Here is a 56,077-nt window from a genome sequence, read left to right on the forward strand (position 1 = left end):
ACTTTATTCAGCAGCGGTTACGGGGTGACGATTTTCAAATACCGCCACATCGCCAAGCCGTACCGTTGTGCGTCACCTTTAAATAACTCTTTACATCATTAAGCATAAAAATAAATGACACAAAATTTTGACAGGACAAACCCAGATGAGGCAGATGAATATTTTATGGATTGTATTCGAGAAGGCAATTTAAAAAATGCTATGACTTGCTTTGACCAAGATGCAATATATATGGACAAGGACGGAATCGCAATTAGTGGACTTGACAATATAGAAAAGGTTGTTGCTAATCTTTGCAATATGAAACCTGACATTAAAATTTATAAGCACAAAAATTCAGCAGTGGGCAAAGACCTAATTTATCGTTTAGACAAGTGGACTATGACAGCTACGGATCCACACGGCAATCTTATTAATATGAAAGGTGCTTCGGCACATATAATGCGTAAAAATGCAGATGGTGTTTGGCTTTGGCTTGTAGACAATCCTTTTGCTTTATCTTTTTTCGCAGACTAATATATGAAATAGTTCAATAGCGAATAAGGCGAACGCACAACAAGGGGTTTTGTGCAAGTGGGGCTTGACGGAAGAACAATGAACAATTTAGCAAATCCAAGCAACAGTTTGGGGCTTGACATTTATCGCTAAACATTAGTTGTTAACTTCAACAAAATATTTTCAATCAGCAGCAGTTATGGGCTTGACGGAATTCTAAGTCCCACCTGCACAAAGCCCTAACCGTTGTAGGCAACCTTGCTGACTGACTTCTAACTTTGACAGATATGTATAAAGTAATTTCATTGTACAGTATTTTATTCTTGACAATAACTAATGCTTGCTTTGACCAAGTACCAAAAGTTTCAAGCGGGACAATCCAACAATTTTCCAATTTCCCATCAAAGTTTGTAGCTGCTCGTAATATAGACGTGTGGTTACCCCCTCATTATGATAACAATAAAAAGTATGCGGTTTTATATATGGAAGACGGAAAAGCATTATTTGACTCAACTATAATGTGGAATAAACAGGAATGGGGCGTTGATGAAACAATGGCATCACTACTAAAACAAAAGAAAATTAAAGAATGCATTGTGGTTGGCATTTGGAATAGTGAAGCAACGAGACAAGTTGATTATTTTCCTCAAAAGGCATTTGAGCTACTTACTCCCAAGCAACAAGACGCATATTATGCAGCACACATGGGAGACCGACAACTTTTGGTTGGCAAAGTACAATCAGATAATTATTTGAAGTTTTTAGTTCAAGAGCTAAAGCCATTTATTGACAGTACTTATAAAGTATTTACGGACACCAAAAACACGTTTGTTGCTGGCTCAAGTTATGGAGGCTTAATTACGCTCTATGCCATTTGTGAATATCCAAATATTTTTGGCAGAGCAGCTTGTTTATCTACACATTGGCCAGGTATCCTTACAAATAAGGACAATCCTATTCCTGACGCTATTATAACTTACCTAAAAGGCAATTTACCTGACCCTAAAAATCATAAAATTTATTTTGATTACGAAAATCAAACTTTAGACACATTATATAAGCCGATACAAAAAAAGGTTGACAAGATCATGAAATCAAAAGGCTACACTTCAAAAAACTGGGAGACAAAAGAATTTATTGGAGCTGACCATACAGAAAAATCTTGGGGTAAAAGATTATACATTCCTTTCACTTTTTTATTAGGCTTTAAGGACTGATAAAAAGGCTGCCTACAACAAAAGTATTGGTAAAAGCAGGGCAGGACAATGTAACATTAGCTATGTACAAGCATCAGCATTGGTTCGGACAGATGAGTTTCAATTTGGCTTTTAGTTATTACCTTCAATTTTATATTTTTAATTTAGCATTTGTACCGGGCAGACGAGCAATGAATTCCCGTGCTTCGCCAAGCCTCGGTCGTTGTGTATCACCTTGCCGCAGGACACATTTCAATTGCCTATAGCGGTTTCGCGAACGGTATGCTCAGCCGGATGTAGAGACGCCTATTTGGGCCTCGTAGTTGAACGATACCGGAGCAATGGCGCGGGCGACAAGACTTTATGGTTCGCGAAACCGCTATATAAATTTTAGTAAAAGCTTAGTATGACGGAAAAAATTGTGCTTTCATTTGAAAAAATATATTGCAGTTCTTTGTTTTGTTGAACCCTCTTTTTTCACTTAAAACCATAAACCATGAAACATTCATTCTTGCTTTTCTCGTTTGTTGTTTTGCTATTCAGTTCCTGTGGTGGCAATAATAATAGAAAGGTTGACACAACCGCAACGACAACAACACCCACTGTAACCACAAGCGCAACACAACCGTATTTTATTGATGTGCATGATTTGGAACCTGGTAAAGTATCGTTTAAAGATGTAGAAGGGGCGCATCAAAAAGATCTTGCGACACAGGATAAGTATGGCGTCAAGTTTTTAAAATTCTGGGTAGATGAGAAAAAAGGCAAAGTATATTGCCTCTCACAAGCAACTAATGAATCATCGGTAACGAACACACACAAAGAAGCGCACGGCTTAATTCCTGCTAATGTATATCAGGTCAGCGGCGGTACTGAAGTAATGGCTATGGGTAACAAACAATCTTTTATTGATGTACATGAAATGGGTTCCGGAAAAGTGACAGCAAAAGATGTAGCCGGCGCACATGCTAAAGATTTAGCAGTACAGGGTAAATATGGTGTAAATTTTACCAATTATTGGGTAGATGAAAAAAAAGGAATTATCATGTGCATGTCTGAAGCGCCTAACTCAGACGCAGTAAAAAAAGCGCACAAAGAAGCGCATGGATTACTCCCTGCATATGTTTTGAATGTAAAGCAAGGCGAATAATGATGATGCGTTTTTTGTTAGACAATAATAATTATTTTAGCATCGAATAGAAAATAATGGTGGCCGAAATTGTGGACTCAAAGGGGGAATACACAACAGCGGATTGCCACCATACCGGCTGACGAATAAGTGTCAGTGAAATAACCTTATTCAACTTTCGCACTAAATTTAAGCGTACCAACCATAAGTAGCGGTTTCGCGAACGGTGCAGGGCCCGGTCCGGCGGCTACCAGCCGTCGGACCGGTTTCCGTTAGCTGACGCTGTTCAGGCGGCCTGGCTCACGCGACGACCGGCCCGACGGCTGGTAGCCGCCGGGCCGGCAGCCACACCGTTCGCGAAACCGCTACTTATGGTTGGTACAGCGGCGAGCCGTTTCCCGTTGCCCATAAAAAAAAGCCCCCGGCACTGCTGCGACTGCTGCAGCACCGGGGACTTTTTATGTAACGGGCAACGGCTTACAGCAGCTCTTCCCAGCGCTTGGTCTGGGTGTTCAGCTCCTTTTTCACCTGCTCAAACTTAAGCGTGGCGTCCTTGAGCTGGGCGGCATTGTTGTAGGTGCCGGGGTCGGCGAGCTGGGCTTCGTACTGGGCCAGCTCCTTTTCCAGCTCCTCGATACGGGCTTCTACCTGTTGCAGCTCCCGGCTCGACTTTTTGGGCTCGGCAGCAAAGGCGGGCTTCCTGTCCTCCTTGGGCAGGGCCTTGGCGGCCGAAGGTGAAGGCAGCCCGGCTTTCTTGGCGGCCTTTTCGCGGTCTTCCTGCCACTGCTCATACTCGGCGTAGGTGCCGGGGTATTCCTTCAGCTGAAAATCCTCGATGTACCAGATCTTGGTGGCCACGTTCTCGACGAAAAACCGGTCGTGGCTGATAACGATGAATGTGCCCTGGTACTGTTCCAGGGCCTGAATCAGGATGTTCACCGATACCATGTCCAGGTGGTTGGTCGGTTCGTCGAGCAGCAGGAAGTTGGCTTCCGAAATCAGGGTTTTAGCCAGGGCCACGCGGCTTTTCTCGCCCCCGCTGAGCACCTTGATCTTCTTGTAGACCTGGTCGCCGGTGAACAGGAACGAGCCCAGCACCGAGCGCAGCTCCATGTCGTTGCGCTTGGAGCCGGCCTCGCTCATCTCCTGCAGAATCTCGTTGTCCACGTTCAGGCTTTCGAGCTGGTGCTGGGCGTAGAACGACATGATGACGTTGTGGCCCAGCTGGTGGTTGCCGTTGGTGGGCGCTTCCTGCCCGGCCACCAGCCGCATCAGCGTCGACTTACCCTTGCCGTTGGCCCCAATCAGGGCAATCTTGTCGCCCCGCTCGATGTGGACGTGGGTATCGCGGAAGATGATTTTCTCGCCGTACTTCTTGCCCACGTGCTCCATGCGCAGGATGTGGCGGCCCGGCTCAATCTTGAAAGTAAACTTGATGTTGACCTTGGCCGCGTCGTTGGCCACGTCCTCAATGCGCTCCAGCTTATCCAGGGCCTTCACCCGGCTCTGGGCCTGCTTGGCTTTGGACGCCTTGGCCTTGAAGCGCTCAATAAACCGCTCGGCCTGCTTGATCTGGGCCTGCTGGTTTTCGAAAGCGCCCTTCTGAATGGCGTTGCGCTCCTCTTTCTCTTCGAGGTAGTAGGAGTAGTTGCCGGCGTAGGGCACCAGCTTGCCGCCGGTGACCTCCACCGTGGTGTTGGTGGTGCGGTCCAGGAATTCCCGGTCGTGGCTCACGATGATAACGGCACCTTCGTAGCCGGCCAGGTAGTTTTCAATCCACTTGATACTCGGCAGGTCCAGGTGGTTGGTTGGTTCGTCGAGCAGCAGCAGCGACGGTTTCTGGAGCAGAATTTTAGCCAGCATCACCCGCATGCGCCAGCCGCCGGAGAACGTCTTCAGGGGCTTTTGCAGCTCTTCGGTGGTGAAGCCGAGGCCTTCCAGAATCTCTTCGGCCTGGGCCTGCATGGTGTAGCCGCCCAGCGCCTCGAAGCGCTCCTGGGCATCGGCCAGCTTCTCCACCAGGTCGTCGGTGTAGTTGTTTTCGAACTCCACCAGAATCTCGTCGATGCGCCGCTGCAGGTTGAGGGCTTCCTCAAACGCCTGCATGGCCACCGTCAGAATGCTTTCGTGGGTGTCGTAGCTGAGCAGATCCTGGTTCAGGAAGCCCAGCGATACTTCCTTGCCCATCGAAATGGTGCCGCCGTCGGGCTTGTACTCGCCCACCATCACGCGCAGCAGCGTCGATTTGCCCGTGCCGTTCAGCCCGATCAGGCCGATTTTGTCTTTGGGCTTTATATGAAGGCTGGCCTTATCGTAGAGGGTCCGGGAGCCAAAATGGAAATCAAGGTCGTTAATCGAAATCATCCTGCTTTGCTATGAAGACGCAAAGGTAACTCATTCAGACGACGCGGTAAGTTGGGGAGCCAAGATAGTTGTGAGGGCCGGCCCGGCCGCTTCCGGCCGGCCGCAACGGGCTGTCCATCACAAAAAATACGGCAAAACCTAATAGTCACTATATTATCTCACCCGTAAAAACCCGCATTAACTCTCCGTCCTTCTTTCCATGTACCTTTCCCGGCCGTCCCTCATTCCCACCCATGAGGAAGACCGCCTACGGGCCCTCAGCCGCTACCAAATCGTTGGCACGGCCCCCGAGAGCCTGTTCGACGAGCTGACCGCCCTCACCGCCAAGCTCTTCGGCGCCCCCATTGCCCTGATTTCGCTGGTGGCCGAAGGCAGCGTCTGGTTCAAAGCCAACTTTGGCCTACCCGGGGCGGAACGGGTAGCGGGGTCGGAAAGTCTGTGCTCCGTGGCCATTTTGCACGATCAGGCCACCGTATTCGAAGATCTGCCCAACCGCCCCTGTACGCTCATCGAGCCGCGGGTGCTGGAGGAGCTGCAGCTGAAATTCTATGCCGGGCAGCCCCTGAAAACCAGCGATGGCTTTAACATTGGGGCGCTTTGCGTTATCGACCGCCACGCGCGCACCCTGTCGGCAGACGAGCTGGAGCTGCTGAAGCAGCTGGCCGCTACCGTCATGCTGCTGCTGGAGCTGCGCCGTGCCGGCAACCCTTCCGCCGCGCCGACGGAGCAGGCCTGGGATAAGCCCTACCCCACCGTTTCCCCGCTGATTCACAGCCTGACGCTGCTGGCCGAAATCGGCAGCACCGGGGCCGCCGTCGACGTGCGGGGCAACGCCGTGGCTACTTCCGCTATTCACTACGAGGCCGGGTAGCTGGTGCGGCTACTCAACCGCACCATCACCGAAGCCCTGGCCGCGTAAGCGGAATATGCCCCCCCCGGACGAAGGAACTACCCGCGCCCGGCCCCGTACACGCCAGCATGAAGCATGTACTCCTGGCCGCCGGGCTTTTACTGGGCATTACGGCCTGCCGCTCCGAGCAGGAATCGGCGGCGGGCGGCACCGCGGAACGGATTCCGGCCGCCGTGCAGGGCGAAGTGTCGACCACCGAAACGGTAGGCGCCACCGGCCGCAACCACGGCTACATCCGCCGCTTCTACCAGCAGCAGGGCCGCTACTACGTCACGGCCGACTACATCCAGTTTCTCAACGGCCCCGCCGCTATTGCCGCCGCCAGGCGCAAGGGCGACGCCCACGCCGAAGTAGTACAGGGTGACACGGTATACTCGGTGTTCAACGACTACTACATCGTGAACGACAATCCGCGCCGGCGCACTTTCCCGCTCAGCCCCGAAGCCGAGCTCACCCTCTGGGACGTAACGGGCGGGCTGCGCCAGTACCAGGCCACGCCCGCCGAGCTGCTGGCAAAAGGGCCGGAGCTGTTCCGCTTCGCCCCCTTCATCCTGCAAACCCGCGACGGGGTAGTCACCGGCATCACCCAGCAGTACATTCCCTGACCGAGTTGCCGACAGGCCCCCAGCCCGGGCCAACACGGCTCGGGCCGGGGGCCTGTCAAGGGTATTTGTCGTTGGTGCTCGGCATCTCTGCGCGAGAAAGAGCTTCTCTGCGGGAACCAACGTTGTTTGGCTTTGAACCAGGAGTTCCCTACCCCACGAACGGCCCCTGAAACTGCGGGGCCGCGCGTTTCTTCGAGGCCTGCTCATAGGCGAAAGCCAGGCCCAGCAACGGCCCCTCGGCGTACGCCCCGCCCACGAACGACAAGCCCACGGGCAAGCCGTGAGCCAGACCCATGGGCACGGTGATATGGGGGTAGCCGGCCGTAGCAGCGGGCGAAGAAAAGCCGGGGCCACCGCCGCCGTCGCCGTTGATCAGGTCGATGCAGCGGGCGGGGCCGTTGGTAATGGCCACCAGCGCATCCAGCTTGTTCTCCCCCAACACGGCGTCGAGCACCTGCCGCGCACCCTCGTGCGACTTGCGGCGGGCCGCCTGAAACTTGGGGCTGTTCAGGCCTGCCAGCTTGTTGGCGTCTTCCAGAATCTCCTGCTGAAAGAAGGGCATGGCCCTGGCCTTATTCTGCGTGTTGAAGGCAATGACGTCGGTCAGGGTTTTCACCGGGGCGTTGGCCGTGGCCAGGTACTTATTCACGCCGTCCTTGAACTCGTAGAGCAGCACGTCGTATTCGGCCTCCCCAAGCTTGTCAATCTGGTCATCGACCTCTACTTCCACCACCGTCGCGCCCTGCGCTTTGAGCACGGCCAGGGCCGCCTGCAGCAAAGCAATGGCCTCAGAAGAGCCTTTCAGGTGCTTTTTTTCCACGCCCAGGCGTTTGCCTCGCAGCGCATCAGTTTTCAGAAAAGTGGTGTAATCCGGCTGAGCTTTCCCGGCGCTTTCTTTGGTCACGGCGTCGGCCGCATCCTCGCCGGCCAGGGCCCCGAGCAACAGGGCCGCGTCGCGCACGGTGCGGGCCATGGGGCCGGCGGTATCCTGAGTAGCCGAAATGGGGATGATGCCCGTACGGCTCAGCAGCCCCACCGTAGGCTTCAGGCCCACGATACCGCAGCACGACGACGGCGACACCACCGAGCCGTCGGTTTCGGTGCCAATGGCCATGGCGCACAGGTTGGCCGACACGGCGGAGCCCGAGCCGGCGCTGCTGCCGCTGGGGGTACGGTCGAGGATGTAGGGGTTTTTGGTTTGCCCGCCGCGGCTGCTCCAGCCGCTGGTGCTGCGCGTGGAGCGGAAGTTGGCCCACTCGCTCAGGTTGGTCTTGCCCAGCAGCACCGCCCCGGCGGCCCGCAGCTTCTGCACGATAAACGCATCCTGGGCGGCTTTGTGCCCCGCCAAAGCCAGTGAGCCGGCCGTGGTCTGCATCTGGTCGGCAGTGTCAATGTTATCCTTGATGAGCACCGGAATGCCGTGCAGGGGGCCGCGCACCTTGCCCGCCTTCCGCTCCGCGTCGAGGGCGTCGGCAATGGTGAGGGCGTCGGGGTTGAGCTCGATGACGGCGTTCAACTGCGGGCCGCTTTTATCGATGGCCGCAATCCGCTGCTGGTACAGCTCGGTGAGCGACCGGGCCGTGTGCTGGCCGCTTTGCATCTTTTGCTGCAGATCGGCTACCGTGGCTTCGTTCAGCTCGAAGGCCTCGGCGGGCGCGGTGCCGGGGCTGGCGGCGTCGGCTGGCCGGGCATCTTTGGATTCCGTCGCGCAGGCGCTGAGCGACCAGGTAGTGAGGGCCACGCCGGCCAGGCTGCCGTTGCGCAGAAAAAGTCTTCGGTTCATGCGGGGAGTTTTGCGGGTAAGATAGGCTACCGCGGGCGGTTTTCCCGCTTGTCGGCCGACCCGGATTTATGGCGCTGGCATTTCTCGCCGCAGTACTTCACTTCGTCCCAGCAGTTGCGCCATTTCTTACGGTACTCGAACGGCCGGCCGCAGGTGGCGCAGATCTTGGTGGGCAGGTTACCCTTGGTGAGTTTGGCGGGGAGGGGTGGCATGGCAGGGGCAAAGCAGAACGCAGCAAAACAACTGGCGCCGCGAAAAAAGGTTACTGCTGCTGTCCGATAACGTTGGCCAGCTTGTGGGGTACGCCGGCGCTGTTGAGCAAGCCGCTGATCAGGCTTTGCCGCCAGAATACCACTACCGTGAAGCGCGGGTCGCGGCGGCTTTCCAGCAGGCCGGGGCGGGGCGCCTAGCCGGGGCGGGCGGGGTTGTTGTCGCGCACCACCAGGCCATTGAGAATTGTGGCGCCCGCTTTGGTGAGCAGGTTCCGCTGGTCGCCCCCCCCGTGGCGGCTGAGCAGCGCCAGCTTCAGCCCATGGTACTCGGCCCGCATGGACCCCTGGGCGCCCTGCCGGTTTACCCGCAGCCGCACCCGGATCCGGTCGATGCGGCCCTGGGCAAAGCGCACCATCCGGGTGGGCTCGGTCATGGGGTTAAACAGCGTGAAGGGCGCGGACCCGAAGGTGGCCTCACCCCGGTGCGTACCATTTGGGTCGAGCAGCGGGGCCCAGATGGTGAGCTGGATGCGGCACTGGTTCTGCAGCCAGCCCGACGCCCGCACCACGGCCGGGTGGGCCGTGGTCATGCGGCGCGGGTCGTTGGTGAAGTTGGTGAGCGTGGCGTCGAGGCGGTTGAGGCTGATGCGGCCCAGTCCGCCCTTGGGCGCCACGTAGGAGGTGTACACGTTGGCCTGCCGTATCCGCAGCCGGCGGATATCGAAGCGGAAGGGCAGCCGGCCCAAAGTTTCGGGCGTGATGCTGGACGCGGCGGGGTTCAGCGGCAGCCGCGCATCGCCCGCCGACCAGATCCGCGGCTGCTCCAGCACCACCTGCCCGACGCGGACCGCGCCCCGCATCAGGGCGGCATAGTCCAGGGCTGAGGCCCGCAGCCGGGGCAGACGCACGGTGAGGTGTGGCACCTGGCGGTGCTGGCGGCGGGCCAGCTCGTAGGGCGTCACGGTGGGCGTCAGCGCTACCTGAGCAGCTTCCAGCAGCCCCGTGCGGGTGGCCAGGTGCAGGCGGCCCAGCACGGCGCGGTAGTACGGGACGGGCGTGGCCGTAATCAGGCCGGTGCGGGCTTCCCAGGCGCGGGCGTACAGGATGCGGGGCGCGGCCCGGTCTGGCTCCGGCCCCACCCGCAGGTCGGTAGCGGTGAGGGTAAGGTGATGAATAGTCGGGTTCAGGGGCTGGCCGGCCACGCGCACGAAGCCGTTGGTCAGGTGCAGATGGGCCAGGGTAAGCTGACGCAGATACGGGCGCAGGCGTTGGGGCAGCGGCAGCGGGGGCCGGGTACCCGGCGTCAGGGTAAGCCGGGGCGTGGTCAGCAGCAGGGAATCCAGGGCCAGGCGCCGGTGCCGCAGGCCGGTGGTGCGGATGCCCGTCAGCCGCAGGTGGGGCAGCGTCAGGCCGACTTTGGGAGCGCCCCCCCCCTGGCGCGGGTTGGCCAGAGCAGTAATGCGCAGAGCATCCAGGCTCAGGCAGTGCGTACGGGAAGAGAATTCGCCGCGCCCCAGCTCCGCCCAGTGGTGGCTCACGTCGCGGACCGCCAGGCCCGCGACGCCGACCTCCACCCAGGCAGCATAGGCCAGGCGCAGCGTGTCGGCGGCCCCGGCCGGGCTCAGCAGCACGTCGCGCAGAATGGCCCGCGCCCGGCGCAGGCTGGCGGTGGGCTGCCGCCGGGCGCCGTAGGCGGCCCGCACGTTTTGGGCCCCTACCCAGCCGATGCGCAGGCCCGGAATGTGGGCGGGTAGTAATGCGTAGAGCGGCTGCTTCGGCAGCCGGGGCAGGTGCAGCACCCGCAGCGTCACGCCGGCCAGCACGACGCTGTCTACCGGCACCACCTGGCCCCGCAGCGCGGCCCACAGGCCCACGCCCGAAACGCGCAGCTGGCTCACCCCGGCCAACAGGTGCGGCAGGGTCGTGGTGTCCGACCACTGGGCTGCGTCCTTGACGGGTCGCAGCTGAATGCCCTGCAGCTGAATGGCGCGGTGCCACAGGCTGGTGTGCAGCTGGCCGATGCGCAACCGGTAGCGCCCCTGGGTACGTACCGTCACCTGCTGTTCCAGGGTGCGCCGCAGCCAGGGGTCGAGCAGCCCCAGGGCCACGATAACCAGCATGACCAGCGCCACCAGAATTCCCCCGGCCCAGCGCCACCATCTGGGCTGCCGGCTGGGTTGCCGTGGTTCCGTAGCGGGGGAAATAGCGGCAGCAGGCGGCAGCACAGGCAGAGGTTCGGAGTTAAAGAAATACCCTTAACGCAAAATCAGCGGGGAATGGCTATCGAATGCTGAGCAGCTATTCCGCTGCGGGCGGTCCGCTTTAACGGCTCTTTATACCCGCGCGGCCGCTTCAGGCTTAAGAAGTTTTTTCGAAGGCAGCATCCGCACTATGCCCAGCATTATCAGCCCCCCGACCAGTGAGGACACAAAAAGACCGCTCCAGCGGAAGCGGTCTTGGTACGTCCGGCCTGGCAAATACGCTTACTCGCCCAGGCGCTGACGCAGCTCCCGCACTTCGCGCTCCAGCTCCAGGTTGCGGAAGGTCACTTTCAGCTCCAGGTCGCTGTAGGCCCGCTCCAGGTCCTGCTCCCGCTGGCGCAGCTGCAGCTCAGTGGTTTTCTGCTCCTGAATATCGGTACAGGTACCAAACCACTGCCGGATGTGCCCCTGCTCGTCGTACTGCGGGCGGGCCTGGCCCAGAAACCAGCGATAATCACCCGCCTTACTTTTGAAGCGGTACTCGATTTCGTAGAACTCCCCGGTGGCCAGCGAGTGGCCCCATACCTGCCGGGCCCGGGCCTGATCGTCGGGGTGCAGCAGGTTGTTCCACATGTCGGGCCCCACGCTGTCGGCCAGGGTGTAGCCGGTGAACTCAACCCAGCGCTGGTTGAAAAACGTGTGGTAGCCGGCAGGGTCGGTAAACCAGACGAGCTGGGGGATGAAATCGGCGAGAAAGTGAAACTGGTCCGCGCCCTGCCGGCGCAGGAGCTCCTCGTTCGGAACGGATTCGGTGGGGGACATAAGCAGATGCGAAAGTTAACAGGGGCAGACGAGCTCAAGCTCCATGCCCGACAGGAAATAAAGACTGAGCTGGCGCTGCAAGCCATCGGTGGAGCGCCGCAGACGCGTAATCAGGGCCCGGGTTTCTTCTTCCAGCAGGTGAAGCTCCAGATAGGGTCGACTCAGCAGCTCGTCGCGCCGCACCAGCCACTGGCCGGAATCCTGCTGCCCGGGCCGATGCACCTGCATAGTGTCCGGGTGCAGCGTGAGGCGGGTGGCCTGGGCCAGCGTACTGGCCGGGTTGCCCCGGTTTAACACCCGGGTAGTCACGCACCATTCCCCGGTGAGATACTCATCGGGCAATTGCTGGAGATTAACGTCAAATAAAGGTGCGGACATACAAAGGATGAGGAAACGGGCCACCACTACCGTTCCGATTGCTATAGCAGGAACCCGGCGCGGTCAGCGCTACAATTATAGCACCCCGCTACACGCCGCCCAATGCGCTTAGTTCCTTTTATTCTCCCATTAAGCTGAGCATAGCTATTTTCCGCTGATACTCACCCGGATAGGATTGCACTCCAACCTATACTCAGCCAGCGGCCAGCGGCGCGGCCAGCGGGCGCTTGATGCGGATGATGCCCACCTTATCCAGGGTCCAGATCACGGGATAGGTGGGGTCCAGCTCCCACCACTTCACCCCGAAATTGACGCGCAGGGGGAGTTTGTGGTGGTTGTTCTGAAATAGCTCGCCCCCGGTCAGGAAGTCGAAAAACAGGGTGTTGCGCGACTTGTCGTGGTTGTCGAAGTTCTGGTAGCCGTATTTGTGGCCGCCCCAGTTTACGATGGCCCCGTGCACGGCCCCCATGGAGAAGTGGATGGGCAGCAGCAGGTACTGCCACCAGGCGGTGGCAAACTGCACGTAGAACAGGATGTAGAACGCCCCCCAGCCCACGCGGGAATACCACTGGTTGCCGAAAGTTTCCAGCGCCGCCCATTCCGGGTAGTCCCCCTCGAAGCGGGCCGCTTCCCTGGAGCGGCCAAACAGCACGTCCTGGTAGATGCCGCGGGTTTTCCACATCATGGTGAAGGCGTTGGAAGAATAGTGCGGGGAATGCGGGTCACGCGCCGTATCGGAGTAGGCGTGGTGCATACGGTGCAGCAGCGCGTAGCCCCGCGGCGACATGAACGAGGAGCCCTGCCACACGTAGGTCAGGCCGAAGAAAAACCGCTCCCAGAAGCGGGTCATGGTGAACATCTTGTGGGCCGCGTAGCGGTGCTGAAAAAACGACTGCGTGAACAGCGACAGGTACCAGTGCGCCAGAAAAAAAATCAGGATAGCCATACGCCAAGCAAACAAAAAGTGACCACTGAAAAAGAACCCAGCCCCGATATCCCGCTGCCGGGCAGCCGTATCCGGTTCGCAACTGCCGGGGAAAGATACGCCATACGCCCAAAAACGGGCCGGCTCCCCCCTGCTCCAACCCTTATGGAAAAGTAAGGCCGGACGGCCCCCGAAAGTTTTGGGCATTGGGGCCGGCGGGCCAACCCTGCCGCCGGTTCTGCAGTTTAGCCCATATGCTCGCTATTACCTCCCTGCTCAGCCCGCACTACGCGGCGCGCATCAACCGTATTATCCAGAGTCTGGAAACCAGGTTCGGCATCGACGACGTGCAGGCCACGCCCGAGCCCCATATCACCTACCAGCTGGCGGGGGTGCGCAAGCTTTCCTCCCTCCACGCGGTGCTGCGTGAAGTGGCCGACAGCACCCAGCCGTTCGAGGTGCATACCACCGGGCTGGGCGTGTTTCCGGGGCCCACCCCGACCATCTACATTCCGGTGCTGCGCACCAACGCCCTCAACCAGCTGCACCAGTGCATCCTGGCGGCTACGGCGCCGCTGTGTCTGCGCACCGACAAGTTCAGTGGCCCCGACTGCTGGCTGCCCCACATCTCCCTGGCTTTGCACGACACCACCCCCGAGCTGCTGGGCCCCGTAATGCAGTACCTGAACCAGCAGACCTTCAACCTCCGGCTCACTATCGACAACCTCACCATTCTGCGCAAGCACGGTGATTTGTATCTGCGCGAAGCGGTGTTTGCCCTGCCCGGCGTGCAGGAGCCGGTGTAGCGGCACAAAGGCCGGCACTGCCTATCTTCGCGGCAGCGGAGCCCGGTGGCCACCGTCGGCGGCCCGGGCTGCTTCACCCTAACCTTTTTTTCTGCTTATGTATAGTATTGTCCTCGCGCTGCATTCCTGGTCCCGCTGGCTCGTAATCATCTTCGGGCTGATTGCTTTATTCCGCGCCTTTGGCGGCTGGCAGGGCCGCAAGGCCTACGTGGGCGCCGACAACGGTATGGGCGCCGCCTTCGTGGGCTCCATGCACCTGCAGCTGCTGCTGGGGTTGCTGCTGTACGTGGGCCTGAGCCCGTTTGGCCTGAAAGCTTTCGCGCGCTTGGGCGGGGCCGTAATGAAAGACCCGACTGGCCGCTTCTGGGCCGTCGAGCATCTGACGGTGATGGTGCTGGCGGTGGTAGCGGCGCAGGTGGGCCGCACGCTTTCCAAGAAAGCTACCGACCCGGTGCTCAAGCACAAAAAAGCCTTTACCTGGTTTGTGGTGGCATTGGTCCTGGTGCTGCTCATGATTCCGTGGGGCATCTGGAACCCGGCGCGGCCTTTGTTCCGGTTCTAGCCTGAACCCAGCCCTGCTGCGGCAACCAGGGTTGAGCTTCGCCCTCACATAATTGGGGGAGGTCAGGGCCATTTGCAGCATCCCGGGCCAGCATTACTCTGGCGGGGGCTGGTTCGGCCGGGCGGCGAGTAGCGTTTTCGCCAAAACCTCCGTAGTATTAGTACCCTGAACTGCCCTTTTCTTCGCCTTTTCCTTTCCGCAACGTGCCTAAACCATTATCCAAACCGCGCTTCTCCCGGGAAGAGTTCTGCGAGCTGATTGATGCGCGGCTGCAGCAATTGGAAACGCACGAGGAGGCTAAGCGCCGCTACGCCGCCGTACTGGCCGCCATTCGCCTGAATCTTGACGTGTACAAAAATAACCGCCAGGCTTGCTAAGTCAGCTTGCGCGCTAAAAGCCGAAAGCCAGTTCCGCAGGGAACTGGCTTTCGGCTTTTAGCGGGTTTTACCCGGCCCCCCGGGAAAGGCCGGAACAGCGCGCCGGAGGCGTCCACGAGCCCAACGGTACTCCCGGCGGGGCTACAGCGAATACCCGCCGGAGGCTACCAGACGCCGGGCATTCACCCACCGGGCCGCGTCGGAACCCAGCGAGGCCACTACCCCGCCGATGTCGTCCGGTTCGCCGCTGCGGCCCCGGGCGGGGTTACCCGCCATATACTGTTCCGGCGGCGGCGGCGCCCCGCGGGCGGCGGCGGTGAAATCGGGCCGGCGGGCCGGGGTCTTCCCGGGGATGAGAGTTGTTGCCAGAGCGGGAATAAGCAGAAAGGCCGGGGATAGCTGGGAATACCGGTGGTCGGTTTGGTCCGGCCTGGTTCCGCCCCGCAGAGCGGCTCGCCGGGAAAGGCTACCTTCGCAGACCCAGTACCCACTCTCTCCCACCCAATTCCCACCCATGACGAACCCTCAAGACCACGGCCACATCGGCGGTCAGCCCCTGCAGCCCGAGAGCCTGATGATGAGCTACGGCTACACCCCCGCCTGGAGCGAAGGCGCCATCAAACCCCCGATTTTTCAGACCTCCACCTTCGTGTTCAGGAACGCCGAGGAAGGCAAAGCCTTCTTCGAGCTGGCTTACGGGCTGCGGCAGGCCAACCCCGACGAGGAAATGGGCCTGATCTATTCCCGCCTCAACAACCCCAGCCTCGAAATCCTGGAGCACCGCCTCACGCTCTGGGACGGGGCTGAGGAAGCGGCTTCCTTCGCCAGCGGCATGGCCGCCATCAGCACCACGCTGCTGGCCCTGCTCCAGCCCGGCGACGTAGTGCTGCACTCCGAGCCCGTGTACGGCGGCTCCGACTTCTTCCTCAAAAACGTGCTGCGCAAATTCGGCATTGAAGCCGTCGGGTTCCTGCCCACCGCTACGCCCGCTGAGCTGGCCGCCCAGGCTGCCGCTATTGCTCCCGGCCGGCTGGCTATGATCTTCGTGGAAACGCCCGCCAACCCCACCAACCACCTCATCGACCTGGAAGCCTGCGCCGCCCTGGCCCGGCAGTACGCCACGCCCGACAAGCCCGTGCGCCTGGTGGTCGACAACACCTTCCTGGGGCCGGTATTCCAGCACCCGCTCAGGCACGGGGCCGACGTGGTGCTGTACTCGGCCACCAAGTTTCTGGGGGGCCACTCCGACCTGATTGCCGGCGCGGCCCTGGCCAGCAAGCCGCTGATGAAGGAAATCAAAGCCATGCGCACCTTCATGGGCACCATGTGCGACCCCAACACCGGCTGGATGCTGATGCGCAGCCTCGAAACGCTGAAGCTGCGCATGGAGCGTGCCGCCCACTCGGCCCAGATCATTGCCGACTGGCTGCGGGCGCACCCGCTGGTAGCGCGCACCTACTACCTCACCCACCTGGAGCACTCCCCGGCCCAGCAGGATATCTACCGCCGCCACTGCCTGTCGCCCGGCTCCATGATTTCGTTCGACATCCGCGGCGGCGAGGCCGAAGCGTTCCGGTTTCTGAACAGCCTGAAGCTGATTAAGCTGGCCGTGAGCCTGGGCGGTACCGAAAGCCTGGCCGAGCACCCCGCCACCATGACCCACTCCGACATCACCGTCGAGGACCAGCTCACGATGGGCATCACTGCCCAGATGGTACGCCTGAGCATCGGCGTGGAAGACCCGCAGGATCTGATGCTGGATCTGAGCCAGGCCTTTGAGGCGGTGGGAATGGTGCAGGAGCGGACGTTGGAAATGGCATAGCCACCCAACCACCCGGTGCCCTATAGCAGTTTCACGAACGATGTGGCTGCCGGTCCGGCGGCTACCAGCCGTCGGGCCGGTCGTCGTTGGCCCCAGACGTCCAACATCTGCCCCCGGCGACCAGTCCAGAGCAGCGGGCATTGGCTCTATTGTTCACGAACCTGCCATACATGCGGCTGAAGCGCCCCAGAGCCCTCTTTAGAGCCTATCCGGTGCGGGGCGCTACGGTGGGGCCGGACCCGCGGGGCGCTAGTTGGAGGAGCCCAGCGTACCCTGGTCGACGTAGAAATATTTGCCGGTGCCGCCGGTGCCGTTGCCCCAGACGTTGAGGTCGAAGGTGCCGGTACCGGCGGGGGTGCCGGCAATCTGGTATACGCGCACGGCCTGCCGGCCGCGGTTCCAGTGGAGGCGGGTGCCGCTGGCGCAGGCTTCGGGGGCATTGGCGCTGCCGTTCTGGCTCAGAAAAAAGGCCCGTCCCCGGCCAAACACTTTGCCCGTACCATCGGCCCCGATGCACACGGCCGTGGCTTCCTCTACGCCAATGCCCCGGCCCACCACGCCAAAGTCCTGGCTCAGACGGGCCAGGAAAGTAACCAGGCGCCCGCTGCGGTCGGGGTTGTTGAAGTGGGTGTCGGTCACCACGTCGGCCAGGTAGGGGTTGTTGAGGAAGTCGTTGCGGCCCAGGGTGAGCAGACTGTTGTAGGGGTTGGCCAGGGCTTCGGCCGAGGTGATGGTGCCGTTGAGGGCGCTGAAGTAGGTGCGCCCCTGAATGGCGCAGCCCGCCGAAGTTCCCCCGATGGGCACTTGCTTGGTGTTGCGCAGGTAGTTGAGGGCGTCTTCGAGCCTGGTGCCTTTCCAGAAGTTGACGTAATTGGCCTGGTCGCCGCCGGCGATGAACACGGCTTCGGCCCCGCGCACCCGGGCTTCTACCTCGGGGGCATTGGCCAGCGCACGGGAATTGATGAGCAGGGTTTCGCAGGAATTGACGCCGCCCAGCTCGCTAAAAACATAGCTGTTGTAGCCCGCCGTACCGGTGGCCCGCAGCACCACAAAGTCGCCGCCGCCGGCCCTGGCAACCATCCACCGGATGGCCTCGTCCACATCGGTGCTGCCGCCCATGAGCACGGTGCCGCCGGTGGTAGTGCCCGTCGCGTCGGCCGGGTCGCCGGCAATGCCCAGCGAGCCCGTGAGGTTCGGGGCCGGCGGCGCGGCGGGCGGCGCAGCGGGCGGGGCCATCTGGGTTGGTTTGCAAAAGCTGAGCGTGCCCAGCAACGCCGCATTCAGAAACAACAAACGGAAACGCATAGGCCGAACGATAAGCAGTGAGAGCAACAGTCAACCAGTGCCGACAGGCGGCCCGGGAGTACGCCAGGAAGGTAGCACCTCTCCTCTAATAATTCATAACCAAAGCGGCAACACACCCGCCTTCTTTCGGCAGGCAGACGTTGCAAGCCCGGAGGACGAGCAGTACTGGCTCACCCTCTTTGGGCCCGCGGCCCGCCGCCAGCACCATGTTGCCTGCGGGGCCCCGGCGCAACGGCTGCCGGGAGCCCGCCGGGCGGCGGTGCGAAGCGGAGCTGCTGGCCGAAGACCTGGAATCTGCTGCTGATTCGGAGCCGCCCGGTAGTCCGCGTCGCTGTGCTGCCGGTTAGCAATCCAGGACTTCCACAAAACCCCATTCAGCCAGCCCCAGCGGGGCGGCAGGTCGGTAGGCACTGCCTGAAATAGAAGACTGAAGCCCCCGCGGGGCGGCACTTGCCAGAACGGCAGCCGAGTGCCGCCCCGCGGGGGCTTTCTTCCTGATAGAAACTACTTTACTACCGATATGTCGCCCCGCTGGGGCTGGCAAACGGCGCTTTTGCGTAAGTCTTACAATCCTTGGACTTATAAGCGGAAGCTACGCAGTGCCTGCGTTTAAGCGACGCTACAAGCCGTTTTCCAGAGAAAGCAACTGGGTTTCAATCTGGTCGGCGAAGGTATTGACCTGGTCGAGGCCGGCGCGGGCTTCCTCAATACGGCCGCGCTGGTAGCGGCTGGCCAGGTCGGAGCCGGTGCGCAGCATTTGCTGCAGGGTGTTTTCCAGCTCCCGCACGGCGGGCTGATTGCCAAATTCGGGCTTCAAAACCGTTTGAATCCACTGGCCCAGCGGGTTTTCGGCGTAGGCAAACAGGGCCGGGTCGGCTTCGCGCACCCCGTAGAGCACCGAGCGCAGCCGCGACTTAAAGAGCACCTGCTTGACGCGGGCCTGTTGAAAGTCGAAAGGAGAAAGGGGCATGCCGGAAACTACAAAAGGCGGGGGGATAGGGAAGCAACAGTACGCCTTGCTTAAAAGGTCAGGCCACCGTCGGGAGCATTGGGGGTCCGGCTGCGGAGTTGCTCCAGGGCCTGTCGGGTGAGCACCAGCTCCGTGACGTCGTAGGCGTAGGCCGTGATGCCGGCGGGCTGACCATTTTCCTCGAAGCGCTGGTAGTGAAAGTTGAAGTAGTGGTCGTGCAGCCCCTGGCCGTCGGGACCGGCCAGCTGCACCAACAGTTCCTGGCCCACTACGGGCTGGCCGGTACGAAACACGCCGTCGAGCATCGCGATGATGCCCTGGCTCACAATTTCGGGAAACACCTCGGCCACGGTTTTGCCTACAATCTCCTGCTGGCCCACCAACTCCCGGAAGCGGGTATTGGCAAACTCGTAGCGGTGTTCGGGGCCGCGCACCACCGTAATCATGGCCGGGGCGTCGGCAAAAAGGTCCAGCAGGAGTTGGCGCTGCTGCTGGGCGCGTTGGTACTGTTCGTAGGCCTGGTCTGAGAGCAGGGCCTGCTGCTCACTGGCTTCCAGCAGCTCCTGGACCATCTGGCGCTGCTCGTGAATGTCGGCATTGCAGCCCACCCACATCTGAATCTGGCCGTCGGGGCCGAGGCGCGGTACGCCCGTGGCCAGGTGCCAGCGGTAGCTGCCGTCGTGCCGCCGGATGCGGTATTCGGCTTGGTAGGAAGTACCCTGCCGGCGGGCAGCTTCCCAGCGGGCGGTGGTGGGGGCCACGTCGTCGGGGTGCAGATCGGCCACCCAGCCCCCGCCCAGGGTATCGGCCAGGGGACGGCCGGTGAAATCGGTCCAGCGGGTATTGAAGAAGTCGACTGCGCCATCGGGGTGGGTAGTCCACACCAGCATGGGCAGGCTTTCGAGGATGAAGCGGTTGTGCTCGTTAGCCTCGTCGAGGGCGCGCTGCACATCGGTGACGTGCCGGGCGGCCAGCGTGGCTTCGGTCACGTCCTCCGACGTTTGCAGGATGTACTGCAGCTCGCCGCGGGCGTCGAGCTGGGGGTGATGGGTGATCTGCCAGTACCGCTCCTCGGTGCCCCCGCCCAGCGCGGCGGGCCGCGCAATGTCGTAGCGCAGCAGCGGCATCACGTGGGCCCGCAGGGTGCGCCGCACCGCGTCGTGCGAGGCCAGCAAGCCGGCCTGGCTTTGGGGGTCGCCGGGGTAGGCATCGAAAATATAGCGCCCCACCGCCTGTTCGCGGGGCAGCAGCGACCCGGCCACGTGCTGGTCGGAGTTGTCGAGGATGGTGCCATCGGGGGCCAGCAGCAGGTAAGCGCCGGGCAGGGCCCGAAACAGAGCCTGGTAGTCGATGGAAGCAGGGAAATCAGCCATGGAGGAAGATTGTTGACGCAAAACCGGCGGGTAAGGATGACGCCATGCTGAAGTCTGGGCAGGGAATAGACCTGTTCCGGAATAAGAAAACAACCGAAACGTTAGGCCGCGCGCCGCGAAGCAGCTTTACTGCGCCAGTAATCAAGTAGTACGGGGGTAAAGATACTTCGCGGTGCGCGGCCTAACGTCCTTTTTTAGACGTTTTCTTAGCCGGAAACCAGTCTCTTCTGTTCAAGCAGTCGCTCGACTGGGCCGGGAGTACCCCAGTCAGTCGCTCGGCTGGGCCGGGTGACGGCGCGAGTGGAAGACCCGCAGGAGCTGATGCTGCCGGATCTGAGTCAGGCCTTTGAGGCCGTAAGGGTGATACAGGAAGTGCGGCAGGTGGCAATAGCGTAAACGTAGCCAGCCGTTGCCAGCCGGTGCCGCGTGAATGCGGCGGGGCTACTACCTCCTCACCCACGCTCCCACCCGACACCCAAGGCCCGCTACCAATCCGGGGGCGGGCTTTGTTTATACTGTTTGCTATTGTGCATTAAGTATTCTTATTTCGCTATTTTTCTCGCTGATACCTTGCTGCATGGAGCCTGCCTTCCCCACCGTTACTGCCCATCCGGCCCTGGCGCATACCACGCCCGACTCGCCCATGGCAGCTCCTGCGTCCGGCTATACCAGCCTTCAGGAGTGCCTCAACTGCGGCCATACCGTACCCGACCGATTCTGCGGCCGTTGCGGGCAGGATGCGCACCACACGCACCGCCTCACGATGACGGATATGCTTCACGACATTCCGCACTCCATCTGGCACGTCGATAAGGGCATTCTGTTCACGCTGAAGACGATGGTATTCCGGCCCGGCCTTACCATTCGGGAGTACCTGGCGGGCAAGCGCGTCGACCATTTCCGGCCGCTGGCGCTGCTGTTTATGATAACCGGCTTTTACGCCTTGCTATCCTCGGTGCTGCACATTCAGCTGCTGCCGCCCAAAGACCCGGCCATGCCAGAAGCAGTGTGGCAAATGCAGCAGCAGTCGACCACCTTCTTTGCCAAGTACATGAGCTGGTGCTACGTTGCCATGGTGCCGGTGTGGGCGCTATTCGCCCGCTTATTTCTAAAGCGCGGCGGTTTCAACTATGCCGAATGCCTGATTATCGCGGCGTTTATTACGGCTGTTTCCAACTTCTTTTCTGTTCTCTACCTACCCGTTCTGTACTACTATAATGGTACGCCCCAAATCCAGACTGCCACCCTGGTTTATGGGGGATTTGCCTTCGCTTACGCCTCCTGGGCCTACAGCACGCTACTCACGCATACGCCCATCAGGCTGGCGGGCCGCCTCTGGCGCGGCTTCATGACTTTTATCCTCGGTTACCTGACCTGTATACTGGTAATTACCGTCCTCACCTACGCCCTTAACTGGTCCATGTTCAAGGCATCCATGAAGGCGCAAATGCAGCAGCAAGCCAAAGCGCAACAGTCGGCTACTCCGCCCAAATCACGGTAACCGGCTACTTGGCTGGCAAATCAATAAACCGGCCCGCCCCTGAACTTCAGCGGCGGGCCGGTTTGCGTGAGTCAGGGCTCTACCCGTCCACTTCCGTCAGCCCCGCCTGTTTCAGTAGGTGAGCCAGCAGCCCGCGTTTTAAGTCCTGATTGCTGTGTACTGGCACGGTAAGCCGCTCAGCTGCGCCGCCGGCCATAGATGTGGTGGCTCCCATTGATGCGTAGGAGCAACCAGCCACGACTTTCCGGCACTTTGCAAAGCTGCTTGCCGGAAACGCTTTTCATACCGCAATTTCCAGCACCCGGGCCGGGTCGTCGGATTCTGGTACTACCACGTCAATAGACAAGCCGCCTTCCACCGCTTCGTAGATATTGGCCAGTAGTTCCTCAAAAGTTTCGCCCTGGGTAGCGCACCCCGGAATGGCCGGCACTTCGGCCCAATAGCCACCTTCCGCTGCCTCGTGGACTATAACTTTCAGTTTCATAGCCGGATGGTTTTGGGGTGAAGGCCTAACGAAGCGGCTGGCCTGATAATTCAGCAACCCACGTACAAACAACAGAACGCCCCATCGACCATATGGACTCACTTCCCGTCGAATACGTAATTCTCGCCAGCAGGGAAAACAGCTAACCAATTTCATTTTTGGCTGTGGAAAACCGCAAGCTTCGCGAGCACTTCGGGCTGACTCAGGCCATGATGGCCGACTGGCTGGGGGTTGCTCGCTCCACTTTGGCACTGGCTGAGCAGGGATATCCATCGGACCCCTCGGAGACAGGGGTGCAGAACGCTCGTCTGACGTTAGCAGTCCGGGGCCTTGTATACGATGGCGCGGGCGGTGACTTTGCGGCCCCAACCGGCCGGCCCGCGCCCGCGCCCGACCGTGCTGAGCCGGGGTTTCGGCCGCGCCAGTGCCAGCACAAAATACAGGACCTGGAGCAGCAGTTGGCTATCCTGCACCAACGGGCGGCTCTGTACGTGGCCCGGCTGGCCGCCGTCCCGGCCCTGCGGGCCTACCCCGGCCCCGTTGTAAACCCGGAAGACGAGCACGACGGGCTCACCATCTTCGAGTTGGAAGCCCACCGCCAGCTCCGCGAAAAATGCGGAGCCACAACCCGGCTGCTGCTGGAAGCCCGCCTCGCCGGCGTACAGCGCGAAGCCGGGCTGCTGGCCCAAGCCCTGGCAGCTCCTACTGATCCGGCCGAAGCACCATGACCCTCGGCAGTCGCTCGGTTACGACGTGTTTTTTGCAAATTTCGCCTCCATTTAAGCTCCAGCATTTTGAACCTGTTTAGGGTTTCGGTTTTTTCGTCGTTTGTCATCCTTCATCTGGCGTACGCTTGCGAAGGACCTTCTCACGACGGCTCATGTTGGCCTAATTCCAAGTGGTACGGACGTGATAGGGTCCTTCGCTCCGCTCAGGATGACAGCTTTTTCGAAACCCTAAACAGCCTCTTTATCTACTCACGCTCTACGGCACATGTCTTTAACCCGATTAATTTTTCTAATAGCTACAGTAGTCCTGTGTGGCTGCAAGAAGCTGTTTCCAGATTATAAAACCCGCACATCTTACTTTCAGAATCCACTAGCTGGCAGCGCCCCGGATAGCCTCTTAACGTGCGTGACTTACAATGTGCAGCTAGGATTTCGAGATGGGCAAGACCCGTGGGATGCCACTCAAAAGGGCGGCTCGGCGGCTCAGCTCGATAGTATAGCACTCGTGCTGAACCGCGTGCATCCTGACATTATCTGCTTGCAGGAAGTGCCCCGCAACCGGTCTAATTCTGCTACTCAGGATTTCACCGAACAGCTGGCCGCGCGGCTGCACATGAACTATGCTTTTGGGGCCCACGGCCACAACGAGCCGCGGGGCGTTCAACCTCCGAAAGGGGAATGGGGCAATGCTATCCTGACCCGCTTTACCATCAACAGCATCGAAAACCACGAGAACGAGTACGTCAGCAAGTGGCGACGACGGAGTATTCTGGCCGCTGAAATTTCGGTAGGCGGCCGTCCGGTCAGGGTCTACTCGCTCCACTTTGATCCGCTTCCATCAGCCGCTTCCATCAGCCGCTTCCACCGCCGTCACTTACTTCCGGGAGCGTCGTGGTGAAACTCAGCTTATTCTGGGCGATTTTAACATGAACCAAGTTCCTGAATTACTTCCTGCCGAGTACACGGATGTGCTGAACATTTCTTCTCACCCATTCCCTGAAATAGACCGGATATATTCTTCCACCGGTCGTTTTAAGAGCCGGGGTACGGGCGTTATTTTGCACAGCGTAGGAGTGTCCGACCATCCGGCAGTTTACTGCCGCCTTGCGCTACAATGACATCACACCAATAACTTCAAAAAAAGGCCCGCCGCTGAACTTCAGCGGCGGGCCTTTTACTGAGCCTTAAGCGGCAATTACTGCCCGAGCACGATGGCAAAAATCAGCGGCGCGACGATAGTAGCGTCGCTTTCGATGATGAACTTGGGCGTGTCCTGGCCCAGCTTGCCCCAGGTGATTTTCTCGTTCGGCACGGCGCCGGAGTAGGAGCCGTACGACGTGGTGGAGTCCGAAATCTGGCAGAAGTAGCCCCACAGCGGTACGCTGGTGCGGCCCAGATCCTGGTGCAGCATGGGCACCACGCAGATGGGGAAGTCGCCGGCAATGCCGCCGCCAATCTGGAAGAAGCCGACTTTACTTTCGTCGGTGGCCTGCTTGGTGTACCACTCGGCCAGGAAAATCATGTACTCGATGCCCGTACGCACGGTGTGCACGTTCTGGATGTCGCCGCTGATGACGTGGCCGGCGAAGATGTTGCCCAGCGTGGAGTCTTCCCAGCCCGGGCAGATGATGGGCAGGTTTTTCTCGGCGGCGGCCAGCATCCAGGAGTCTTTGGGGTCAATCTGGTAGTACTGCTCCAGCTCGCCCGACTTCAGGATCTGGTAGAAGAACTCGTGGGGGAAGTACTGCTCCTTGGCCTTGTCGGCCTTTTCCCAGAACTTGAGCACCGAGTGCTCCAGGCGGCGCATGGCTTCTTCCTCCGGAATGCAGGTATCGGTCACGCGGTTCATGTGGCGCTCCAGCAGGGCCTGCTCGTCGGCGGGGGTCAGGTCGCGGTAGTTGGGCACCCGCTCGTAGAAGTCGTGGGCCACCAGGTTGAAGATATCCTCCTCCAGGTTGGCCCCCGTGCAGCTGATGATCTGCACTTTGTCCTGCCGGATGAGCTCGGCCAGCTGAATACCCATTTCAGCGGTGCTCATGGCGCCGGCCAGGGTTATCATCATCTTGCCGCCCTCGGCCAGATGCTTGTTGTAGCCCTCGGCGGCATCAATCAGCGCCGCGGCGTTGAAATGGCGGTAGTGGTGCTTGAGGAAGTTGGTGACTTGCATGTTTTTGGTTTATGGTTATTGGTTTTTAGCTTCTGGCTTCTGGATGGTGCGGTTACTGGTTTTTACGGAAACAGACCAAAAACCAATAACCAAAAACCGTTTCTACGCCGGCTGCTCAATCATCAGGTTGTGATTGGTGTAGATGCAGATGTCGGCGGCAATGTGCAGGGATTCTTCCACCATCTGCCGGGCGGTGAGGTGGGGGGCGTGCTTCTTCAGGGCCAGCGCGGCGGCCTGGGCATACATAGCGCCCGAGCCGATGGCGGCCACGTCGGAATCAGGCTCCAGCACGTCGCCGGTGCCGGCGATGATGAGCAGCTCGTCCTTGTCGCAGACTACCATCATGGCTTCGAGCTTGCGCAGGTACTGGTCTTTGCGCCATTCCTTAGCCAGCTCAATGGCTGCCCGGCGCAGCTGCCCGCCGTAGCCGCTGAGCTTTTCCTCAAACTTATCGAGCAGCATAAACGCATCGGCGGTGGAGCCCGCGAAGCCGGTCACGACTTTGCCATCCTGGAGCTTACGCACCTTGCGCACGTTGCTTTTGGCCACGTGCTTGTCCATGGTGGCCTGGCCGTCGGCGCCGAGGGCAATTTCACCGTTGTGGCGCACGCCGAGCACGGTAGTAGAGCGGATTTTCATATGAGTTGTCAGTTGTCAGTTGCGTGTTGCCTGTTGTCAGTTGCCTGTTGTCAGTTGCCTGTTGTCTGTTGCCTGTTGCCTGTTGTCAGTTGCCTGTTGCCTGTTGCCTGTTGCCTGTTGCCTGTTGTCAGTTGCCAGTTGCCTGTTGCCTGTTGTCAGTTGCCTGTTGCCTGTTGCCTGTTGTCAGTTGCCTGTTGCCTGTTGCCTGTTGTCAGTTGCCTGTTGCCTGTTGGATAATCAAGAAAAAGAGTCAGCTGTTGGTGCGCAGCGCACCAACAGCTGACTCCCGGTTCTACATCATCGGCAGTTCGTGACTGACAACTGGCAACAGGCAACTGGCAACTGGCAACTGGCAACTGACAACAGGCAACTGGCAACTGACAACAGGCAACTGATCCTAGAATCGGGCCTGCAATTTAGCAAAGTAAAACCGTCCGTTGGCCCCCATCTGCACCGGGTCCCAGGCCCCGCCGGTTTCGGTGCGCTGCGGATCAAACAGCGTGGGGTACCTGTTCAGCAGGTTAGAGCTACCTACGGCCAGCTGCAGGTGGTCGGTCAGCGAGTAGCTCAGCGTCAGGTCGGTGGTGACGCGGGACTTGTACTTCATCGGCGCGTTGTCGAAGTCAAGCAGCGTTACGTTGTCGAAGCGCACGAAGCGCAGCAGCGCGCCCCACTTGCTCACTTTGTAGTCGAAGGTCAGGTTGATTTTCGACGGCGGCGCCGAGGCTTTCACGAAGGCCTGCTCGCGGGGGCCGAAGAAATCATCCTCGCGCCCGGCCAGGCGGCCCGAGGTCTGCACCCGGTCGACGCGCAGGCGGTTGAAGTTGGCGGCCAGCGTAGAGCTCAGCCGGCCCGTACCCAGCGTAGCGGTATGGTTCAGCACCACGTCGAGGCCCAGGGAGCGGGTGTCGGTGGCATTGGCGAAAAACTGGGCCTGCGCGACGCGGAAATTTTCCAGGTCGGCACCGATAACCGGGTCCAGAACGCCGTCGTCGTCGCGGGCGCTGAACTGACTGGTGAGCACTACCCGGTCTTTCACCTTGATGTAGTAGCCGTCCAGCGTCAGGCTCAGCGAGGAGCCGATGCGGCTGGTCAGGCCCACATTGGCGCTGTTGGACGTTTCCTGCTTCAGGCCCGGAATACCCAGCTTCCGGGTTATGTCGCTGTTGTTGCGGGCCAGCAGCACTTCCACCGGCTGCCCCTGAATGAAGTTAGTGAAGGTGGAGTTAAAGTTGATCTGAGCCAGCGACGGCGCCCGGAAGCCGGTGCTGTACGTGGCGCGCAACGTCAGAAACTCGGTCAGGATGTAGCGCGTGGAGGCTTTGTAGTTGAACGTGTTGCCAAAATCGGTGTAGTCCTCGTAGCGCAGCGCCCCGGCCAGCAGCCACTGCGGCGTCACGTTCAGCTCGGCATCTACGTAGGCGCCAAAGTTGTCGCGCTGAGCCTCAATTTCGTCTTTGGGCTGATACCCGGGGAAGCCCTGGGAGCCGGGCGCTGCCCCGGGGTTCGTGTCAAACGTATCCCAGGAAGCTCGCTCGCCGGCAAACAGCGAATACCACTCGCGCCGCAGCTCGGCCCCGGCCGCCACGTTGAGCCCCTCCAGCACCGTTTTGTAGTTGCGCGTCAGGCCCAGACTCACCACATTCTGCTGCAGTTGGAACCCACCCGCGTCGAAGGAAGTCGGCGAGCTGGCGCCCAGGGTGGCGTTCAGCGAGTTTTCGACCCCGTACCGGAAGCGGTTGGAGCCGAAGTTGTTGCTCAGGTCCAGCTCCCAACCTCCCAGATTCACCCGCACCCCGGCCACGGCCGAGGCATCCCAGATGTCGCTGGTGATAATGGGGTCGAAACCGTTGGGGTAGATAGCGGGCACGTTGCGGTCGTCGTCGGCGAAGCGGGTCCAGGCGTAGGCATCGCCCTTGCGCTTGTTGGCCCCGCCAAATACGTACACGTGCGCCTTGTCGCTGAGGGCAAACTTGGAGTTGAGGTAGGCCGAGGCGTTCGACACCTGGGGGTCGCCGTACTCGCGGCGGGCCAGGCCATCGGGACCAATGGGCACGGCGGCGCGCTGGGTGTGCTGGCGCTGGTTGAAGTCGAGCGTGGCATTGATAAAGCTGCCCTTCTCGCCCATACCCACGCCGTAGTTGACGTTGGCGTTGAAGTTGCCGCCGTCAAACTTCTGGTCGTCGCGGCGGTATTTGGCGTCGTAAGCGCCGTAGTTCACGCTGGCCGTCAGCTCCTTCACCGAGCTTTTGAGCACGATGTTAATCACGCCCGCAATGGCGTCGGAGCCGTACTGGGCGGCGGCGCCGTCGCGCAGGATTTCAATCCGCTCGATGCTGGCCGCCGGTATCACGTTCAGGTCGGTGCCGGTGTTGCCGCGGCCGCGGGAGCCGAACAGGTTTACCAGCGACGACTGGTGCTGACGCTTGCCGTTCACCAGCACCAAAGTCTGGTCGGGACCCAGGCCGCGCAGGGAGGCCGGGTCCACGTGGTCGGCCCCGTCGGAGCCGGTCTGGCGGTTCGAGTTGAAGGACGGCGCCACAAACTGCAGCAGCTGGTTCACGTCGAGCTGGCCGGTTTTGGACGTCACTTCCCGCAGGTCAATAATGTCGACCGGCGAAGGCGAGTCGGTGACGGAGCGGTTCTGACTGCGCGAGCCCACCACCTGTACGCCGCCCAGGCTGGTGCTGGATTCGGCCAGCTGCACGCTCACGGCGCCGCCGCCGGCGCTTACTTCCTGCGAGGCGAAGCCGATGGAGCTGACCACCAGGCGCGGGCTGGCCGTGCGCGACGAGAGCGTAAAGCGGCCTTCATTGTTGGTAGCCGTACCATTGTTAGTCCCCCGCTCAACCACCGTAGCTCCGATAACGGGCCGGCCGGCGGCATCCAGAACCTGGCCGGTCAGGGCCTGTCCCTGCCCAAAGGCGGTGGCGCTGACCACACACAGCGTCAGTGCCAGTAAATTTTGCTTCATAGCGCTAGTCAAAGTGAAAAATTCAACCATTCAAAGGCTTCAATCCGGGGCCCTCCGGGGGTAAGTATAGAGCTTTCCCCGTAAAAAAAGCGCCCTATCCGCTGCTCAGGGGATTATCGGGGGTTAGCCGGCAACGAAAAAGCCAGCCCGGTTGGGCTGGCTTCTCTGACGCTGAACGGCTTACAATTTTATCAGATGAGCATCCGCATGGGGTCTTCCAGCAGGGCTTTCAGCGTCTGCAGGAAGGCGGCGCCGGTGGCACCATCCACTACACGGTGGTCACAGGAAAGCGTCACCTTCATGATGTTGCCGATGGCCAGCTGCCCGTCCTTTACCACGGCCGTCTGCTTGATGCCGCCCACGGCCAGGATGCAGGCATCCGGGGGGTTGATGATGGCCGTGAATTCCTCAATGCCGAACATGCCCAGGTTGGAGATGGTGAAGGTGCTACCCTCCCACTCGGCCGGCTGAAGCTTCTTCGTTTTGGCTTTTTCAGCCAGGGCTTTCACCTCGGTGGCAATCTGCGAGAGACCTTTGCCGTCGGCATTGCGCACCACGGGCACCAGCAGGCCTTCGTCCACGGCCACGGCCACGCCGATGTTGATGACGTGGTTCTGGCGGATTTTGTCGCCGAGCCAGGAGGAGTTCACCACCGGATGCTGACGCAGGGCCACGGCCGAGGCTTTCACCACCAGGTCGTTGAAGCTGAGCTTCACCGGCGACAATGTGTTGAGCTGGGTGCGGACTTCCATGGCCCGGTCCATATTGATTTCCATCGTGAGATAGAAATGCGGGGCCGTAAACAGGCTTTCGGAAAGGCGGCGGGCAATAACCTTGCGCATCTGCGACACGGGCGTGTCGGTGTAGTCCTGGGAAGCTGGGGTCTTGGGGTCCTGGGGTCTTGGTTGCGGGGCCGGAGCTTCGGCCGTGGGAGCCGCCGCGGGCGCGGCCGGCGCGGCTGGCGCGGGTTGAGCCGCGGCGGCCGGAGCCGCCGCGGGCTGGGTGGCCGGAGCCGCGCCGGGCTGGGCGCTTTCCAGGTCGCGCGACACGATGCGGCCGTTTTCGCCCGAGCCTTTGATGCTGCTCAGGTCGATGCCCTTGTCCTTAGCAATGCTTTTAGCCAGCGGCGAAGCGAAGATGCGGCCACCCGGCTGGGTAACCGTCGCCGACTGGGGGGCCCCGGCCGCGGCCGGAGCTGCCGGGGTCGCCGCTGCGGGAGCAGCTTCAGCGGCCGCCGTTTCCGGAGCCGCGGCGGGGGCTGGCGCGGCCGGGGCCGCACTGCCGCCCGACTGGCCGCCGAGCAGCGCCTGCACGTCGGCTCCTTCTTCGCCGATGATAGCCAGAATACCGTCCACGGCCACGGCCTCACCATCTTTCGGGCCGATGTAGAGCAGGGTGCCATCGTCGTAGTTTTCCAGCTCCATCGTCGCCTTATCGGTTTCAACTTCGGCCAGAATATCGCCTGATTTTACTTTGTCGCCTACTTTTTTGAGCCAGGAAGCAATGGTGCCCTCCGTCATCGTGTCGCTCATCTTGGGCATCCGGATGACGGTGGCCTTTTTACCGTTTCCGGCCGGGGCCGCTGGGGCAGCCCCAACAACCGGCGCGGGAGCCGGAGCGGCTGGAGCGGCGGGAGCAGCAGCGGGTGCGACTGCGGGTGCGGGAGTTGGAGCGGGTTGAGCAGCGGGAGCCGGGGCCGCTTCGGCGGCGGGAGCAGCGGCGGCTGGCGCGGGGGCCGTGGGAGCACCGTTCAGCAGGGCGGAAATATCTTCGCCTTCCTTACCCACAATGGCCAGCACGCCATCGACGGCGACGGCGTCGCCTTCTTTGGGGCCAATGTGCAGCAGGGTGCCGTCCTCATAGTTTTCCAGCTCCATGGTGGCTTTGTCGGTCTCTACTTCGGCGATAATGTCGCCGGCTTTGACTTTATCACCCACCTTCTTGAGCCACGAGGCAATGACCCCCTCGGTCATCGTGTCGCTCATTTTGGGCATTCTTATGATTTCGGCCATCTGGATTTCGCTTGTATTGTGGAGGGTCAAAATTAGCCCGAAAATCCGGGGGAGCAAACAATGCCGCCGCATCGGGTTCTTTCCCTGCGCCAGCGAATTTTCGCCTCCGGCCGGCGGGCTACCGGAATATGGTTCGCCCGGTTGAAAAACGGCCTGTGATCCTGAACAGCGCAACGGACCTTAGGGCAGCAGAACGACAGCCGGGGTTACGGCTCGTTTACGCCGGATAAGGTCCTGCGCGGGCTCAGGATGACAGACGTAGCTGAAAAAGCAGGACGTATCAAGCCAATTCCTGCAAGTGCTGCACGTCGAGGAAGCTGCGCACCACGAACATGGAACCGGTGTAGTGCACTTTGTAGAGGCACAGATTGCGGTGCTCAAAGGCATCCATGTGGCTGAGCGGATAATTCAGCAGCTGGCAGAGCAGCACCCGCATGGCCCGGCCGTGCATGCACACCAGAATATTCTCCTCCCCGGGCCGGGCGGTGAGCAGGTCGATAAACGGCCGCTGGCGGGCGGCTACTTCCTCCGGACTTTCGCCCCCGGGCAGGCGGGCCGACGTCTGGCCCTGGTGCCATTGGCGCAGCACGCCGTAGTATTCCTCGTCTTCCTCGGCCGTGATGCGGGTGCCTTCGCGCAGGCCCCAGCTAATCTCGTTCAGGCCCGCGTGCTGCTCGTGCGGCAAACCCAGATCCAGAAAGCCCTGCACCGACTGCCGGGTGCGCTGCAAGGTGGAGGTGTAGACTTTATCGAACGCCAGGTGTTTATAGGCCGCGAAGAAGCGCGCCGCCTGTCGGTGGCCGGCCTCGTTCAGGCTCGAATCGATGCCACTGCCCTGCACGATGCCGGCGACGTTGAAGTCGGTCTGGCCGTGCCGGATAAGGTATATTTTTTTGACGCTCACTTTCCCGCTAGCTTTGTCGTTCCGGGGCCAAAAATAGTGGTTTCTGGCCCTAAAAAACCCTTTTTATTCTGGTTATTGCCTATGACACCCCCTACCGCCGACCTTGCCCAGCTCAATGCCTGGTGCCGCAACACCCTGGGCGAGCATCTGGGCATTGAAATAACTGAAGTCGGCGACAAGCTGCTGGTGGGCCGCATGCCCGTGGACCACCGTACGCACCAGCCCATGGGCCTGCTGCACGGCGGAGCCTCGGTTGCCCTGGCCGAAACCCTGGGCAGCATCGGCGCGGCCCTGCAGGTTGACGTACGCAAAAAAGCGTGTGTGGGGCTGGAAATCAACGCGAATCATCTCAAAGGCGTGCACTCGGGCTACGTGGTGGGCCGGGCCACGGCCCTTCACGTGGGCCGCAGCACGCAGGTGTGGGAAATCCGCATCACCCACGAAGAAACCGGGGCGTTGGTTTGTATCAGCCGGATTACGATGGCCGTTATCGACATCCCGCAAAAGTCTGATCAGCCCGCATGAGTAAGCCGCAGCCGGAAGTGGTAGCCTGGCCCGGGGCGGCAGTCAGTCCGTCGGCGCGGGCGCGTCAGCTGCTGACCTTCGCGTTGCGGCAGGGCCTGCCGGTGGCGCTGTGGCGGCTGCCGGGCGCGGCGCGGCCCCAGCTGTGCCTGAGCTTTTCGGCCGAAGCAGCCCTCGCCGGCCTGCCCCCGGCCCTTACCCCCGAGGCCCCGGCCGGCTTCGCCTTTTTCCCCTTCCGCGACTCCGACCGCAACCCGGCCCTCTTCCTGCCCGCCGACGTGTTCTGGGATGCGGACCGCCCGGCGGAGCTGCTCGTGCAGTCCGCGGGTAGTGGCGTAAGTCAGCTGCTGGGGTTTTTGACCAGTCCGGACGGGCTGACCGATGGGGACATGCCGTGGCACCTGAGCCGTCAGCCCCTGCCCCACCCGGCTTCGCGGGCCGAATACACGGCGCTGGTCGAAACCGGTGTGGACGCCATCCGCCACGGGCAGGTGATGAAAGTGGTGTCGTCGAGGGCGGCGCGGCGGCCCTTGCCGGCGGGGTTCGATGCGCTGCGGGCGTTCGAGAATCTGGGGCAGCGCTATCCGCAGGCGTTTGTGTCGTTGGTGAGTGCGCCGGGCGCGGGCACCTGGCTGGGCGCTTCGCCCGAGGTGCTGGTGGAAATCGGGGCCGACGGCGTTTTCCGCACCATGGCCCTGGCCGGCACCCAGCCCCTGACGCCCGGCATGGTGCCCAACCAGGCCATCTGGCGGCAGAAAGAAATTGAGGAGCAGGCCCTCGTGTCGCGCTACATCGTGAACTGCTTCAAGCAGCTGCGGCTGCGCGAGTACGACGAAACCGGCCCCCGCACCACCGTGGCCGGGCAGCTGCTGCACCTGCGCACCGACTTCGCCGTGAACCTGCACAACGTGCCCTTCCCCACCCTGGGCACCGACATGCTCCGGCTGCTGCACCCTACCTCGGCCGTGGGCGGGATGCCCAAGCAGGCCGCGCTGAGTTTTCTGCACCAGCACGAGGGCTACGACCGGGCCTACTACAGCGGCTTTCTGGGCCCCGTGAATCTGCCCCAGGCCGGCGTGGCCCGGCTATTCGTAAATCTGCGCTGCCTCCAGCTGCGTACTTCTGAAGCCGTCCTCTACGCCGGCGCCGGCCTCACCATCGACTCCGACCCGGAGCGGGAATGGAATGAAACCGAAATGAAGCTGAGCACGGTAGCCGCTGCGCTGCAGTGAACAATTATCAATGAACAATTATCAATGAACAGTTAAATAACATCGACAATTCCTCATTGTAATAGGCTGCGCTTCCTGATTCCGCAAGGCAACAAGCACGTTTGACCCCTCCCGCAAATTGCTCATTGCTCATTGCTCATTGATAATTGTTAATTGTTAATTGATTAAAGATGCAAGCCATCCATAACATTGCCGAAATCTGCGCCCGGCACGGCATTACCGACGTGGTGCTGTCGCCGGGGTCGCGGTGCGCGCCGCTGACGCTGGCCTTTGCCCGCCACCCCGGCATTCGGGTGCGCACGGTACCCGATGAGCGGGCGGCGGCCTTTATCGGGCTGGGGCTGGCCCAGAGCCAGCGGCGGGCGGTGGCGCTGGTCTGCACCTCGGGCACGGCGGGGCTGAACTACGCCCCGGCCGTGGCCGAGGCTTTTTTCCGGCAGATTCCGCTGGTGGTCTTCACCGCCGACCGGCCCCCGGAATGGATCGACCAGCTCGACGGGCAGACCATTCGCCAGACCGACCTCTACGGGGCCCACGCCAAAGGCTCGTTCAACTTCCCCGCCGACACCATCCACGCCGACGCCCAATGGCACGCGGCCCGGCTGGTATCCGAGGCCATCAACCTGGCCCAGCAGTTTCCGCCCGGCCCGGTGCAGGTGAACGTGCCGCTGCGGGAGCCGTTCTACCCCAAACCCGGGGAGGAAATCCGGTTCGAAGACGTCAGGATCATCCGGGAAGTAGCGGGCCCGGCCATGCTGCCGGCTTCCGAGCTGGCGGCGCTGCGGCTAGCGCTACGGACTACGCCCCGCGTGCTGGTCGTGGCCGGTCAGCACCGCCACGACGACGCGCTGCTGCTGGCGCTGCGCCGGTTTCAGGCCGCGTATCAGGTTCCCCTCGTGGGCGACGTTATTGCCAATCTGCACCAGCCGGTCGGGGCCAGCTACGATGTACGCTCCGCCCCCATCGGCCACCACGACGTGTTTCTGGGCGTGCCGGAACCCGGGCTGAAGGAAGCTTTGCGGCCGGAGCTGCTCATCACGTTCGGCCAGTCGCTGATTTCCAAGAGCCTCAAGCTTTACCTGCGCGAATCAGCTCCGGCCGAGCACTGGCACGTGCAGGCTGCCGGCCCGGTGGCCGATACGTTCAAGTCGCTCACCCGCATCATCCGCCTGGAGCCAGTCGATTTCTTCGGGCAGCTCGTAGCGCCGGATTCACCGGATTCTAGCGCCCCGGTTTCGGCCGAGTCAGCCAGCCCGATTCCTGGTGCCCCCGCCCCGGCCCGCCTCACCTGGCCGAAAGCCGGCTGGGCCTTATCGGAGCAGGATGCGGGTACCAAAGCGGCCTACGCCATGCCCTGGCACAAAGCTGATAGCTGGGCAAAGGGCTTTCTGGAAGAGTTCCTGCACCCCGACGACCAGCCGTTCAACGAGTTCAAAGCCTTTCACCACGTCCTGCGCCACCTCCCCGACCACACGGCCCTGCACCTGGCCAACAGCATGGCCGTGCGCTACGCCAATATTCTGGGGATGCCCGAGCTGAAAACCATCGAGGTATTCGCCAACCGTGGCACCAGCGGCATCGACGGCTGCACCAGCACCGCCGTGGGCGCGGCCCTGGCCCAGCCGGAGCGGCCCGTAGTATTACTGACCGGCGACGTGGCGTTTTTCTACGACCGCAACGCCTTCTGGCAGAACTACCCCACCCCCAACCTGCGCGTGGTGCTGTTCAACAACCACGGCGGCGGCATCTTCCGCCTCATCGACGGGCCGCGGCAGCAGCCCGAGCTGGAGGAGCTTTTCGAAACCCACCAGCCGCTCACGGCCGAGCATACGGCCCGGGATTTTGGGCTGCGCTACTTCACGGCCACTACCTTTGCTGAACTGAAAACGGCTTTATCGGTTTTCTTTGCACCCGGCAGCAGCGCGGCACTGCTGGAAATCGCCACCGACAGCGCCACCAACGCCGCCTTCTTCGAATACTACCGGGTTTCAGTCCGCACATCTTTCTCCTCCTAGAACGACCTCCTTTTACCTCTGCGCATCCCTCTGCGGACCTCTGCGAGAAAATTCATTGCCGGTTTCTCGCAGAGGTTCGCAGAGGAATGCGCAGAGGTAACGCAGAGGTTTAACCTTCCGCTTATGTCAATCACCTGGACTCCGATCAAGGAATTCCGCGAAATCCTCTTCACCTTCCACGAGGGCATCGCCAAAATCAGCATCAACCGCCCGCAGGTGCACAACGCCTTCACGCCCCTGACGGTGGAGGAGATGATTGAGGCCATGGACATCTGCCGCATGCGCACCGACATCGGCGTGGTGGTGCTTACCGGCGAGGGCGGCAAAGCCTTCTGCTCGGGCGGCGACCAGAGCGTGCGGGGCCACGGCGGCTACATCGGCGAGGACACGGTGCCGCGTCTGAACGTGCTGGATCTGCAAAAGCAGATTCGCTCCATTCCCAAGCCCGTCATTGCTATGGTGGCCGGCTGGGCCATTGGCGGCGGCCACGTGCTGCACGTCGTCTGCGACCTGAGCATTGCGGCCGACAACGCCCGCTTTGGCCAGACCGGCCCTAAAGTAGGTTCGTTCGATGGCGGCTTCGGCGCTTCCTACCTGGCGCGGGTGGTAGGCCAGAAGAAAGCCCGCGAAATCTGGTTTCTCTGCGACCAGTACGACGCCCAGGAAGCCCTCGATATGGGGCTGGTGAACAAAGTGGTACCGCTGGATCAGCTGGAAGAAACCACCGTGGCCTGGTGCAAAAAGATTCTGGAGAAAAGCCCGCTGGCGCTGCGCATGCTCAAGTCGGCCTTCAACGCCGAGCTCGACGGGCAGGCCGGGATTCAGGAGCTGGCCGGCAACGCCACGCTGCTCTACTACCTCTCGGAGGAAGCCAAGGAAGGCCGCAACGCCTTCGTGGAAAAGCGCACCCCGGACTTCTCGAAGTATCCGAAGTTTCCGTGAGGCAAGGAAGTCATTCGTTACAGAACAGGCCCGCACGCTACCGTGCGGGCCTGTTCTGCTTTATATTACAGCTTCCGTCAATCAGACTGCGGCATTTCGGGGCTCTGTCCTGCGGCCTTCATCCCGGCCCGGCTAAGTCTCGTAGGAGCAGGCATACCGGCCGGCGCCGCTACTTGCTCCGGTAGTGTGGCCGGTAGTGCCCGTTATAAAAGCCCGCAAGCCGATGACCGCAGACAACAGCTTACAACGATTTCTTACCGCTCAGGAAACGGACTATGCGCTGGCGCTGGCCGAAGTAAAAGCGGGCCGCAAGCGCAGCCACTGGATGTGGTGTATTTTCCCCCAGATTCAGGGCCTGGGCTTCAGCGAGACGTCAAAGCTGTACGCCATCAAAGACCGGCAGGAGGCCGGGGACTACCTGAAACACCCGGTGCTGGGTGGCCGGCTCATCAGCATCGGCCAGGAGCTGCTGAAGCTGGACTCCAGTGATGCCACCCGCATCTTCGGCAGCCCCGATGATTTGAAGCTGAAGTCCTCGATGACGTTGTTTGCGGCCGTGGGTAGTAACCCGGTATTCCAGGCCGTGCTGGACAGGTTTTTCCGGGGCGCCCCGGATAACCAGACCTTGCAGCTGCTGGGCAAGCAGCTATAAGTTGCTTTGAAGCTGTTTGGGAAGTCGCCAAAATCAATCAGAATGTCATGCTGAGCGAAGTCGAAGCATCTCTACCGCTTCGTTGAACGACTCCTACGAAGCGGTAGAGATGCTTCGGCTTCGCTCAGCATGACGTTCTTTTGACTTCCTAAACAACTTCTTCATTACCTGAGCAAAAAAGCCCGGCAGGCCACAACGCCGTCGGGAAAAAGCGGCCTGAACTTCTCCGGATATCCGAAGTTTCCAGGGGGATGGGCCGCTGAAATTGCAACCCGCACCTGGGCCGGCCGCTATTATTTGGCTTTGTCCCGGAACCGGCATCTTTGCCATCATCTCTTTTCAACCCAACCAGCCGCACAATGCACGCTTTACCGAAATCTTCCCTACTGCTGATGCTGCTGAGCTTTTCTATAACGTTCGCCGCTCAGGCGCAGCAGACCAAAGCGTCCGGTGGGGCGGTTGCTGATGCCGCCCAGGAAACGCTGGTGGTAGAGGCGGCCTGCGGGCAGTGCCGGCTGGGCCTGCCGGGCCAAAGCTGTGACCTGGCCGTTCGCCTGAACGGGCAGGCCTACTTCGTGGATGGGACCACCATCGATTCCCACGGCGACGCCCACGCCAAAGACGGCTTCTGCAGCGCCATCCGGCAGGCGGAAGTACAGGGCGCGGTAGTGGATGGCCGGTTTAAGGCCACGTATTTCCACTTGCTGCCGGAAGTGGCGAAGGGAAAGTAAGCGGTGGACTGGGCCATAGCCGCATCAAAACCACCGAAATCTACCCGCACGTGGCCCAAACTACCCGCCCCGCTTCCCCACTCGACACGTTAGGCATATAAAGCCAGACTTTCGGGAAGCAAGCTGATTTGGGTATGCTTCCCGAAGGCTTCTTGCGTACCTTGCGCGGGTTCCCGAAACTTACGGGAGTACCGAGTTTCGGGAGCCCTAATGTTGTGTGGCATTTTAAAGACCGACACTGCGAATGATAATTGAAGCTGAAATAATAAGCCAACCATATTCAGGAGAATATTCAGAAATAATTTACGACAATGAAAGTGCATGGAATTCTCAAAGTTGGACTTTTATAAAGTTCACCAATGAAGACTATTCAGAATGGTGTGGACAATTTCGTGGCTTTCCAAGACAAGTTGCTTTCTCCACAGTCAGTAACATTGTTTTGATTTTAACATCAGACTATTTGTATCAACTAAACAGAGAAACAGAAAATTTAACAGATTTGGAAGACCAACCAAAATATCAAAATCTGACAGTTTCACCGAATGGAGATTTTATTCTTGCGGACTATTACACCCTTGAAAAGGTTACGACGAGTATAAAAAATAAAGAACCAATTGAAAGCCCAATTCAAATGGACATAATTGAATTCAATGAATGGGACAACGCAAAACTCAAATTTACCTGTGACGAATTCTTGAATTGGGACAGACACTTAACAATGAATTACAATAGCACAACGAATAAAATTGAAATAGTAAATGGTTAATTTGAAAATACGATTTATTGACGTTGTTTATGGAATTGCTATTGTTGGAGCAGACCTGTTTATATTTATAATACTTGGACTTTTACTTATGGGCTATGACGACAGTTATGTCAATTGAAAAGGCGAATATTGGAGTTTGGCAAGTATGAAAAAGACCGAGAAAATTATTTACATTTGTTACAACGCTTGGATTATTTTAAACATAATAGTACTTATTTACATTGGACGAAAAATATACAGAAAGACAAAGAAAAACGCCACGTAACAGCACCTACAAGAAATTAGCGGTTCAGTGGTCAAATCAAGTTTTGTGCTTCGTATCAAGTTTTGTGGTGGCAGACAGTTTTCGTCTCCGAAATCGCCAACTTCTTGTAGCTGCAAACCGTTGCTTCAACCAGCAGCGCAACAAACGAGCAGCGCCACCTGAATCAGGTGGCGCTGCTCGTTTCCTGGAACTTCGCTAAAATATCGATCCGTATCCTTCGCAGCCGCAGCACCAGGCCAGCATGAAGGTCTTTTCCTCCTCGTGCTTTTGCTCGTCCAATGCCTCCTGACTCATTGCCGGAGACGGAGCCGTTGGGGCCGAAGCTTGGGGTGCGTCCAACGAAACAGGGCGCGGCGCGGGCATCACGGGAGAAACGGGAGTCGCTTTCATGGCTTTAGTCAGTTGGTTGCCAGCTGAATATACGGCTTCCCCGGCGATACTGGCAACTGTGCTCGCAGTGCAGCCCCCGCCCGTCGTTGAATGAACCACTACAGGTTCGTTCAACGACGGGCGGGGGCAAGCCCCGCACCCTACCGCGCTACCCAAACGGGGGTAGAGAAGCATCCTTGCCTGTCGTTGTTGAACGACCCCATCGGTGAGACTACCTCGTTCTGACTCCTTCAAACCACTTTTGAGCCACTGGTGGTTTACAGGCTATAGCCGTTTCGTGAGCAATAGCCAGGGCCCGCTGCGCTGGACTGGTCGCCGGGAGCGGAGGTTGAACGTCGCGGGCCAACGACGACCGGCCCGACGGCTGGTAGCCGCCGGGCCGGTAGCCACCCCGTTCGCGAAACCGCTAGAAGACGCCAGCTTCCTTTGCCGTGGTACCGCGCTTTCAGACCGACGGCTATACCTTGCGGACGCCCGGCAGTGGCCCCACTGCTTTTTCCTCCTCCGCTGCTCCATCTTTGCCCCCGCGTATGTCTACCACCCCGCTCCTGCCCGATTCCCTGCTGCTCAACGGCCGCGAATTCCGCTACGATGATATCCGGCGCTACCCCGCCAACAGCCCCGTGGATCTGAACGGCTACGAGGCCAAGGTGCTGGACTTCTGCCGGCAATGGCTGAACGGGGCCCAGGAGTTCGGGCTGCGCACGTCCGGCTCCACCGGCAAGCCCCAGCTCGTGACCATGCGCCGCCGCCAGCTGGCCGCCTCCGCCCGCCGCACCGGCGACTACTTCGACCTCGGCCCCGGCGACCGGATGCTGGTGTGCCTGAACTGCGAGTTCGTGGGCGGCATGATGATGCTGGTGCGCGGGCTGGAGCTGAACCTGCACCTGACCATCGTGGAGCCCCACGCCGATCCGCTGGCGCTGCTGCCCATCACGGCCCAGTTTGACTTCGCTTCGTTCGTGCCCCTGCAGCTGCGGGAGGTGCTGGCCCATAACCAGGCGGCGCGGCTGAACCGGATGAAGGCCATTCTGGTGGGTGGGGCCACGGTGGAAAGCAGCCTGGAAAAAGAGATTCAGCTGTTGAAAGTACCGGTGTACCTCACCTACGGCATGACGGAAACGGCCTCCCACATTGCCCTGCGCCGCCTGAACGGCCCCGCCGTGACGCCTTTCTACCAGGTACTGCCCGGCATCCACATCGGTCAGGACGCCCGCGGCTGCCTCACCGTGCGCGCCGACGTGACCGACGACCGCCTGGTAACCACCAACGACCGGGTACGCCTCCTGGATGCCCATACCTTCGAGTGGCTGGGCCGCGCCGACTTCGTGATCAACTCCGGGGGCGTGAAGGTGCAGGCCGAAAAGGTGGAGCAGGTACTGGAAGTGGCGCTGGCCGAGCTGGGGCTGCCCAACCGCCGGACCTTCGTAGCCGGCCGCCCCGATGCCCGGCTGGGCGAGCAGGTGACGGCGTTTCTGGAAGGGGCGCCCCTACCCGAAGCCCAGGCCAAAAAGCTGCTGGCGCTGCTGGGCGAGCGGCTGGAACGCTACGAGCGGCCCCGGGAGCTGGTTTACGTGCCCCGGTTCCGCACCACGGCCTCCGGCAAGCTCGACCGCCTGAGCACCGTGCGCAGCATCGCGGCCCCGCGCCCGGATGAGCAGAGGCCGTAATATCGAGGTGCCGCTTTCATACTTAATCGTTGTCATCCTGAGCAAAGCGAAGGACCTTCCTCTTTGAATACAGAAAAACTCCTTTCAGCTCCTAACGCCTTTACTGCGCAACGGTAAAGGGCTTTACTCATTGAAATGAGCGTTGGAGGTTATCCGAGGAAGGTCCTTCGCGCTGTTCAGGATGACAGGCGATTGGGAACGGGAACCTGATCCGGCGGCAGCGGCGGCTCCGGCATTCTCAACTATGTGAAAAAAGCCTTTGCTTTGTACTACTTTCCCTACTGCATTTCCCGCAATGAAGCGTAACCCTATTTCCGCGGCGGCCTGGCTGCTGGCGGCTCAACTGGCCGGCGGCTGCGCCGGCACCACGGCCACCACCACGGCCCCGACCCAGGCCGTTTCCTCGGCTACCGCGGAGGCCGTTGGCACCCTGGCGACTATGCCCCCGGCCCAGGCGGCCGCGGCCCCTACGGCCGACGAGCCTTTCCAGACCGTGACCGAGCAGTTTGCCGACCTGCGGCTGCTGCGCTACCAGGTGCCGGGCTTCGAAACGCTGGACCCGCGCCAGAAGGAGCTGCTCTACTACCTCTACGAAGCCGCCCTCTGCGGCCGCGAAATCACCTACGACCAGAACTTCAAGCACAACCTGCGCATCCGCCGCACGCTGGAAGCGGTGTGGGCCGCCAACCAGCAGCAGATTGCCAACACCTCGAATACGGGCAACGTGGATCAGGCCAACAAGCTCAACATCTACACCAAGCGGGTGTGGTTTTCCAACGGCATTCACCACCACTATTCCACCCGCAAGTTTGTGCCCGAGTGCACGCCCGCCTACTTTGCCCAGCTGGTGAAGAGCGTGGATGCCGGCACCCTGCCCCTGGAAAAAGGCGAAACCGTGGATCAGCTGCTGACCACGCTCACGCCCTTCATCTTCGACCCGAAAGTGGCGGCCAAGCGCGTGAACCAGGAAGCCGGCCAGGATCTGCTGACTACCTCGGCCTCCAACTTCTACGAGAACGTGACCCAGAAGGAAGCCGAAGCCTACTACGCCAAAAAGATCGACCGGAAGGATAAGACGCCCGTTTCCTACGGCCTGAACTCCAAGCTGATCAAGGACAAGCAGGGCCGCGTGCTTGAGCTGCCCTGGAAAGTAGGCGGCATGTACGGCGCGGCCCTCACCCAGGTAATCTACTGGCTGGGCAAAGCCTCCGACGTGGCCGACACGCCCGAGCAGAAGCTGGCCCTGCAGCGCCTGATCAGCTACTACCGCACCGGCGACCTGAACACCTGGGACGACTACAACATTGCCTGGGTACGCGACACCAAAAGCCGCACCGACGTGGTGAACGGCTTCATTGAAGTGTACGGCGACCCGCTGGGCTACCGCGCCACCTACGAGTCGGTGGTGTCGTTCAAGGATCTGGAAGCGACCAAGCGCATCAAGGCCATCGGCGACGAGGCCCAGTGGTTCGAGGACAACTCGCCGATTCTGCCCCAGCACAAGAAGAAAAACGTGGTCGGCATCACGGCCAAGGTAATTACGGTGGTGGTGGAAAGCGGCGACGCGGCCCCGGCCACGCCCATCGGCATCAACCTGCCCAACGCCAACTGGATCCGCAAGGACCACGGCTCCAAGTCGGTGAACCTGGGCAACATCGTGGACGCCTACGGCCTGGCCGACGCGGGTGGGTCGTTGGATGAGTTTGCCAACTCGGCCGAGGAAAAAGCCCGCGCCCGCCAGTTTGCGGGTCTGGCCGGCAAGCTCCACACCGACATGCACGAGGTAATCGGGCACGCTTCGGGACAGATCAACGCCAACGTGGGCACGCCCAAGGAAACCCTGAAAAGCTACGCCTCCGCCATCGAGGAAGGCCGCGCCGACCTGGTGGCGCTGTACTTCCTGATGGACGAGAAGCTGGTGCAGCTGGGCGTGGTGCCGAGCCTGGAAGTGGGCAAAGCCGAGTACGACAATTACATCCGCAACGGCCTGATGAGCCAGCTGGTGCGCCTGCCGCTGGGCGAAACCGTGGAGGAAGCGCACATGCGCAACCGCCAGATGGTGGCCAAGTGGGCGTTTGAGAAAGGCAAGAAGGACAACGTGATTGAGAAGGTGACCCGCGACGGCAAGACCTACTTCAAAATCAACGACTACCAGAAGCTGCGCGGCCTGTTCGGCCAGCTGCTGCGCGAGCTGCAGCGCCTGACCAGCGAGGGCGACTACGCGGCGGCCAAGAACCTGATTGAAACCTACGGCGTGAAAGTAGATCCCGTGCTGCACAAGGAAGTGCTGGAGCGCTACGCCAAGCTCAACATCGCGCCCTACCAGGGCTTCATTCAGCCCCGGCTGGTGCCGGTGGAAGCGGGCGGTAAAATCACCGACGTGAAAGTGGAATACCCCACCGACTTCGCCCAGCAGATGCTGGACTACAGCCGCAAGTACCAGTTTCTGCCGAACTACAACTAAGCAGCACCCTGATAGGATCGTCATGCTGAGCGAAGCCGAAGCATCTCGCGTGCTGATGGGTGATTAGTAATCCCGCATCAGCACGCGAGATGCTTCGTTCTCTGCTTTATGCGCAGAATGCTCAACATGACGCGCTTTTCCGGGTTTCTATTCCTTCCAACCAACTCTAAGCCGGCGCCCCATGCAACAATTCTTCCTCTCCGCCCTGACCTTTCTGCTGCCGCTTGCGGGTACTACTATCGCTCAGGCGCAGACCACCAACGTGAATGCGGCCCGCTTCGAGTACTGCGAGCTGCTGAAAACCGACTTCCTGAATGAGCCGACCAAAACCAAGGGCAGCGATATCTTCGTGGACTTCGGCTTTGGCTTCGAGAAGCTCGGCGACAGTGAGTTTGCCAAGCGCGAGGTGGGCAAGATGGAAGTGTTTTCGACCCCGCTGAGCACGCTCAACTACATGGGCAAGCTGGGCTGGGAAGTGGTGCAGGTGTATTCGCTGCCCAATGGCCAGCGCAATCAGCAGTTCACCCACATCCTGCTGCGGCGCCTTACTACTTCTTCCGGCCCCAGGTAAGCCGCGTTATTTTCGCTGAAAAGCCGGCTACCCACACGGGGCAGCCGGCTTTTCTTTTGTGGTATTGAGGACGCGCAGGCTCCGCCCCTACGCGTGCCAGGCCATCGGAATATCGGCTTCAAACTGCCCGGGCACGGTGGAAACGCGGCCCAGCAGGCGGCCTTCGCGCTCAAACCCCAGCTTCTCGTAGAGGGCAATGGCGCGCTGGTTACTCTCGCGCACCAGCAGCTCTACCCGCCGGATGTGCGGTAGCTGCCGGCGCGTGGTGCTGAGCAGGGCCGTGAAGAGCTGATAGCCGAGCTTCTGCCCCTGATACCGTGGATGAATGGCCAGGGTCAGCTCGCCCAGCACGTGGGCGAAGATGCGCAGCCCGCTGCCGTAGGCGTGAATCTCTCCGGCCAGCCCCGCGCCGTCGGGGTGCTCTACTACCAGCGCTACGCCGTTGGCTAAGCTGCGCGTAAGGAAGGTTTGAACGTAGTCGGGAGTGATTTCGGCGGCGCTGCGGGCCAGGCCGCCGCCCTGCCCGGCCACCGTGCGGTAGAGGGTTTCGATAGCGGCAGCATCCGCCGGCGTGGCAGCGCGAACGGTAAAATCGGGCATCAGAGTAAGGGAAGTTATTGGTATAGGACTTGCGCAATGGTTCGCCAAAGTCATTCCACGCAGGGTCCCGCAGGGTTAAACCGCAGGGGCTCGCAGTGTTTTATTCCGTTCGCACTGCGAGACCCCGCGCTTTAACCCTGCGAAACCCTGCGTGAAAGCTAATTCAACAGTTTTGCGTAAGCCCTATGGTCGTAAAAAGGCCGGCGTGAACCTCGCCGGGCCGGTCAATTGTCGGGGCGTAGGCCGTTCTGGCTGAACAGGCGGCGCTTGAAGCGCAGCGTCTTGTAGAGGTCGCCGAGCGAGATCTTGGCCCGGCCGTAGAACACCGGCCCGTTCAGCTCGCGCTGCAGGCTGCGGCTGACGAATACCGGCTGCCGCCAGCCCAGGCCGGTACCCAGCGAAAACCAGCGGAAGACGCGCATCTGGCCCGCCACGGTGGGCTCGGCCAGCCAGATAGTTTGCTTGGGCGAACGAAGCACTGAGCCGTCGGGCACGAAATAGCGGGAGTAGGACTTGCCTACCCCCATTTGCGCCTGCCCACTGATTTCCCAGCGCTTGGTGCGCAGCACCACGTACTCGCCGTAGCCGGCCACGTAGCGGAAGCGCAGCTCGGCGCGGGTAGCCGCGGGCAGCTCGGCCGGCGGGGGCTGGCGGGAAGGAATAGCGTTGCTGAGCAGGTACACGCCGATGCCGGTGCGCAGGCGGCCGCGCCATTCCACGCCCAGTTTCAGGCCCAGCAGCGTTACGTAGTGGCGGTTGAGAATGGAGTTGCGCACGTCGAGCTGAAACACCGGCCGCCGGTGCAGCTGGGCGCTGTCGGCGCTGAAGCCGGAATCCTGGGCCGCCGCCGTAAGCGCCAGCAGCATTGCTGCCAGACTTGTTGCCCAGATCTTTTTAACCGGCCCGCTCACGTCCCAAAGGTACGTACCCCTCCCTGGAGAGTTATAATCCGAAGGACAGAAACTCCGCGTCCCGCGGTTTTTGCCGGTAATCTGCCTGGATGGCAGCGGCGGAAAAGGGTTCACTGCTACGGGTTTGCTGCTTCACCCGGCCGGAGCGCGGGTTCACCCGGTTAGCCCTGGGGGTTGGGCCGCCACCGGGGTAGCTTTGTTCACCTCCATTTCCTCCGCCGATGCTCACGCCCGACTTCCTGTTTTCCCTGGCCAATCCCCTGGCCCTGATCGGCTGGCTGCTCCTGGCGCTGGCTCCCCGCTGGCGCGGCACGCGGATGCTGGTGCATTCGGGCGCCCTGCCCCTCGCGCTGGCCGCCACCTACGCGGCGCTGATTGGCGCTCATTATTTCGGGCCCCACGCCAGTGCCGGCGGCTTCAGCTCCCTGGCCGAGGTGGCGGCGCTGTTTCAGGACCCGTGGGCGCTGCTGGCCGGCTGGGTGCACTACCTCTGCTTCGACCTGACCATTGGGGCCTGGGAAGCCCGGGATGCCCGGCGGCGCGGCGTCCCCCACGGACTGCTGGTGCCCTGTCTGCTGCTCACGTTTATGCTCGGCCCGGTGGGCCTGCTGCTCTACAGTGCGCTGCGGCGCGCCTACCCGCTGGCTACAACTACCGCCGTGGCTGCCGCCTGATTTTCATACTTCTGACCTTTTAACTTACTCCTGATGGAAACGCGGGCATTATCTACTTCTGCTGCCGGCAGCGCTATGGAGCGGACCGCAGACTCCGGCTACGGGCTGAGGCATTTTCTGCGGGTGCTGCACCGCGCCAGCCCAATGCTGTCCTGGGCGGGCTGGCTCAACGTGCCCCTTATTGCCCTGGCCCTGCTCCTGCTGCCGTTCGACGACCGGGTGGTAACGGGCCTGAACGTGTGGTTTAAGCCCCTCAAATTCGCGCTGTCCACCCTGATTTACGTCTGGACGCTGGGCTGGCTGCTGGCCGATCTGCCGGCAGCGGCCCAACGCGCCACGCGCATCATCAGCTGGGGCGTGGCCGTGAGCATGACGGTCGAAATGCTGGCTGTTTTCCTGCAGGCGGCCCGGGGCACCACCTCGCACTTCAACGTAACCTCCGCCCTGGATGGTGCCCTGTTCGGGGTAATGGGACTCTTCATTTCGCTCAATACCGGGCTGCTGGTCTGGGCGCTGTACCTCACGCTGCGGCACCGGCCGTTTGGTCCGGCCGCCTACGTGTGGGGCATGCGGCTGGGGCTGCTGCTGTTTCTGGTGGGCAGCGCCGTGGGTGGCACCATGATTCGCCAGATGGGCCATACCGTTGGCGCGGCCGACGGCGGGCCGGGCCTGCCGGGGCTGGGCTGGAGCACCCGCGCCGGCGACCTGCGGGCGGCCCACTTTCTGGGGCTGCACGCCCTGCAGCTGCTCCCGCTGGCCGGGTGGCTGCTGGCCCGGTATTTCCCCCGGGGGCAAGTACGCGGCCAGCTGCTCGGGCTGCTGGCCTTCACGCTGCTATACGTCGGGGCCGTGGCGTGGCTGTACTGGCACGCTCTGCAGGGGCTGCCGCTCTGGCCGGCAAGCTGATCTGAGGTCTTACTATTTCTCCTTTATCCATGAATTCACCTACCGTTACCGCCGTCGGCATCCCCGCGACCAGTCAGATTGCCGCAGGGTTTTCGTCGGTTGACTATGCCGATGCCTACCAGCTGCCGCTACTGGCGCAGCACCCGGTGGCCGCGCCGGCAGTGGCCCAGTTGCTTTTCGGGCAGGGTCCCGGCTGGGTGCGGCACCTGCTGCGTCTGCGCCACTGGCTGGTACGCCCGCTGGGCCTCACAACCTTCCCCGCCACTCCCCTCTCCCCCGACCAGCCCCTGGTGCCCGGTGGTCGGCTGGGGCTGTTTCAGGTGTTCAGCGTCGCGGACCAGGAAGTGGTGCTGGGACTGAACGACCGGCACCTGGATTTCCGCGTGTCGGTGTGGGTGCCGCCGACGCCCCCCCGCCGGGCGGTGGTAACGACAGTCGTCCATTTTCATAACCGGGTAGGGCGCTTATATTTCGCCGTCATCCGCCCGTTTCATCACCTGGTGGTAAAGGCGCTGTTGCGCCACGCGCTGCGCAAACCGGCGGCGGGGCAGTTGGCTGAAAAACCGGAAGCCGGTATCTTCCGGCCCCGGTAAGCCGGCCGCTTTCCTGTTCCCGCCCTGGTCACTTCCCTGTCTTTGCTTCACGGCCCTTCTTTTACCCTATGAACGACCGCCGCCTGCTGTTGCTGGGAGTGCCGCTGCTGGCCGGGCTCATCAGCCTGCTGACCGTAGACGAGCTGCCGCAGCTGCTGAATCCGGAAATCCTGGTGGTGAACCTGGCTATTTCGCTGCTGTTTACCACCGTACTGTGGCTGGGCACCCGCACCATCTGGTTTGCGCTGCTGCGGTATTATCCCCGGGTAGAGCAGACCCGACGGCGGCTCTGGCTGCTGGCCGGAATCTGCCTGCTGTACACGGCGGCGGCTACGGCCCTGCTCATGGCCGCGCTGCACCTGCTCATACCGCCCTACTTCCCGCTGAAGCCCCCGGCGCTGTTCCGGCAGATTTCCTTCAACCTGATTCCGGCGGTGCTGGTGCTGCTGCTCTACGAAAGCATCCGATTCTTTCAGCAGTGGGAGCACAACGTGCGCCGCGCCGAGCAGCTCACCCAGGCCGGCGTGCAGAGCCAGCTCGAAGCCCTGCAAAACCAGCTCGACCCCCACTTTCTCTTCAACAGCCTCAACACCCTGGCCGCCCTCATCGACGATGCCAACGCCCCGGCCCAGCAGTTTGTGGAGCAGCTGGCCGACGTGTACCGCTACGTGCTGCTGGCCCGCGAAAAGCCCACCGTGCCGCTGGCCGAGGAGCTGGCTTTCGTGGAAACCTACGTGGCCCTGCAAAAAACCCGGTTTCGCGACAACCTGCGGGTCACCCAGCATATTCCGGCCGGTTTGCTGACCCAACACGTGGCCCCGCTGAGCGTGCAGCTGCTGGTTGAAAATGCGCTGAAGCACAACGTGGTGAGTCAGGCCCACCCGCTGGAAGTCACGATAACGGCGGCGGCCGAGGGCGGCTACCTGCGGGTGCAGAACTCCTTCCGGGCCCGCGCCGCCGGGCTGGCCCCCAGCACCGGACTGGGCCTGCAAAACATCCGTCACCGCTACGAGCTGTTGCAGGCCCCGCTGCCGGTCCGCATAGAAGCCACCGAAGCAACGTTTACCGTTTATCTACCCCTGATTGGTTGAATATCGGCTGCTGAATTGAAAACACGACTGTCATCCTTCATCTGGCGTTCGCCTGCGAAGGACCTTCCTCGGATATCCTGCCAAACCTGGTTAAACGAGCAAAGCCATTTCCCATAGCGCGGAGAAAGATGTTGTGCAGTGCAAGGAGTTTTAGAGTGCTGAAAGAGGGAGGTCCTTCGCAAGAATACGCCAGATGAAAGATGACAATCGACAAAAAACGCATTCCTAAACCTTCCCAATGCCCGCCATGACCGTTCTGCTGCTCGAAGATGAGTTTCCCGCCGCCGAGCGGCTCCAACGGCTGCTGCTGCAAGTGGCCCCCGACGCCCGGGTCGTGGCCGTGCTCGACAGCGTGGCCGCGGCGGTAGCCTGGCTCACCGACCAGCCCGCGCCCGACCTGATCATCTCCGACATCCAGCTCGCCGACGGCCTGAGCCTCGACATCTTCGACCAGGTACTCGTGCGCAGCCCGGTGGTTTTTGCCACGGCCTACGATGCCTACGCGCTGCGGGCGTTCAAAGCCAACAGCATCGATTACCTGCTCAAACCCATCAAGCTGGCCGAGTTGCAGGCGGCCCTACTCAAGCTGCGGGAATGGCGCACGCCCCTAGCCCCGGCCCGGCAGCTGGAAACCCTGCGCGACAGCCTGCCCCGCCCCGAGCGGCAGTACAAAACCCGCTTTCTGGTTCGCAGCGGGGAGCAGCTTTTGCCCCTGCCCGCCCGTACCGTCGCCTGGTTTCAGAGCCGCCACGAAATCACAACCTTGGTGGCCACCGACGGCCGCCGCTACGTGGTCGACTACACGCTGGAGCAGCTGGAAAAGCTGCTGGAGCCCCAGCACTTTTTTCGCCTCAACCGGCAGCTTATCACGCATTTGCAGGCCGTGCAGCGCCTCCATCCCCACTTCAACGGCAAGCTCAAGCTGGACCTCTCCCCCGCCCCCACCGACGAAGTGCTGGTCAGCCGGGAAAAAGCCGGCGCGTTTAAGAGCTGGCTGGAAGGATAATGTGAGGAATTTGCTGATGTGGGAATGTGCTGATGTGGGAATGTGAGTAATGTGAAAAATGTGCTACGTCCTTTCATCACAAGTATTCTGTATAAGTACCCAACAAGAATTAGTTTGACCTATTTGGAACGTCATGCTGAGCTTGTCGAAGCATCTCTAACTAGTCGTTAAACGATTGGTTTAGTGCGCGGTAGAGATGCTTCGACAAGCTCAGCATGACGTTCTTTTTAATGCAAAACGATTTTCGCCACCTACTTATGAAGCAGGTACGTAGTACATTCCTCACATTCGGCACATTAGCACATCAACACATTCCTCACATTCGGCACATTAGCACATTGCCCACATTGCCTACATTGGCACATTAAACTCACCGCTCCAGCCAGGCGCGGAAGGCGGGGACCCGCTCGCGGCTCACCAGTACGTCGCCCTCGGGGCCGGCGGGCAGCAGCACGGTTTTCAGGCGGCTGTTGGTGTAGTGGATGATGTCCTGGATGGAATCCTGGTGCACGAAGTAGGCGCGGTTGAGGCGGAAGAACCGGCGCGGATCCAGCAGCTTTTCCAGCTGCTCCAGCGTCTGGTCGATAACAAAGCGGCGGTTTTCGCGGGTTTGCAGGAAGGTGGCTTTTTCGAGGCTGAAGAAGTAGCTGATGTTTTCCACCGGAATCACCTTCAGGTGCTCCCCCACTTTCACCACGAACTGCTTTTTGTACTGACCGGACGGCTGCAGCTGCTGCAACACCTGCGCGAGCAGGGCCGGATCGAAGGCCGGGGTGGGCGGGGCGGTCGTACCGCGCAGCGCCCGCAGCTTGTGCAGCGCCGCCTGCAACTCTTCCTCATCAATGGGCTTGAGCAGGTAGTCGATGCTGTTGACTTTGAAGGCCCGCAGCGCGTAGGCATCGTAGGCCGTGGTGAAGATGACGGGGCAGCGCACGTCGGCCTTTTCAAACAGCTCGAAGCTCAGCCCATCCGACAAGTGGATATCCAGGAACAGCACGTCGGGCGGCGTGGGAGCCGTTTGCAGCAGCACCACGGCGGCTTCCACCGAATCGGCCGTGGCGCGGACTTCTACCGGCGGGTTCTGGCGGCGCAGCAGGTCGGTGAGGCGGCGGGCAGCCAGCGGCTCATCTTCAATAACGAAGGCAATCATCTTGGGTAATTCTTGATGTTGAATTCTGAATGTGTCTGTCGTCCTTCATCTGGCGTCCACTTGCGAAGGATCTGCCTCGGACAATTACTGAAGCCTTTTAATTGAGCAGAGTTGTTGAGCGTTGCGGGCAAAAGGGTGCCGGCGTTGCACTTGTTTTTGAGGTACTGAAGAGGCAGGTCCTTCACTCTGCTTCGCGCCGTTCAGGATGACAGTCGGATTCATACTTTCTAATTCATAATTTCTAAAACCGGCAACGTTACCACGAATTCGGCCGCCGTGCGCGCCACCTGCACGGGCTCGGCGGTGAGGTGGGCGTAGCGGGCCGTTAGGTTGGGCAGCCCGATACCCAGGGACTCGTCGGGGCCCAGGCGGCGCAGGCGCAGGGTGTTGCGCACCTGCAGGGTTTTGGCGGCGGCATCCAGCTCGATGCGCAGGTGCATGGGCTGACTCACGCTGGCGGCATTGTGCTTGAGGGCGTTTTCCAGCAGCAGCTGCAAACTCAGGGGCGGCACGACGAAGTGGGCGGGAATCTGCCGGGCATCGGGCAGCTCAAAGCGCAGGGCTTCGCCGTAGCGGATGTGTTGCAGAAACAGGTAGGACCGGGCAAATTCCAGCTCCTCAGCCAGGGGTACTACTTCGCGCTGGCGGGCATCGAGCACGTAGCGGTACACCTGGGAAAGCTGCCGGATGAAGCGCACGGCCAGCTTGGGCTCCTCCTCCACCAGCGAAGTAAGCGCGTTCAGGGCGTTGAACATGAAGTGCGGATCGAGCTGCTGACGCAGCGACGCGGTTTCGGCCAACGCTATTTCCTTCTGCAGCCGCTCGTTGCGCACCAGCGCCTCGCGCCAGCCCAGCAGGAACGAGCGGCTGTGCATAAACATGGAAATCAGCACCGTGATGACCAGCGGAAACACGTAGCCGTCGACATACTCCGCCGAGAACAGCCGCGCCGGGCTCTGCTGCCGGTACAGAATGTAGCCCAGCCGCACCAGCACGATAACCGCCAGCGACCCGACCAATGACACCAGCAGCGTGAGTACTAATCGTTTGGCCGGCGACTGTTTCCACCCCACGTACTTGTCGAGCCAGTCGACGGAGTAGCCGTTGGCCAGCCACAGGCCGGTGGTGTAGATGGTGGTCAGGGTGAAGTTCAGCAGCAGCTCCCGGGGGTTGTCCAGGCAGCGCAGGCAGGTGAGAAAGCTGATGGCAGCCGATACGCCCAGCAGGGTGAGCAGCAGCCGCAGCAACGGCCGCGGGGCGCGCAAAGGCGGCATGGTAGGAGCGTGTTCGGACATGGAGCAGGCCGCGAAGCCGGGCAGAAATGTGGAAGAAGGCAGGGCAAGATAGGAACTCAGGCCCCAGAAGAGGCTGGAAACCCAAGCCGGTCGGCCTGCCAGGCATAATACAGTCCAAAGCCCGGCACCGGCACCAGCGTGCCGCAGCCAAGGTGCAAGCCAGGGTTGAGCTGGTGCGGGGAGTGCATTGGTGGTAGAGGCAGCGCGGTGAAACGAGCATGCCCCACGCTGCCTTTGGCAACGCGGGGCGCGGGGGCATTCAGAATTACTTCGCGGCGGCCTGCGTGGTGGCGGACTGCTCGTAGGCTTTCAGCCGGCCCAGCACCTGCCGCTCGCCCCAGTTCGGCGCCAGGGGGCTGCGGAGCTGAAAGGCGGCAAACCGGGCCCTGGCTTCCTCAAACACGGGCTTAGCGACTTCGGGGCCGCCGCCGAACATCTTGGGCGTAAAATACAGGTTGTTGCCCTGCACCAGGTAGATGCGCGGGTTGGCCGGGTTCAGCGCCTTGGCCTGCCCGAGCACCTCGATTACCATGCGCGAGTATTTGCCCGAGCGGATCATAGGCGAAATTCCCAGCCGCGCCTGGTAGACGTAGGCTTGCAGCACCAGCAGCTCCGACTCCTCCCCGCCCAGCTTGCGGGCCTGGGCCAGGGCGGCCTCAGCCTGGTCGAGGTACTTATCTTTCACGTCGCCGTCCTCTTTGCTCGTGAAGCAGACGATGGTGTGGCCGTAGGCCTGGTAGTAGCGGGGCAGCCAGTCGGTGGGCAGGGCGGCGGCGGCGCGCTCCAGCTTGCTCACGCTTTCCTTGAGCCGGGCCGGGTCGCCGGTGCTCATCAGCTCGGCGATGGTGGCGGCCATCATGTCGGAGTAGCCGGCCGGGGCCGCTACCGTAGCCACAGGGGCAGCGGTTTTTGATTGGGCCACGGCCGGAAACGAAGCGGCGGCCAGGGCGAGGAGGAGCAGGGATTTTTTCATGGCAGTAGTGAAAAGAAGGAGAAGGATGTTGGGGGGTGAAAGACGATGCTCCAAAGGTGGCCGCTAGCCGGCCCGCCCAAAACTTTATGTTGCCGAAGCGTCGGATAAGCAGGATGAAGCGCGACTGCCTCAGCCCCTCCTGGCCTCCCCCCCGGCCCCTCTGCTAAGGAGAGGGGAGCCTGATGGCGCGAACGAACACAAGCCTCAGCTTCTCAGCTGAAGCTTGTGTGCTCTTCCAGCTGGTAATTGGTTCGTGACTGGCAAAGTCGGAGGCGAGAGCCGACGACTCTGTGCCGTCTGGCTCCCCTCTCTTCAGGAGAGGGGTCGGGGGTGAGGCCTTATTCCGGCGCCGTGTTGGTATCGGCGGGGCGCTTCTTGTTGATGGAAATCAGCAGGGCCACGAACACCATGCGCGGGGCCGAGGGCACCACGGCCGTGGCCGGAAACTGGCCGCTGGCGTCGCGGGTGGCGCCGTAGCGGTAGCCGAACACGTTCGGCCGGCCCAGCACGTTGGTGCAGGACACGTGCACGATGGTGAAGTTCTTCCACAGCGTGGTCACGTAGCTGGCGTTCAGGCTGAAATCCTGGAAGCTGGGCAGGCGGCCGGCGTTGTAGCCCGTCAGGTCGTTGGGGTTGTAGTAGGCCCGGGGACTGTTGTAGGTGTAGGTGGCGCCAACCAGCGTGTGCATTTTGCCCAGCCAGTATTTGCCCACCAGGCTCAGGTTGTGGCGGGCGGCGAAGGTGGGCACGGCCAGCACCGGATCGAAGCGCTGCTGGCGGCGGGTGTCGAGGTAGCCGTAGCTGATCCAGTAGTCGCCGTTTTTGATGGTTTTCTTGTCGCGCAGCAGCACGTCGACCCCGCGGGCGTAGCCGGTGCCGGTGGTGCGGTAGGTGCCGGGGTCGAAGGGCGTGAGCGGGTCGTTGGCCGGGTTCGGGGCGTAGCGGAGCAGGTGGGCGTAGGTTTTGGAATAGGCTTCCACGCGCAGGGTGCGGTTCTGGTACGTGCGCAGGTAGGTGAGCTGCCAGTGCTGGCTCCGCTCGAAGCGCAGCTGCCGGGGCTGCTCGGCGCGCAGCAGCAGGTCGTTGGCGGGCGTCTGGTAGAAGTAGCCCCAGGCCCCCGACAGCTGCGTTTTCTCGTTCAGCTGGTAGGCCATGGCCACCCGCGGCGCGGCGTTCCAGCGGTGCAGCACCCCCGAATACTCGCCCCGCCCACCTACCCGGCCCACCAGCTTGTTGCTCAGGCTGAAGTTGACTTCGGCAAAGCCCGCGGCCCGCTGCTCATCGAACTGAAACAGCGTGTCGCGCCCGGCGGCGTAGCGCTGCTGGTCGCGCTGCACCAGGCCTTCCACCCCCATTTTCAGGTTCCAGTAGGCGCTGGCTGAGTCGTTGGTGAGCACCAGCCGGCCCACCACCGACTGCTCCAGCTCGCGGCTGACGAACTCCTGCTCGGCCCCCGTATCGGCGGCGCGAACGGTCATGCTCTACGCCTGCTGGTCGCGGGTGGCGGCCAGCCCGGTCTGCACCGACCAGCCCCGGCTGAGCGGACCGCGGAAAGTGGTGTTCACGTAGCTGTTGGTCGAGGCCAGACGGGCCGGGCGGCCATCGGTCCACTCCGCATCCGGCAGGCGCACGCCCAGGGTCTGCCGGGTAAACTGCCCGTACACCTTCAGCATACCCAGGTCGCCGGTTTGCCGGCGCAGCGCCACCGACCCGCCGCCCGACTCAAACGCCGTGAGCATCTGCTGGGGCACCAGCCCGAAGTAGGGCCGCATGTTCAGGTAGTCGCCCGTCACGGCCACCGACGAGCGCTCGGCCCGCTGCTGGTGCGACAGGCTCAGCCCACCCAACGAAAGCACCGAAATGCCGGTCTGGGTTTCCGGGGCCAGATCCTCGGTGTTCAGCGCCACCACCGCCGACAGCGCCTGCCCGTACTCGGCCGAGTAGCCGCCGGTGCTGAAGGCCATGCCTTTGAAGAGCATGGGCGAAAACCGTCCCCGGGCCGGCACCCCCGAGAGGCTGGCGTTGTAGGGGCTTTGCAGCAGCATACCATCCAGGTACTGCTTGGTTTCGCCGGCGGCCCCGCCGCGCACGAACAGCTTGCCTTCTTCCCCGTTGCGGGTGGTGCCGGGCATGGTGTTGAAGGCCCCGGCCACGTCGGCCGACGCTCCGGCCGTCGTCACCACGTCGCGGGCGGTGAAGACGGTGTTGCGCCTGGTGTCGCTGGCCTCGAAAGTGCCGGAGGTGATAACCACGTCGCCGAGCTGATTGCGCACTTCCTTCAGCACGAACGCCAGCTTCTGGGCGGGGCCGGTCAGGGTCACGGGCTGCTCCTGGGGCATATAGCCCAGGGTGGTGACCACCAGCGGCAGGGTCCCCGTCTGGCGGGTGCTGAAGCGGAAGCGCCCCAGCGAATCGGTGCTGGCGCCGTCGAAGGTGGTTTTCAGGAACACGTTCACGCCCGGCAGGGCGCGCCCCCCGGCGTCGCGCACGGTGCCGCTGAGGGTGGTGGCGGTTTGGGCCGCCAGCGGCAGGGCCACGGTGGTCAGCAGGAGCAGCAGCGGAAGTAGCAGACGTTTCATGGGTAGGGCAGCGAAGTGATGCCCAAAGGTGAAGCGCGGCGGCGGCGGCTGAAACTAAAGGTTGCTGAAGCGTCGGATCAGGGGGATGAAGTGACTTCGTCAATGAACAATTATCAATGAGCAATTATCAATGAGCAATAAGCGGCGGGTCGTTGCGAGCGAAGCATTCCGCGCATCAGGCGGCAGTAATCCGTCCTGAGCACCGAAGAAAGCGCTATGATACCCCCGGCACTCGCTCGGCTGGGCCGGGTGAGCCCTACGCTCCGGCAGCTCTGCCGCGCGCGTCTGCCGCGCCGGCGCAGGCCGCGCCCACGGATTCGGGGCATAGCCCATCAGGCGTACTACTCACCCGGCATAGCCGAGCGAGTGCAAGGGGTACATTGTGAAAAACACCGTGGGCCGGCTCTGCGAAGGCAGCAGCCCCCAGCAGGTGGC

General features: G+C 61.2%; 52 protein-coding genes. 27 read left to right on the forward strand and 25 right to left on the reverse strand.

All coding sequences use genetic code 11. The features are described from left to right. Nucleotides 1–114: 114 nt before the first annotated feature. From ABD833_RS12150 to ABD833_RS12160, 3 genes are all read left to right on the forward strand, one after another. Complete coding sequence (locus ABD833_RS12150; protein WP_345073309.1) at nucleotides 115–516, forward strand: YybH family protein; 402 nt, start codon at nucleotides 115–117, stop codon at nucleotides 514–516. Between the two features lie 266 nt (nucleotides 517–782). Beyond that, on the forward strand, nucleotides 783–1,712 hold the full coding sequence (locus ABD833_RS12155) for an alpha/beta hydrolase (protein WP_345073311.1): 930 nt from the start codon (nucleotides 783–785) through the stop codon (nucleotides 1,710–1,712). Between the two features lie 475 nt (nucleotides 1,713–2,187). Next, the gene (locus tag ABD833_RS12160) at nucleotides 2,188–2,841 is read left to right on the forward strand and encodes a DUF4242 domain-containing protein (protein ID WP_345073313.1); all 654 of its coding nucleotides are present in this window, start codon (nucleotides 2,188–2,190) and stop codon (nucleotides 2,839–2,841) included. Between the two features lie 456 nt (nucleotides 2,842–3,297). On the opposite strand, the gene ABD833_RS12165 is transcribed toward ABD833_RS12160, so the two are convergent. After that, nucleotides 3,298–5,184 carry an ABC-F family ATP-binding cassette domain-containing protein gene (locus tag ABD833_RS12165; RefSeq protein ID WP_345073314.1) on the reverse strand — a complete coding sequence of 629 codons (1,887 nt, stop codon included), beginning with the start codon at nucleotides 5,182–5,184 and terminating at the stop codon, nucleotides 3,298–3,300. Nucleotides 5,185–5,383: 199 nt separating this feature from the next. Here ABD833_RS12165 and ABD833_RS12170 point away from each other — a divergent pair, with 199 nt between their 5' ends. Together ABD833_RS12170 and ABD833_RS12175 are read left to right on the forward strand one after the other, a co-directional pair. Beyond that, nucleotides 5,384–6,055, forward strand: coding sequence for a GAF domain-containing protein (locus tag ABD833_RS12170; RefSeq protein ID WP_345073316.1), 672 nt, complete (start codon nucleotides 5,384–5,386; stop codon nucleotides 6,053–6,055). Nucleotides 6,056–6,162: 107 nt separating this feature from the next. Next, nucleotides 6,163–6,699 carry a hypothetical protein gene (locus ABD833_RS12175; RefSeq protein ID WP_345073317.1) on the forward strand — a complete coding sequence of 179 codons (537 nt, stop codon included), beginning with the start codon at nucleotides 6,163–6,165 and terminating at the stop codon, nucleotides 6,697–6,699. Nucleotides 6,700–6,847: 148 nt separating this feature from the next. On the opposite strand, the gene ABD833_RS12180 is transcribed toward ABD833_RS12175, so the two are convergent. The 6 genes from ABD833_RS12180 to ABD833_RS12205 form a co-directional block, all read right to left on the reverse strand. Then, complete coding sequence (locus tag ABD833_RS12180) at nucleotides 6,848–8,482, reverse strand: amidase (protein WP_345073318.1); 1,635 nt, start codon at nucleotides 8,480–8,482, stop codon at nucleotides 6,848–6,850. A gap of 26 nt (nucleotides 8,483–8,508) precedes the next feature. Continuing rightward, a complete protein-coding gene (locus tag ABD833_RS12185; protein ID WP_345073320.1) occupies nucleotides 8,509–8,694 on the reverse strand; it encodes a DUF2256 domain-containing protein in 186 nt (61 codons plus the stop codon). A 194-nt stretch (nucleotides 8,695–8,888) separates the two neighbouring features. After that, entirely contained in the window at nucleotides 8,889–10,919 is a 2,031-nt protein-coding gene (locus ABD833_RS12190) for an AsmA family protein (RefSeq protein WP_345073321.1), read from the reverse strand. Nucleotides 10,920–11,177: 258 nt separating this feature from the next. After that, complete coding sequence (locus tag ABD833_RS12195; RefSeq protein WP_345073322.1) at nucleotides 11,178–11,717, reverse strand: PAS domain-containing protein; 540 nt, start codon at nucleotides 11,715–11,717, stop codon at nucleotides 11,178–11,180. A gap of 15 nt (nucleotides 11,718–11,732) precedes the next feature. Next, the gene (locus tag ABD833_RS12200; RefSeq protein ID WP_345073323.1) at nucleotides 11,733–12,095 is read right to left on the reverse strand and encodes a hypothetical protein; all 363 of its coding nucleotides are present in this window, start codon (nucleotides 12,093–12,095) and stop codon (nucleotides 11,733–11,735) included. 193 nt (nucleotides 12,096–12,288) lie between these two features. Further along, a complete protein-coding gene (locus ABD833_RS12205) occupies nucleotides 12,289–13,041 on the reverse strand; it encodes an acyl-CoA desaturase (protein WP_345073324.1) in 753 nt (250 codons plus the stop codon). 233 nt (nucleotides 13,042–13,274) lie between these two features. Here ABD833_RS12205 and ABD833_RS12210 point away from each other — a divergent pair, with 233 nt between their 5' ends. The 3 genes from ABD833_RS12210 (at nucleotide 13,275) to ABD833_RS12220 (ending at nucleotide 14,765) form a co-directional block, all read left to right on the forward strand. Further along, nucleotides 13,275–13,826 carry a 2'-5' RNA ligase family protein gene (locus ABD833_RS12210; RefSeq protein WP_345073326.1) on the forward strand — a complete coding sequence of 184 codons (552 nt, stop codon included), beginning with the start codon at nucleotides 13,275–13,277 and terminating at the stop codon, nucleotides 13,824–13,826. A gap of 97 nt (nucleotides 13,827–13,923) precedes the next feature. Beyond that, nucleotides 13,924–14,388, forward strand: a complete 465-nt coding sequence (locus ABD833_RS12215; RefSeq protein WP_345073328.1) for a hypothetical protein — start codon at nucleotides 13,924–13,926, stop codon at nucleotides 14,386–14,388. Nucleotides 14,389–14,591: 203 nt separating this feature from the next. Beyond that, nucleotides 14,592–14,765, forward strand: a complete 174-nt coding sequence (locus ABD833_RS12220) for a hypothetical protein (protein ID WP_345073329.1) — start codon at nucleotides 14,592–14,594, stop codon at nucleotides 14,763–14,765. Nucleotides 14,766–14,906: 141 nt separating this feature from the next. Here the strand turns inward: ABD833_RS12220 and ABD833_RS12225 are convergent, their stop codons facing one another. Continuing rightward, nucleotides 14,907–15,041, reverse strand: a complete 135-nt coding sequence (locus tag ABD833_RS12225; RefSeq protein WP_345073330.1) for a hypothetical protein — start codon at nucleotides 15,039–15,041, stop codon at nucleotides 14,907–14,909. 238 nt (nucleotides 15,042–15,279) lie between these two features. On the opposite strand from ABD833_RS12225, the gene ABD833_RS12230 reads away from it, so the two are divergent. After that, a complete protein-coding gene (locus tag ABD833_RS12230; protein ID WP_345073331.1) occupies nucleotides 15,280–16,587 on the forward strand; it encodes a cystathionine gamma-synthase family protein in 1,308 nt (435 codons plus the stop codon). 249 nt (nucleotides 16,588–16,836) lie between these two features. On the opposite strand, the gene ABD833_RS12235 is transcribed toward ABD833_RS12230, so the two are convergent. From ABD833_RS12235 to ABD833_RS12245, 3 genes are all read right to left on the reverse strand, one after another. Next, nucleotides 16,837–17,892, reverse strand: coding sequence for a cyanophycinase (locus ABD833_RS12235; protein ID WP_345073332.1), 1,056 nt, complete (start codon nucleotides 17,890–17,892; stop codon nucleotides 16,837–16,839). A 619-nt stretch (nucleotides 17,893–18,511) separates the two neighbouring features. Continuing rightward, nucleotides 18,512–18,862 (reverse strand): hypothetical protein, encoded by a 351-nt coding sequence (locus tag ABD833_RS12240; protein WP_345073333.1) that lies wholly within the window; start codon nucleotides 18,860–18,862, stop codon nucleotides 18,512–18,514. Nucleotides 18,863–18,912: 50 nt separating this feature from the next. Continuing rightward, complete coding sequence (locus tag ABD833_RS12245) at nucleotides 18,913–20,235, reverse strand: PAS domain-containing protein (protein WP_345073335.1); 1,323 nt, start codon at nucleotides 20,233–20,235, stop codon at nucleotides 18,913–18,915. A gap of 577 nt (nucleotides 20,236–20,812) precedes the next feature. On the opposite strand from ABD833_RS12245, the gene ABD833_RS12250 reads away from it, so the two are divergent. Further along, nucleotides 20,813–21,736, forward strand: a complete 924-nt coding sequence (locus ABD833_RS12250) for a DUF3667 domain-containing protein (protein ID WP_345073337.1) — start codon at nucleotides 20,813–20,815, stop codon at nucleotides 21,734–21,736. Nucleotides 21,737–21,815: 79 nt separating this feature from the next. On the opposite strand, the gene ABD833_RS19355 is transcribed toward ABD833_RS12250, so the two are convergent. Further along, on the reverse strand, nucleotides 21,816–21,950 hold the full coding sequence (locus ABD833_RS19355; protein WP_425553643.1) for a type II toxin-antitoxin system HicA family toxin: 135 nt from the start codon (nucleotides 21,948–21,950) through the stop codon (nucleotides 21,816–21,818). A gap of 66 nt (nucleotides 21,951–22,016) precedes the next feature. Further along, nucleotides 22,017–22,220, reverse strand: coding sequence for a type II toxin-antitoxin system HicB family antitoxin (locus ABD833_RS12255; RefSeq protein WP_345073339.1), 204 nt, complete (start codon nucleotides 22,218–22,220; stop codon nucleotides 22,017–22,019). A 164-nt stretch (nucleotides 22,221–22,384) separates the two neighbouring features. Between ABD833_RS12255 and ABD833_RS12260 the strand changes: the two genes are divergently transcribed. Together ABD833_RS12260 and ABD833_RS12265 are read left to right on the forward strand one after the other, a co-directional pair. Next, the gene (locus tag ABD833_RS12260) at nucleotides 22,385–22,948 is read left to right on the forward strand and encodes a hypothetical protein (protein WP_345073341.1); all 564 of its coding nucleotides are present in this window, start codon (nucleotides 22,385–22,387) and stop codon (nucleotides 22,946–22,948) included. Between the two features lie 406 nt (nucleotides 22,949–23,354). Beyond that, on the forward strand, nucleotides 23,355–23,846 hold the full coding sequence (locus tag ABD833_RS12265; RefSeq protein ID WP_345073342.1) for an endonuclease/exonuclease/phosphatase family protein: 492 nt from the start codon (nucleotides 23,355–23,357) through the stop codon (nucleotides 23,844–23,846). Between the two features lie 297 nt (nucleotides 23,847–24,143). Here ABD833_RS12265 and ABD833_RS12270 read toward each other — a convergent pair whose 3' ends face one another. The 5 genes from ABD833_RS12270 to ABD833_RS12290 form a co-directional block, all read right to left on the reverse strand. Continuing rightward, the gene (locus ABD833_RS12270; protein WP_345073343.1) at nucleotides 24,144–25,115 is read right to left on the reverse strand and encodes a deoxyhypusine synthase family protein; all 972 of its coding nucleotides are present in this window, start codon (nucleotides 25,113–25,115) and stop codon (nucleotides 24,144–24,146) included. 102 nt (nucleotides 25,116–25,217) lie between these two features. Further along, entirely contained in the window at nucleotides 25,218–25,754 is a 537-nt protein-coding gene (gene hslV / locus ABD833_RS12275) for an ATP-dependent protease subunit HslV (RefSeq protein ID WP_345073344.1), read from the reverse strand. A gap of 397 nt (nucleotides 25,755–26,151) precedes the next feature. Then, nucleotides 26,152–28,728, reverse strand: coding sequence for a TonB-dependent receptor (locus ABD833_RS12280; protein WP_345073345.1), 2,577 nt, complete (start codon nucleotides 28,726–28,728; stop codon nucleotides 26,152–26,154). A gap of 191 nt (nucleotides 28,729–28,919) precedes the next feature. Continuing rightward, nucleotides 28,920–30,740: a pyruvate dehydrogenase complex dihydrolipoamide acetyltransferase gene (locus ABD833_RS12285; protein ID WP_345073438.1), complete on the reverse strand. Its 1,821-nt coding sequence runs from the start codon at nucleotides 30,738–30,740 to the stop codon at nucleotides 28,920–28,922. Between the two features lie 280 nt (nucleotides 30,741–31,020). Then, nucleotides 31,021–31,644, reverse strand: coding sequence for a histidine phosphatase family protein (locus tag ABD833_RS12290; protein WP_345073346.1), 624 nt, complete (start codon nucleotides 31,642–31,644; stop codon nucleotides 31,021–31,023). 81 nt (nucleotides 31,645–31,725) lie between these two features. Between ABD833_RS12290 and ABD833_RS12295 the strand changes: the two genes are divergently transcribed. The 10 genes from ABD833_RS12295 to ABD833_RS12340 all read left to right on the forward strand — a co-directional run bounded on the left by ABD833_RS12295 (nucleotide 31,726) and on the right by ABD833_RS12340 (nucleotide 43,864). Further along, nucleotides 31,726–32,169: a hotdog fold thioesterase gene (locus tag ABD833_RS12295; protein WP_345073348.1), complete on the forward strand. Its 444-nt coding sequence runs from the start codon at nucleotides 31,726–31,728 to the stop codon at nucleotides 32,167–32,169. Beyond that, the gene (locus ABD833_RS12300; protein ID WP_345073349.1) at nucleotides 32,166–33,398 is read left to right on the forward strand and encodes a chorismate-binding protein; all 1,233 of its coding nucleotides are present in this window, start codon (nucleotides 32,166–32,168) and stop codon (nucleotides 33,396–33,398) included. Before ABD833_RS12295 ends, ABD833_RS12300 begins: the two co-directional genes overlap by 4 nt. A gap of 170 nt (nucleotides 33,399–33,568) precedes the next feature. Continuing rightward, complete coding sequence (menD, locus tag ABD833_RS12305) at nucleotides 33,569–35,413, forward strand: 2-succinyl-5-enolpyruvyl-6-hydroxy-3-cyclohexene-1-carboxylic-acid synthase (protein ID WP_345073350.1); 1,845 nt, start codon at nucleotides 33,569–33,571, stop codon at nucleotides 35,411–35,413. A gap of 123 nt (nucleotides 35,414–35,536) precedes the next feature. Continuing rightward, a complete protein-coding gene (menB, locus tag ABD833_RS12310; protein ID WP_345073352.1) occupies nucleotides 35,537–36,355 on the forward strand; it encodes a 1,4-dihydroxy-2-naphthoyl-CoA synthase in 819 nt (272 codons plus the stop codon). Between the two features lie 223 nt (nucleotides 36,356–36,578). Further along, on the forward strand, nucleotides 36,579–37,007 hold the full coding sequence (locus ABD833_RS12315; protein ID WP_345073353.1) for a DUF1810 domain-containing protein: 429 nt from the start codon (nucleotides 36,579–36,581) through the stop codon (nucleotides 37,005–37,007). Nucleotides 37,008–37,366: 359 nt separating this feature from the next. Then, the gene (locus tag ABD833_RS12320; RefSeq protein ID WP_345073354.1) at nucleotides 37,367–37,738 is read left to right on the forward strand and encodes a DUF6370 family protein; all 372 of its coding nucleotides are present in this window, start codon (nucleotides 37,367–37,369) and stop codon (nucleotides 37,736–37,738) included. A 244-nt stretch (nucleotides 37,739–37,982) separates the two neighbouring features. Then, entirely contained in the window at nucleotides 37,983–38,504 is a 522-nt protein-coding gene (locus ABD833_RS12325) for a hypothetical protein (protein ID WP_345073355.1), read from the forward strand. A gap of 1,185 nt (nucleotides 38,505–39,689) precedes the next feature. Beyond that, nucleotides 39,690–40,829 (forward strand): AMP-binding protein, encoded by a 1,140-nt coding sequence (locus ABD833_RS12330; protein WP_345073356.1) that lies wholly within the window; start codon nucleotides 39,690–39,692, stop codon nucleotides 40,827–40,829. 295 nt (nucleotides 40,830–41,124) lie between these two features. After that, nucleotides 41,125–43,293, forward strand: a complete 2,169-nt coding sequence (locus ABD833_RS12335) for a dipeptidyl-peptidase 3 family protein (RefSeq protein WP_345073357.1) — start codon at nucleotides 41,125–41,127, stop codon at nucleotides 43,291–43,293. Between the two features lie 181 nt (nucleotides 43,294–43,474). Next, entirely contained in the window at nucleotides 43,475–43,864 is a 390-nt protein-coding gene (locus ABD833_RS12340) for a hypothetical protein (RefSeq protein ID WP_345073358.1), read from the forward strand. A gap of 87 nt (nucleotides 43,865–43,951) precedes the next feature. Here ABD833_RS12340 and ABD833_RS12345 read toward each other — a convergent pair whose 3' ends face one another. After that, nucleotides 43,952–44,464 carry a GNAT family N-acetyltransferase gene (locus ABD833_RS12345; RefSeq protein WP_345073360.1) on the reverse strand — a complete coding sequence of 171 codons (513 nt, stop codon included), beginning with the start codon at nucleotides 44,462–44,464 and terminating at the stop codon, nucleotides 43,952–43,954. Nucleotides 44,465–44,688: 224 nt separating this feature from the next. After that, nucleotides 44,689–45,330 (reverse strand): hypothetical protein, encoded by a 642-nt coding sequence (locus tag ABD833_RS12350; RefSeq protein WP_345073361.1) that lies wholly within the window; start codon nucleotides 45,328–45,330, stop codon nucleotides 44,689–44,691. A 266-nt stretch (nucleotides 45,331–45,596) separates the two neighbouring features. On the opposite strand from ABD833_RS12350, the gene ABD833_RS12355 reads away from it, so the two are divergent. From ABD833_RS12355 to ABD833_RS12375, 5 genes are all read left to right on the forward strand, one after another. Continuing rightward, complete coding sequence (locus ABD833_RS12355) at nucleotides 45,597–46,049, forward strand: ABA4-like family protein (RefSeq protein ID WP_345073362.1); 453 nt, start codon at nucleotides 45,597–45,599, stop codon at nucleotides 46,047–46,049. A gap of 75 nt (nucleotides 46,050–46,124) precedes the next feature. Further along, nucleotides 46,125–46,955, forward strand: a complete 831-nt coding sequence (locus ABD833_RS12360; RefSeq protein ID WP_345073363.1) for a hypothetical protein — start codon at nucleotides 46,125–46,127, stop codon at nucleotides 46,953–46,955. Between the two features lie 29 nt (nucleotides 46,956–46,984). Then, complete coding sequence (locus ABD833_RS12365; RefSeq protein ID WP_345073364.1) at nucleotides 46,985–47,548, forward strand: DUF2867 domain-containing protein; 564 nt, start codon at nucleotides 46,985–46,987, stop codon at nucleotides 47,546–47,548. Between the two features lie 68 nt (nucleotides 47,549–47,616). After that, complete coding sequence (locus ABD833_RS12370) at nucleotides 47,617–48,639, forward strand: sensor histidine kinase (protein WP_345073365.1); 1,023 nt, start codon at nucleotides 47,617–47,619, stop codon at nucleotides 48,637–48,639. A 247-nt stretch (nucleotides 48,640–48,886) separates the two neighbouring features. Beyond that, nucleotides 48,887–49,645: a LytR/AlgR family response regulator transcription factor gene (locus ABD833_RS12375; RefSeq protein WP_345073366.1), complete on the forward strand. Its 759-nt coding sequence runs from the start codon at nucleotides 48,887–48,889 to the stop codon at nucleotides 49,643–49,645. Nucleotides 49,646–50,015: 370 nt separating this feature from the next. Here the strand turns inward: ABD833_RS12375 and ABD833_RS12380 are convergent, their stop codons facing one another. The 5 genes from ABD833_RS12380 to ABD833_RS12400 all read right to left on the reverse strand — a co-directional run bounded on the left by ABD833_RS12380 (nucleotide 50,016) and on the right by ABD833_RS12400 (nucleotide 55,642). Beyond that, nucleotides 50,016–50,795 (reverse strand): LytR/AlgR family response regulator transcription factor, encoded by a 780-nt coding sequence (locus ABD833_RS12380; protein WP_345073367.1) that lies wholly within the window; start codon nucleotides 50,793–50,795, stop codon nucleotides 50,016–50,018. A 227-nt stretch (nucleotides 50,796–51,022) separates the two neighbouring features. After that, a complete protein-coding gene (locus ABD833_RS12385; protein ID WP_345073368.1) occupies nucleotides 51,023–52,090 on the reverse strand; it encodes a sensor histidine kinase in 1,068 nt (355 codons plus the stop codon). Between the two features lie 265 nt (nucleotides 52,091–52,355). Next, the gene (locus tag ABD833_RS12390) at nucleotides 52,356–53,063 is read right to left on the reverse strand and encodes a hypothetical protein (protein WP_345073369.1); all 708 of its coding nucleotides are present in this window, start codon (nucleotides 53,061–53,063) and stop codon (nucleotides 52,356–52,358) included. 338 nt (nucleotides 53,064–53,401) lie between these two features. Beyond that, entirely contained in the window at nucleotides 53,402–54,541 is a 1,140-nt protein-coding gene (locus ABD833_RS12395) for a TonB-dependent receptor (RefSeq protein WP_345073370.1), read from the reverse strand. Nucleotides 54,542–54,544: 3 nt separating this feature from the next. After that, nucleotides 54,545–55,642, reverse strand: coding sequence for a TonB-dependent receptor (locus tag ABD833_RS12400; RefSeq protein ID WP_345073371.1), 1,098 nt, complete (start codon nucleotides 55,640–55,642; stop codon nucleotides 54,545–54,547). Nucleotides 55,643–56,077 lie beyond the last annotated feature (435 nt).

It is taken from the genome of Hymenobacter fastidiosus, from assembly GCF_039539565.1.
Lineage (GTDB): Bacteria > Bacteroidota > Bacteroidia > Cytophagales > Hymenobacteraceae > Hymenobacter > Hymenobacter fastidiosus.

Bases quoted from the DNA above. Each gene is read 5' to 3' on its own strand.
- ABD833_RS12360 (WP_345073363.1), top strand. From the start codon at position 46,125: ATGGAGCGGACCGCAGACTCCGGCTACGGGCTGAGGCATTTTCTGCGG.
- ABD833_RS12215 (WP_345073328.1), top strand. From the start codon at position 13,924: ATGTATAGTATTGTCCTCGCGCTGCATTCCTGGTCCCGCTGGCTCGTA.
- ABD833_RS12245 (WP_345073335.1), bottom strand. From the start codon at position 20,235: ATGGCTGATTTCCCTGCTTCCATCGACTACCAGGCTCTGTTTCGGGCC.
- ABD833_RS12185 (WP_345073320.1), bottom strand. From the start codon at position 8,694: ATGCCACCCCTCCCCGCCAAACTCACCAAGGGTAACCTGCCCACCAAG.
- ABD833_RS12270 (WP_345073343.1), bottom strand. From the start codon at position 25,115: ATGCAAGTCACCAACTTCCTCAAGCACCACTACCGCCATTTCAACGCC.
- ABD833_RS12285 (WP_345073438.1), bottom strand. From the start codon at position 30,740: ATGGCCGAAATCATAAGAATGCCCAAAATGAGCGACACGATGACCGAG.
- ABD833_RS12315 (WP_345073353.1), top strand. From the start codon at position 36,579: ATGACCGCAGACAACAGCTTACAACGATTTCTTACCGCTCAGGAAACG.
- ABD833_RS12150 (WP_345073309.1), top strand. From the start codon at position 115: ATGACACAAAATTTTGACAGGACAAACCCAGATGAGGCAGATGAATAT.
- ABD833_RS12280 (WP_345073345.1), bottom strand. From the start codon at position 28,728: ATGAAGCAAAATTTACTGGCACTGACGCTGTGTGTGGTCAGCGCCACC.
- ABD833_RS12330 (WP_345073356.1), top strand. From the start codon at position 39,690: ATGTCTACCACCCCGCTCCTGCCCGATTCCCTGCTGCTCAACGGCCGC.
- ABD833_RS12380 (WP_345073367.1), bottom strand. From the start codon at position 50,795: ATGATTGCCTTCGTTATTGAAGATGAGCCGCTGGCTGCCCGCCGCCTC.
- ABD833_RS12180 (WP_345073318.1), bottom strand. From the start codon at position 8,482: ATGAACCGAAGACTTTTTCTGCGCAACGGCAGCCTGGCCGGCGTGGCC.
- ABD833_RS12385 (WP_345073368.1), bottom strand. From the start codon at position 52,090: ATGTCCGAACACGCTCCTACCATGCCGCCTTTGCGCGCCCCGCGGCCG.
- ABD833_RS12300 (WP_345073349.1), top strand. From the start codon at position 32,166: ATGAGTAAGCCGCAGCCGGAAGTGGTAGCCTGGCCCGGGGCGGCAGTC.
- ABD833_RS12400 (WP_345073371.1), bottom strand. From the start codon at position 55,642: ATGAAACGTCTGCTACTTCCGCTGCTGCTCCTGCTGACCACCGTGGCC.
- ABD833_RS12325 (WP_345073355.1), top strand. From the start codon at position 37,983: ATGATAATTGAAGCTGAAATAATAAGCCAACCATATTCAGGAGAATAT.
- ABD833_RS12170 (WP_345073316.1), top strand. From the start codon at position 5,384: ATGTACCTTTCCCGGCCGTCCCTCATTCCCACCCATGAGGAAGACCGC.
- ABD833_RS19355 (WP_425553643.1), bottom strand. From the start codon at position 21,950: ATGGGAGCCACCACATCTATGGCCGGCGGCGCAGCTGAGCGGCTTACC.
- ABD833_RS12235 (WP_345073332.1), bottom strand. From the start codon at position 17,892: ATGCGTTTCCGTTTGTTGTTTCTGAATGCGGCGTTGCTGGGCACGCTC.
- ABD833_RS12160 (WP_345073313.1), top strand. From the start codon at position 2,188: ATGAAACATTCATTCTTGCTTTTCTCGTTTGTTGTTTTGCTATTCAGT.
- ABD833_RS12350 (WP_345073361.1), bottom strand. From the start codon at position 45,330: ATGCTGCTGGCGCTTACGGCGGCGGCCCAGGATTCCGGCTTCAGCGCC.
- ABD833_RS12250 (WP_345073337.1), top strand. From the start codon at position 20,813: ATGGAGCCTGCCTTCCCCACCGTTACTGCCCATCCGGCCCTGGCGCAT.
- ABD833_RS12365 (WP_345073364.1), top strand. From the start codon at position 46,985: ATGAATTCACCTACCGTTACCGCCGTCGGCATCCCCGCGACCAGTCAG.
- ABD833_RS12175 (WP_345073317.1), top strand. From the start codon at position 6,163: ATGAAGCATGTACTCCTGGCCGCCGGGCTTTTACTGGGCATTACGGCC.
- ABD833_RS12155 (WP_345073311.1), top strand. From the start codon at position 783: ATGTATAAAGTAATTTCATTGTACAGTATTTTATTCTTGACAATAACT.
- menB (WP_345073352.1), top strand. From the start codon at position 35,537: ATGTCAATCACCTGGACTCCGATCAAGGAATTCCGCGAAATCCTCTTC.
- ABD833_RS12395 (WP_345073370.1), bottom strand. From the start codon at position 54,541: ATGACCGTTCGCGCCGCCGATACGGGGGCCGAGCAGGAGTTCGTCAGC.
- hslV (WP_345073344.1), bottom strand. From the start codon at position 25,754: ATGAAAATCCGCTCTACTACCGTGCTCGGCGTGCGCCACAACGGTGAA.
- ABD833_RS12225 (WP_345073330.1), bottom strand. From the start codon at position 15,041: ATGGCGGGTAACCCCGCCCGGGGCCGCAGCGGCGAACCGGACGACATC.
- ABD833_RS12345 (WP_345073360.1), bottom strand. From the start codon at position 44,464: ATGCCCGATTTTACCGTTCGCGCTGCCACGCCGGCGGATGCTGCCGCT.
- ABD833_RS12375 (WP_345073366.1), top strand. From the start codon at position 48,887: ATGACCGTTCTGCTGCTCGAAGATGAGTTTCCCGCCGCCGAGCGGCTC.
- menD (WP_345073350.1), top strand. From the start codon at position 33,569: ATGCAAGCCATCCATAACATTGCCGAAATCTGCGCCCGGCACGGCATT.
- ABD833_RS12355 (WP_345073362.1), top strand. From the start codon at position 45,597: ATGCTCACGCCCGACTTCCTGTTTTCCCTGGCCAATCCCCTGGCCCTG.
- ABD833_RS12205 (WP_345073324.1), bottom strand. From the start codon at position 13,041: ATGGCTATCCTGATTTTTTTTCTGGCGCACTGGTACCTGTCGCTGTTC.
- ABD833_RS12295 (WP_345073348.1), top strand. From the start codon at position 31,726: ATGACACCCCCTACCGCCGACCTTGCCCAGCTCAATGCCTGGTGCCGC.
- ABD833_RS12370 (WP_345073365.1), top strand. From the start codon at position 47,617: ATGAACGACCGCCGCCTGCTGTTGCTGGGAGTGCCGCTGCTGGCCGGG.
- ABD833_RS12195 (WP_345073322.1), bottom strand. From the start codon at position 11,717: ATGTCCCCCACCGAATCCGTTCCGAACGAGGAGCTCCTGCGCCGGCAG.
- ABD833_RS12335 (WP_345073357.1), top strand. From the start codon at position 41,125: ATGAAGCGTAACCCTATTTCCGCGGCGGCCTGGCTGCTGGCGGCTCAA.
- ABD833_RS12210 (WP_345073326.1), top strand. From the start codon at position 13,275: ATGCTCGCTATTACCTCCCTGCTCAGCCCGCACTACGCGGCGCGCATC.
- ABD833_RS12255 (WP_345073339.1), bottom strand. From the start codon at position 22,220: ATGAAACTGAAAGTTATAGTCCACGAGGCAGCGGAAGGTGGCTATTGG.
- ABD833_RS12240 (WP_345073333.1), bottom strand. From the start codon at position 18,862: ATGCCCCTTTCTCCTTTCGACTTTCAACAGGCCCGCGTCAAGCAGGTG.
- ABD833_RS12200 (WP_345073323.1), bottom strand. From the start codon at position 12,095: ATGTCCGCACCTTTATTTGACGTTAATCTCCAGCAATTGCCCGATGAG.
- ABD833_RS12320 (WP_345073354.1), top strand. From the start codon at position 37,367: ATGCACGCTTTACCGAAATCTTCCCTACTGCTGATGCTGCTGAGCTTT.
- ABD833_RS12390 (WP_345073369.1), bottom strand. From the start codon at position 53,063: ATGAAAAAATCCCTGCTCCTCCTCGCCCTGGCCGCCGCTTCGTTTCCG.
- ABD833_RS12165 (WP_345073314.1), bottom strand. From the start codon at position 5,184: ATGATTTCGATTAACGACCTTGATTTCCATTTTGGCTCCCGGACCCTC.
- ABD833_RS12340 (WP_345073358.1), top strand. From the start codon at position 43,475: ATGCAACAATTCTTCCTCTCCGCCCTGACCTTTCTGCTGCCGCTTGCG.
- ABD833_RS12230 (WP_345073331.1), top strand. From the start codon at position 15,280: ATGACGAACCCTCAAGACCACGGCCACATCGGCGGTCAGCCCCTGCAG.